48 protein-coding genes and 5 pseudogenes (2 of these 53 only partly in view) are annotated in these 57,671 nt (G+C 33.5%); 35 read left to right on the forward strand and 18 right to left on the reverse strand.

Annotated elements, in window-relative coordinates; genetic code table 11:
- The 3 genes and pseudogenes from pheT to BSU00_RS02935 form a co-directional block, all read left to right on the forward strand.
- On the forward strand, positions 1-216 hold the 3' portion of the coding sequence (gene pheT / locus BSU00_RS02925) for a phenylalanine--tRNA ligase subunit beta (protein ID WP_105003044.1). It extends 2,211 nt beyond the left edge of the window; only the last 216 of its 2,427 coding nucleotides appear in the window; its start codon lies off the left edge, out of view; it ends in the stop codon at positions 214-216.
- A 74-nt stretch (positions 217-290) separates the two neighbouring features.
- A complete protein-coding gene (locus tag BSU00_RS02930) occupies positions 291-1,325 on the forward strand; it encodes a quinone-dependent dihydroorotate dehydrogenase (protein ID WP_105003045.1) in 1,035 nt (344 codons plus the stop codon).
- Positions 1,325-1,938 (forward strand): annotated as a pseudogene (locus tag BSU00_RS02935) (LysE family translocator). Before BSU00_RS02930 ends, BSU00_RS02935 begins: the two are co-directional and overlap by 1 nt.
- A gap of 108 nt (positions 1,939-2,046) precedes the next feature.
- On the opposite strand, the gene BSU00_RS02940 reads toward BSU00_RS02935, so the two are convergent.
- The gene (locus tag BSU00_RS02940; RefSeq protein WP_105003046.1) at positions 2,047-2,733 is read right to left on the reverse strand and encodes a lipopolysaccharide assembly protein LapB; all 687 of its coding nucleotides are present in this window, start codon (positions 2,731-2,733) and stop codon (positions 2,047-2,049) included.
- A gap of 216 nt (positions 2,734-2,949) precedes the next feature.
- Between BSU00_RS02940 and lon the strand changes: the two genes are divergently transcribed.
- The gene (lon, locus tag BSU00_RS02945; RefSeq protein WP_105003047.1) at positions 2,950-5,403 is read left to right on the forward strand and encodes an endopeptidase La; all 2,454 of its coding nucleotides are present in this window, start codon (positions 2,950-2,952) and stop codon (positions 5,401-5,403) included.
- A gap of 67 nt (positions 5,404-5,470) precedes the next feature.
- Here lon and BSU00_RS02950 read toward each other — a convergent pair whose 3' ends face one another.
- On the reverse strand, positions 5,471-7,093 hold the full coding sequence (locus BSU00_RS02950) for an ABC-F family ATP-binding cassette domain-containing protein (protein ID WP_105003048.1): 1,623 nt from the start codon (positions 7,091-7,093) through the stop codon (positions 5,471-5,473).
- Positions 7,094-7,270: 177 nt separating this feature from the next.
- On the opposite strand from BSU00_RS02950, the gene BSU00_RS02955 reads away from it, so the two are divergent.
- From BSU00_RS02955 to BSU00_RS02985, 7 genes are all read left to right on the forward strand, one after another.
- Positions 7,271-8,131, forward strand: coding sequence for a hypothetical protein (locus tag BSU00_RS02955; protein WP_105003049.1), 861 nt, complete (start codon positions 7,271-7,273; stop codon positions 8,129-8,131).
- A complete protein-coding gene (locus BSU00_RS02960; RefSeq protein ID WP_105003050.1) occupies positions 8,091-8,636 on the forward strand; it encodes a hypothetical protein in 546 nt (181 codons plus the stop codon). Before BSU00_RS02955 ends, BSU00_RS02960 begins: the two co-directional genes overlap by 41 nt.
- Positions 8,637-8,753: 117 nt before the next feature.
- Positions 8,754-10,538 (forward strand): DEAD/DEAH box helicase, encoded by a 1,785-nt coding sequence (locus tag BSU00_RS02965; protein WP_105003051.1) that lies wholly within the window; start codon positions 8,754-8,756, stop codon positions 10,536-10,538.
- A 258-nt stretch (positions 10,539-10,796) separates the two neighbouring features.
- On the forward strand, positions 10,797-12,566 hold the full coding sequence (gene rpsA, locus BSU00_RS02970; RefSeq protein WP_105003052.1) for a 30S ribosomal protein S1: 1,770 nt from the start codon (positions 10,797-10,799) through the stop codon (positions 12,564-12,566).
- A gap of 487 nt (positions 12,567-13,053) precedes the next feature.
- Positions 13,054-14,445 carry a hypothetical protein gene (locus tag BSU00_RS02975; RefSeq protein WP_105003053.1) on the forward strand — a complete coding sequence of 464 codons (1,392 nt, stop codon included), beginning with the start codon at positions 13,054-13,056 and terminating at the stop codon, positions 14,443-14,445.
- A gap of 242 nt (positions 14,446-14,687) precedes the next feature.
- Positions 14,688-14,897: a response regulator gene (locus BSU00_RS02980; RefSeq protein ID WP_105003054.1), complete on the forward strand. Its 210-nt coding sequence runs from the start codon at positions 14,688-14,690 to the stop codon at positions 14,895-14,897.
- 41 nt (positions 14,898-14,938) lie between these two features.
- Positions 14,939-15,430 carry a LytTR family DNA-binding domain-containing protein gene (locus BSU00_RS02985; RefSeq protein ID WP_105003055.1) on the forward strand — a complete coding sequence of 164 codons (492 nt, stop codon included), beginning with the start codon at positions 14,939-14,941 and terminating at the stop codon, positions 15,428-15,430.
- Here BSU00_RS02985 and BSU00_RS13655 read toward each other — a convergent pair.
- From BSU00_RS13655 to BSU00_RS03015, 6 genes are all read right to left on the reverse strand, one after another.
- Positions 15,427-15,780 carry an SDR family NAD(P)-dependent oxidoreductase gene (locus BSU00_RS13655; protein ID WP_105003056.1) on the reverse strand — a complete coding sequence of 118 codons (354 nt, stop codon included), beginning with the start codon at positions 15,778-15,780 and terminating at the stop codon, positions 15,427-15,429. The two genes, BSU00_RS02985 and BSU00_RS13655, sit on opposite strands and share 4 nt — an antisense overlap.
- Positions 15,774-16,148 (reverse strand): SDR family NAD(P)-dependent oxidoreductase, encoded by a 375-nt coding sequence (locus BSU00_RS13660; RefSeq protein ID WP_105003057.1) that lies wholly within the window; start codon positions 16,146-16,148, stop codon positions 15,774-15,776. The genes BSU00_RS13655 and BSU00_RS13660 overlap by 7 nt, the downstream gene beginning before the upstream one ends.
- 256 nt (positions 16,149-16,404) lie before the next feature.
- Positions 16,405-18,024 carry an RluA family pseudouridine synthase gene (locus tag BSU00_RS03000; protein WP_105003058.1) on the reverse strand — a complete coding sequence of 540 codons (1,620 nt, stop codon included), beginning with the start codon at positions 18,022-18,024 and terminating at the stop codon, positions 16,405-16,407.
- A 74-nt stretch (positions 18,025-18,098) separates the two neighbouring features.
- Positions 18,099-19,871: a long-chain fatty acid--CoA ligase gene (locus BSU00_RS03005; protein ID WP_105003059.1), complete on the reverse strand. Its 1,773-nt coding sequence runs from the start codon at positions 19,869-19,871 to the stop codon at positions 18,099-18,101.
- Between the two features lie 287 nt (positions 19,872-20,158).
- Entirely contained in the window at positions 20,159-21,337 is a 1,179-nt protein-coding gene (locus BSU00_RS03010) for an aspartate aminotransferase family protein (protein ID WP_105003060.1), read from the reverse strand.
- A 7-nt stretch (positions 21,338-21,344) separates the two neighbouring features.
- Entirely contained in the window at positions 21,345-22,982 is a 1,638-nt protein-coding gene (locus tag BSU00_RS03015; protein ID WP_105003061.1) for an OstA-like protein, read from the reverse strand.
- A gap of 134 nt (positions 22,983-23,116) precedes the next feature.
- On the opposite strand from BSU00_RS03015, the gene BSU00_RS03020 reads away from it, so the two are divergent.
- On the forward strand, positions 23,117-24,547 hold the full coding sequence (locus tag BSU00_RS03020) for an aspartate aminotransferase family protein (protein ID WP_105003062.1): 1,431 nt from the start codon (positions 23,117-23,119) through the stop codon (positions 24,545-24,547).
- Positions 24,548-24,608: 61 nt separating this feature from the next.
- Here the strand turns inward: BSU00_RS03020 and gcvT are convergent, their stop codons facing one another.
- The gene (gene gcvT / locus BSU00_RS03025; protein WP_105003063.1) at positions 24,609-25,691 is read right to left on the reverse strand and encodes a glycine cleavage system aminomethyltransferase GcvT; all 1,083 of its coding nucleotides are present in this window, start codon (positions 25,689-25,691) and stop codon (positions 24,609-24,611) included.
- A 196-nt stretch (positions 25,692-25,887) separates the two neighbouring features.
- On the opposite strand from gcvT, the gene BSU00_RS03030 reads away from it, so the two are divergent.
- From BSU00_RS03030 to BSU00_RS12870, 3 genes and pseudogenes are all read left to right on the forward strand, one after another.
- Positions 25,888-26,439 (forward strand): TlpA disulfide reductase family protein, encoded by a 552-nt coding sequence (locus BSU00_RS03030; RefSeq protein ID WP_105003064.1) that lies wholly within the window; start codon positions 25,888-25,890, stop codon positions 26,437-26,439.
- A 142-nt stretch (positions 26,440-26,581) separates the two neighbouring features.
- Positions 26,582-29,001 (forward strand): annotated as a pseudogene (gene priA, locus BSU00_RS03035) (primosomal protein N').
- A 295-nt stretch (positions 29,002-29,296) separates the two neighbouring features.
- Positions 29,297-29,452 (forward strand): hypothetical protein, encoded by a 156-nt coding sequence (locus tag BSU00_RS12870; RefSeq protein WP_158254386.1) that lies wholly within the window; start codon positions 29,297-29,299, stop codon positions 29,450-29,452.
- A gap of 73 nt (positions 29,453-29,525) precedes the next feature.
- Here BSU00_RS12870 and BSU00_RS03040 read toward each other — a convergent pair whose 3' ends face one another.
- From BSU00_RS03040 to purB, 6 genes are all read right to left on the reverse strand, one after another.
- Positions 29,526-30,077, reverse strand: a complete 552-nt coding sequence (locus BSU00_RS03040; RefSeq protein WP_105003065.1) for a type 1 periplasmic binding fold superfamily protein — start codon at positions 30,075-30,077, stop codon at positions 29,526-29,528.
- A 33-nt stretch (positions 30,078-30,110) separates the two neighbouring features.
- Complete coding sequence (locus tag BSU00_RS03045) at positions 30,111-32,519, reverse strand: TonB-dependent receptor domain-containing protein (RefSeq protein WP_105003066.1); 2,409 nt, start codon at positions 32,517-32,519, stop codon at positions 30,111-30,113.
- Between the two features lie 37 nt (positions 32,520-32,556).
- On the reverse strand, positions 32,557-32,874 hold the full coding sequence (locus BSU00_RS03050; RefSeq protein ID WP_105003067.1) for a hypothetical protein: 318 nt from the start codon (positions 32,872-32,874) through the stop codon (positions 32,557-32,559).
- A 63-nt stretch (positions 32,875-32,937) separates the two neighbouring features.
- On the reverse strand, positions 32,938-33,711 hold the full coding sequence (locus BSU00_RS03055) for a TerC family protein (RefSeq protein WP_105003068.1): 774 nt from the start codon (positions 33,709-33,711) through the stop codon (positions 32,938-32,940).
- Positions 33,712-33,714: 3 nt separating this feature from the next.
- On the reverse strand, positions 33,715-34,140 hold the full coding sequence (locus tag BSU00_RS03060) for a hypothetical protein (RefSeq protein WP_105003069.1): 426 nt from the start codon (positions 34,138-34,140) through the stop codon (positions 33,715-33,717).
- A gap of 10 nt (positions 34,141-34,150) precedes the next feature.
- A complete protein-coding gene (gene purB, locus BSU00_RS03065) occupies positions 34,151-35,494 on the reverse strand; it encodes an adenylosuccinate lyase (RefSeq protein WP_105003070.1) in 1,344 nt (447 codons plus the stop codon).
- Between the two features lie 304 nt (positions 35,495-35,798).
- Here purB and BSU00_RS03070 point away from each other — a divergent pair, with 304 nt between their 5' ends.
- The 4 genes and pseudogenes from BSU00_RS03070 (at position 35,799) to BSU00_RS03085 (ending at position 38,493) form a co-directional block, all read left to right on the forward strand.
- Positions 35,799-36,329, forward strand: a complete 531-nt coding sequence (locus BSU00_RS03070; RefSeq protein WP_146104780.1) for a hypothetical protein — start codon at positions 35,799-35,801, stop codon at positions 36,327-36,329.
- A gap of 239 nt (positions 36,330-36,568) precedes the next feature.
- Complete coding sequence (locus BSU00_RS03075) at positions 36,569-37,513, forward strand: hypothetical protein (RefSeq protein WP_105003072.1); 945 nt, start codon at positions 36,569-36,571, stop codon at positions 37,511-37,513.
- Between the two features lie 307 nt (positions 37,514-37,820).
- Positions 37,821-38,003, forward strand: coding sequence for a CPXCG motif-containing cysteine-rich protein (locus BSU00_RS03080; protein ID WP_105003403.1), 183 nt, complete (start codon positions 37,821-37,823; stop codon positions 38,001-38,003).
- A gap of 89 nt (positions 38,004-38,092) precedes the next feature.
- Positions 38,093-38,493, forward strand: a pseudogene (locus tag BSU00_RS03085) (acyl-CoA thioesterase).
- Positions 38,494-38,581: 88 nt separating this feature from the next.
- Here the strand turns inward: BSU00_RS03085 and BSU00_RS03090 are convergent.
- Complete coding sequence (locus tag BSU00_RS03090; protein ID WP_105003073.1) at positions 38,582-38,926, reverse strand: hypothetical protein; 345 nt, start codon at positions 38,924-38,926, stop codon at positions 38,582-38,584.
- Between the two features lie 214 nt (positions 38,927-39,140).
- Between BSU00_RS03090 and BSU00_RS03095 the strand changes: the two genes are divergently transcribed.
- Positions 39,141-39,971 carry a prohibitin family protein gene (locus tag BSU00_RS03095; protein WP_105003074.1) on the forward strand — a complete coding sequence of 277 codons (831 nt, stop codon included), beginning with the start codon at positions 39,141-39,143 and terminating at the stop codon, positions 39,969-39,971.
- A gap of 124 nt (positions 39,972-40,095) precedes the next feature.
- Here BSU00_RS03095 and BSU00_RS03100 read toward each other — a convergent pair whose 3' ends face one another.
- Positions 40,096-40,932 (reverse strand): DUF5694 domain-containing protein, encoded by an 837-nt coding sequence (locus BSU00_RS03100; protein WP_105003075.1) that lies wholly within the window; start codon positions 40,930-40,932, stop codon positions 40,096-40,098.
- A 214-nt stretch (positions 40,933-41,146) separates the two neighbouring features.
- Between BSU00_RS03100 and BSU00_RS03105 the strand changes: the two genes are divergently transcribed.
- Both BSU00_RS03105 and BSU00_RS03110 read left to right on the forward strand, forming a co-directional pair.
- On the forward strand, positions 41,147-42,187 hold the full coding sequence (locus BSU00_RS03105) for a sensor histidine kinase (protein ID WP_105003076.1): 1,041 nt from the start codon (positions 41,147-41,149) through the stop codon (positions 42,185-42,187).
- Positions 42,172-42,885, forward strand: coding sequence for a LytTR family DNA-binding domain-containing protein (locus BSU00_RS03110; RefSeq protein ID WP_105003077.1), 714 nt, complete (start codon positions 42,172-42,174; stop codon positions 42,883-42,885). The genes BSU00_RS03105 and BSU00_RS03110 overlap by 16 nt, the downstream gene beginning before the upstream one ends.
- 74 nt (positions 42,886-42,959) lie before the next feature.
- Here the strand turns inward: BSU00_RS03110 and asnB are convergent, their stop codons facing one another.
- Entirely contained in the window at positions 42,960-44,621 is a 1,662-nt protein-coding gene (gene asnB / locus BSU00_RS03115; protein WP_105003078.1) for an asparagine synthase B, read from the reverse strand.
- A gap of 400 nt (positions 44,622-45,021) precedes the next feature.
- Between asnB and BSU00_RS03120 the strand changes: the two genes are divergently transcribed.
- The 13 genes and pseudogenes from BSU00_RS03120 to BSU00_RS03165 form a co-directional block, all read left to right on the forward strand.
- On the forward strand, positions 45,022-46,413 hold the full coding sequence (locus BSU00_RS03120) for an anthranilate synthase component I family protein (RefSeq protein ID WP_105003079.1): 1,392 nt from the start codon (positions 45,022-45,024) through the stop codon (positions 46,411-46,413).
- 56 nt (positions 46,414-46,469) lie between these two features.
- Positions 46,470-47,065, forward strand: a pseudogene (locus tag BSU00_RS03125) (aminodeoxychorismate/anthranilate synthase component II).
- Between the two features lie 18 nt (positions 47,066-47,083).
- Positions 47,084-48,073, forward strand: coding sequence for an anthranilate phosphoribosyltransferase (trpD, locus tag BSU00_RS03130; protein ID WP_105003080.1), 990 nt, complete (start codon positions 47,084-47,086; stop codon positions 48,071-48,073).
- An 18-nt stretch (positions 48,074-48,091) separates the two neighbouring features.
- The gene (trpC, locus tag BSU00_RS03135; RefSeq protein WP_105003081.1) at positions 48,092-48,880 is read left to right on the forward strand and encodes an indole-3-glycerol phosphate synthase TrpC; all 789 of its coding nucleotides are present in this window, start codon (positions 48,092-48,094) and stop codon (positions 48,878-48,880) included.
- Positions 48,881-48,910: 30 nt separating this feature from the next.
- Entirely contained in the window at positions 48,911-49,519 is a 609-nt protein-coding gene (locus BSU00_RS03140) for a phosphoribosylanthranilate isomerase (RefSeq protein ID WP_233188559.1), read from the forward strand.
- A gap of 39 nt (positions 49,520-49,558) precedes the next feature.
- Entirely contained in the window at positions 49,559-50,734 is a 1,176-nt protein-coding gene (gene trpB / locus BSU00_RS03145; protein WP_369820243.1) for a tryptophan synthase subunit beta, read from the forward strand.
- 2 nt (positions 50,735-50,736) lie between these two features.
- The gene (trpA, locus tag BSU00_RS03150) at positions 50,737-51,537 is read left to right on the forward strand and encodes a tryptophan synthase subunit alpha (RefSeq protein ID WP_105003084.1); all 801 of its coding nucleotides are present in this window, start codon (positions 50,737-50,739) and stop codon (positions 51,535-51,537) included.
- 66 nt (positions 51,538-51,603) lie between these two features.
- On the forward strand, positions 51,604-52,389 hold the full coding sequence (locus BSU00_RS13130) for a DPP IV N-terminal domain-containing protein (RefSeq protein WP_233188560.1): 786 nt from the start codon (positions 51,604-51,606) through the stop codon (positions 52,387-52,389).
- A gap of 17 nt (positions 52,390-52,406) precedes the next feature.
- On the forward strand, positions 52,407-52,565 hold the full coding sequence (locus tag BSU00_RS13135; protein WP_233188561.1) for a hypothetical protein: 159 nt from the start codon (positions 52,407-52,409) through the stop codon (positions 52,563-52,565).
- A gap of 2 nt (positions 52,566-52,567) precedes the next feature.
- On the forward strand, positions 52,568-54,766 hold the full coding sequence (locus tag BSU00_RS03155; RefSeq protein ID WP_233188562.1) for a S41 family peptidase: 2,199 nt from the start codon (positions 52,568-52,570) through the stop codon (positions 54,764-54,766).
- A gap of 67 nt (positions 54,767-54,833) precedes the next feature.
- A complete protein-coding gene (locus BSU00_RS13855) occupies positions 54,834-56,153 on the forward strand; it encodes an ATP-dependent DNA helicase RecQ (RefSeq protein ID WP_369820244.1) in 1,320 nt (439 codons plus the stop codon).
- 13 nt (positions 56,154-56,166) lie between these two features.
- On the forward strand, positions 56,167-56,931 hold the full coding sequence (locus tag BSU00_RS13860) for a helix-turn-helix domain-containing protein (RefSeq protein WP_369820245.1): 765 nt from the start codon (positions 56,167-56,169) through the stop codon (positions 56,929-56,931).
- 389 nt (positions 56,932-57,320) lie between these two features.
- Positions 57,321-57,671 (forward strand): annotated as a pseudogene (locus tag BSU00_RS03165) (phytoene desaturase family protein); it runs 1,127 nt beyond the window's last position.

The raw sequence follows: 57,671 nt of genomic DNA on the forward strand, positions 1-57,671 counted from the left end.
TATAATTTAGCCTTCCAATCGGAAAGAAAACTTTTAAAAGAAGTAGATTTATTCGACGTTTACCAAGGAGATAATTTACCAGAAGGTAAGAAATCCTATGCAGTGAGTTTTGTTCTTCAGAACGAAAAGAAAACACTTGCAGAGAAAGAGATTGAAAAAATTATGCAAAAGTTACAGCGCACGTTTGAAAAAAATCTTGATGCTGTTTTACGATAAAATAAAAAACTCCATACTTTGGAGTTTTTTATATATAAAATATTATGACCCTATATCTATAAAGAGTTTTGTCTATGTACAAGTTAATAATCCGACCCATATTTTTTCTTTTTGATCCCGAAAAAGTACACTATTTTACCTTTGGCTTAATTCGTTTTTTAAGTAAGGTACCTCTAGTTTCTCCCTTATTCAGAAGCTTGTATCAAATTAAAGATAAAAAGTTAGAAAGAAACTTATTTGGTTTAACATTTAAAAATCCTGTTGGTTTAGCTGCAGGTTTTGATAAAAATGCTGTACTTTATAAAGAACTCAGTAATTTTGGTTTTGGTTTTATTGAGATTGGTACGGTTACACCAAAAGCACAGCAGGGAAATCCTAAAAAAAGACTTTTTAGATTAAAAGAAGACCAAGGTATCATAAATAGAATGGGCTTTAACAACGATGGATTAGAGGCGGCTATTTCAAAATTGAAAAGTAATAACGGAAAGGTTATAATTGGCGGGAATATTGGTAAAAATACCAATACCGATCCAGATCACTACACCGACGACTATGTAACTTGTTTTAAAGGCTTACATCCCTATGTAGATTATTTTGTTCTCAATGTAAGTTGTCCGAATGTAAGTAGCCATGCAAAATTAGAGGATGTTGCTTACTTATATGAATTAATTTCAGAGGTTCAAAAGTTAAACAATAAAGAGGAAGTACAACGCCCTATCTTATTAAAAATCGCTCCAGATCTTAACGACAATCAATTAGACGAAATTATTACACTAGTGTCTGAAACCAAAATAGACGGTGTAATTGCTTCGAATACCTCTGTATTCAGGGAGGGCTTACAGATGTCTAAGTCTGCACTTGATGCTATTGGAAATGGTGGTTTAAGTGGGCAACCTATTAAAGACAGAAGTACCCGAGTTATTCAATATTTGGCAACAAAGTCTAACAAAGCTTTTCCTATTGTTGGAGTGGGAGGGATACATTCAGAAAAAGATGCTTTAGAAAAAATAAATGCAGGCGCTGATTTAGTACAGATTTACACCGGTTTCGTATACGAGGGACCAAAACTTGTGAAGCGTATTAATAAAGCAATTATAGAGCAGTTGTAATGCTTGAAATTTTAGTTTCCTTTGTTTTAGCAACTGCAACATTAGCTTGTTCTCCTGGCCCGGATAATATATTTGTATTAACGCAAAGTATCGTTAATGGTAAAAAATTTGGATTAGCAACGGTTGCTGGTTTAATGTCAGGATGTCTCATTCATACCACTTTGGTTGCTTTTGGTGTTTCTGAATTACTAAAAGCAAATGCACAGCTTTTTTTTAGTATTAGATTATTTGGTGCCGGTTATATGCTATATCTGGCTTATATGGTTTACAAAAGTGATGCGTCTATAATTTTTTCGACAGAAGGTGTGAAACAAAAGACAACTTCAGAATTGTTTAAAATTGGGTTTACCATGAATGTTTTAAATCCAAAAGTTACTATTTTCTTTGTTGCTTTTTTTCCACAATTTTTATTTTCCGACACTATCTCAACAGTAGTGCAATTTTATGTTTTAGGTTTTTTATTCATTATAACTTCGCTGATTATATTTTCTACTATTGCCATACTGGCGGAACAATATCTGATTATATAAAGAAAAACAAAAGTATTGGCTACTTGTTAAAATGGTTGCAAATTATTGTATTTACTACTATTGCGATATTTATTTTACTTTAATTCTTTTGTTGTTTTATTTTTTAAAAAAATAAAACAATAATTCTAACGGATGTTCTAATTCATCATTCTGATATTTTTTTTTGCAACCTTTTGTAAACTTACACTCTTTTAATTGTCTGTATGTGTAACTGCCAATGTTTCTAGATTATCTTGCGCTCTGTAATTTTCAGGATTTATTTCTAAGGCTTTTTTGAAGGCTATTTTCGCATTAATAGTGTCTTTGTTTTTAAGATATGCATTACCGAGAAAATAAAATGGCATAGATTGTTTTGGGTGTAGTATACTATTTATTTTTGCGGTATTAATGGCCTTTGTATATTTTTTGTTTCTAGTGAAAGATCGCGTTAATTTTCGAAGTGTAGAACTGGATATGGTTTTGTCTAATGAGTCTTTATTTTGAATTTTTAAATATCCTGCTAACGCCATTTCGTAATTGTTTTCATTAAGGTATTCTCTTGGAGTTTTTTCTCCTTCTTTTAGTTTTTCAAATACATAGGTTAATTCTTTATGTTCTCTCTTTTTTGCCAACGTGATTTTATTATTAATGGTATCGAATACCAGTTTTTCATTCATTTCTTTTACATAAAATGTGCTGTCATTAATTCGTGTTGGAATAAGCTCTTTGTTACGCCAATTAATTAGTAGCTTTTCATTTTTAAAGTAAACTTGAATGGTTTCATCGGAATTAAAGTAATAACGTCCGGTTGCTTTCGTTATAAACTCCCGACTGTTTACGCTTCTAGAACAACTAAATAAAAATGCGGCAAGGAAAAATATGGTGTAGTATCTTTTCATAATATTTAACTTGTCTTATGTGACGAACTAATCCTACTTTTGTTACATCGAAAACGTTGTTTTATTTATTCTTGGCATAACAATTGTATTTATTTGTTATACTACTAATCTTTTTCTATATTTAAGTAGTTATAGTACAAGAAATTACAGGTAAAGTGGCTGTTTTCCTTACATTATTAAAGGAATGTATAGTGCCAACATGACAGAAAATATAATATGAGTAAATCAAAAATAATACAATTAGACAATTTGTCGCTTCAAGATGTTTTTAATGAGAATTCGGAGTTAATTCCCCTCTTAACACCTGAAGATGAAGAAAACATGAATAATGAAGAGATTCCTGAGCAACTTCCTATTCTGCCTTTAAAGAATACGGTTCTTTTTCCTGGCGTTGTTATTCCAATAACAGCGGGTAGAGATAAATCTATTCAGCTTATCAAAGATGCCAATAAAGGAAACAAGGTTATTGGTGTTGTAGCGCAACGAAATGAAGATGTAGAAGACCCTTCTGCTAATGACGTATATGGTACAGGTGTTGTCGCTCAAATTTTAAGGGTGTTAAAAATGCCAGATGGAAATACTACCGTAATTATTCAGGGGAAAAAACGTTTTGAAATAGAGGAAATTGTTCAAGATGTTCCCTATTTGAAAGCAATCGTAAAAGAAGCTAAAGACGAACGGGATATTGATGATAAAAAGGAGTTTGACGCCATTATAGAGTCGATCAAAGAAATAGCTTTAGAGGTTATTAAGGAAAACCCTATGCTTCCATCCGAAGCTTCCTTTGCCATAAAGAATATTGAATCCAGTTCTTTTTTGGTTAATTTTATTTCCTCTAATATGGAATTAAGTGTTGCGCAGAAACAAGTTTTGTTAGAGAAAGATAACCTTAAAGAACGTGCACTTTTAACACTTAAAAATTTAGATAAAGAGTTGCAAAAACTACAATTGCGCAATGATATTCAGTCGAAAACTAGATCTGATCTAGACAAGCAGCAAAGAGAATATTATCTCAATCAGCAATTAAAAACGATTCAAGATGAATTAGGTGGAGTTTCACACGATCAAGAACTCGATGAAATGCGTTCAAAATCAAAAACAAAGAAATGGAACAAAGAGGTAGCAGAGGTTTTTGATAAAGAATTAAATAGGTTAAAACGCATGAATCCGCAAATGGCGGAATATGGCGTACAGCGCAACTATTTAGAGTTGATGTTAGAATTACCATGGGGAGAATATTCAGAGGATAAATTTGATCTAAAAAAAGCGCAAAAGATACTAGATAGAGATCATTTTGGCCTTGAAAAAGTTAAGGATAGAATTATTGAGCACCTTGCAGTTTTAAAACTTCGTGGGGATATGAAGTCTCCAATCATTTGTTTGTATGGTCCTCCGGGTGTTGGGAAAACCTCCTTAGGGAAGTCTGTTGCAGAGGCTTTGGGAAGAAAATATGTTCGAATGTCTTTGGGTGGTTTACGCGATGAGGCTGAAATTAGAGGGCATAGAAAAACCTACATTGGAGCAATGCCAGGACGTCTAATACAGAATATAAAAAAGTCTGGAACTTCGAATCCGGTTTTTGTTTTAGATGAAATTGACAAGTTAGGACAAAGTCATCAAGGTGATCCATCTTCTGCGATGTTAGAGGTATTAGACCCGGAACAGAACACAGAGTTTTACGATAATTATTTAGAAGTTGGTTTTGATCTCTCTAAGATTCTTTTTATCGCTACAGCCAATAATTTAGGACAGATTCCTTGGGCTCTCCGCGATAGAATGGAAATTATTAATGTTACCGGATATACAATTGAGGAAAAGATTGAAATCGCAAAAAAATATTTATTACCAAAACAGTTAAAAGAACACGGCTTAACCGAAGTTCATTTGAAATTAGGTAAAAGTCAAATTGAAAAAATTGTTGAAGGTTACACCAGAGAATCTGGTGTTCGTGGTTTAGAAAAACACATCGCTAAAGTAGTGCGTTACGCCGCAAAATCTATTGCAATGGAGGAGGAGTATACCGTTTCGCTTTCCAATGATGATATTGAAACCATACTAGGACCAGCAAGATTAGAACGCGATAAATATGAAAATAACGATACTGCAGGAGTAGTTACAGGTCTTGCCTGGACAAGTGTCGGTGGAGATATTTTGTTTATCGAGTCTATCCTATCGAAAGGAAAAGGGAATCTTTCCATAACCGGAAACCTAGGAACGGTGATGAAAGAATCTTCTACGATAGCAATGAAATATATAAAAGCAAATGCTGAAGATTTTGGAATTTCCACAGAAGTTTTAAACACTTATGATGTTCATATTCATGTTCCGGAAGGAGCAACTCCTAAAGATGGTCCAAGTGCCGGTATTACCATGTTAACCTCTTTGGTTTCTTTATTTACACAACGAAAAGTAAAGAATAAATTAGCGATGACTGGAGAGATTACTTTGCGGGGTAAGGTGTTGCCGGTTGGTGGTATTAAAGAAAAAATATTGGCAGCTAAAAGAGCTAATATAAAGGATATCATCTTGTGTGAAGAAAACAGAAAAGATATAGAAGAAATAAAGAAAAGTTATTTAAAAGGTTTAAAGTTTCATTACGTTACAGAGATGCATGAGGTAATTGCTGTTGCATTGACCAAACAAAAGGTAAAAAACGCGAGAAAACTCTAACGACAATAGCGCAACATAAAAAAAGGCATTTCTAATTAGAAATGCCTTTTTTATTGTTCATGAAATTTTATGCATACATTTTTTCTCGTAGCTCTTTAACCTTTGTATCACTTAAATATTCGTCAAAAGTTGCATATTTATCAATTACCCCTTTTGGTGTAATTTCAATAATTCTATTGGCTACTGTTTGTGCAAATTCATGGTCATGTGTCGTAAATAGCACGGTACCTTTAAAATTTATTAAAGAGTTGTTTAATGCTTGAATAGATTCTAGATCTAAATGATTTGTAGGCTCGTCTACCAATAAAATATTGGCTCTAGTCATCATCATTCTAGATAGCATGCATCGCACCTTTTCACCTCCAGAAAGTACATTGCTTTTCTTAAGAGCTTCTTCTCCTGAAAAAATCATTTTTCCTAAAAAACCTCTAAGGTAAACTTCTTCTCTTTCTTCTTCAGTTTTAGCATATTGGCGAAGCCAATCTACTAAATTTAATTCTCCATTTTGAAAAAATTCTGAATTGTCAGAAGGCAAATACGATTGTGTTGTAGTTACTCCCCAGCTAAACTTTCCACTATCAGCCTTTTCATTATTGGTAATAACTTGGTAAAAAGCAGTGGTGGCTTTAGAGTTTTTTGAAATTATTGCTACTTTATCTCCTTTGTTCAAATTGATATCAATGTTAGAAAAAAGAAGTTCTCCTTCATGATCTGTTTTAGTGAGATTTTCCACATTTAAAATTTGATCTCCCGCTTCTCTATCTCTGTCAAAAATTATCGCTGGATATCGTCTACTTGAAGGTTTTATTTCTTCAACATTTAATTTTTCAATCATCTTTTTACGAGATGTCGCTTGCTTAGACTTGGCAACATTCGCAGAAAATCTTCGAATAAACTCTTCTAATTCTTTCTTTTTGTCTTCTGCTTTTTTATTTTGTTGCTGTCTTTGTTTTGCTGCTAATTGACTCGACTCGTACCAAAAGGTATAATTTCCTGAATAATGATTTATTTTTCCATAGTCAATATCGGATATATGCGTACAAACAGCATCTAAAAAGTGTCTGTCGTGAGATACTACAATGACTGTGTTGTCGTAATTGGCGAGAAAACTCTCTAACCATGAAATCGTTTCAAAATCTAAATCATTGGTAGGCTCATCCATAATTAAGACATCTGGAGAACCAAAAAGTGCTTGTGCCAATAGTACACGTACTTTTTGTTTTCCATCTAAATCTTTCATTAGTGAATAGTGCAGGTCTTCTTTAATACCAAGGTTGGATAGCATGGCAGCAGCCTCAGAATCTGCATTCCAACCATTCATTTCTTCAAAAGTAACCTGAAGCTCCCCGATCTTTTCTGCGTTTTCATCTGTGTAATCAGCATACAAGGCATCAATTTCTTTTTTAATGGCAAATAATTCTTTATTCCCCATGATAACAGTTTCTAAAACAGGAACCTCATCAAAAGCATAATGGTCCTGAGAGAGTACAGACATTCTTTTTCCTGTTTCCAAATGAACTTGCCCAGAGGTTGGTTCAATTTTTCCAGAAAGAATTTTTAAAAAAGTAGACTTTCCAGCACCGTTCGCTCCGATAATACCGTAACAATTCCCTTGGGTAAATTTTGTATTCACTTCATCAAATAAAATTCGTTTACCAAACTGCACTGATAAATTTGAAACTGATAACATTTTTAGCTTTTTAAAATTTTTGCAAAAGTATAAAATTTAATAGGTTTACTGCTACTCCTTGAATTTTATTTGCTCAAAATTGTAAAAAAAATGTGTTGTCTTTTAACATTGAATTAACATCTTAATATAGGACATAATGTTACTTTTGATAGTTGCATTAATGCATAAACCACGAAAATGACAAAGTATTTATTTTCTGTTGTATTTCTTTTATCTTTAATTGGATGCAATTCCAAAGTAGAAAAAAAATACACCTATTTTGGAGGTAAAATTATCAATCCTAAAGGGTGTTTTGTGGTTCTGCTTAACCACAAGGGATTTGTAGATACTATTCCAGTAGAAAGAGGATTAAATACGTTTTTTAAAAAATATGAAAATTTTGAAGCAGGAGTATATCGTTTCAAACACGGTGTTGAGTTTCAAGACATTTTCATGGAACCAAATGATAGCTTAATGCTGCGATTAAATACCTGGGATTTTGATGAGTCTTTGGTATACAGTGGATCAAATGCAAAACGTAATAATCTTCTCATTGAAACATTTTTGCAAAACGAGGTTGCAACTAAAGACTTGTTGATTAATAATACGAATAGCGAGTCTGAAATACTTAAAATGGCAGATTCTATTTTAACGGTCAGGAACAATACCTACACCAATTATTTGAAAAATTACCCGGAAGAATCAGAAAATTTTCAGACCATTTTATCTATAGCATTGCGTTATCCGTTGTATTCCAACTTAGAAACCTATGCTAGAAAATATAATTTGCAAAATCGAAAAAAGTTGTCTGCAAATTTTTACGATTTTCGAAAAGACATTGCATACCGAAATGATTCTTTACTCTATTTCGGTCCCTATCAACAGTATGTAATGGAAAAAATTGTATATGATTCTAGTCTTAGTTCCGGTTCAGAGAGTTCCGAACAGTTTGTAGTAGACTTATTAAACAATACCAATAAAGAAATCAAGGATACCGCATTTAGAAATCAATTACTTTATGATATTACCATATCTTTTTCGAAAAGCGGATACCGATAAATTCCAAACAGCATTTCAAACTTTTTTTGAATTAAGTACCAATAGTAAGGATAAAGAAGAGGTTCAAAATTTAATAAATGATTTTAGTTTTTTTGATGAGAATAACTCGTTGCCTAATATTCAATTAGAATCTCCTACTGGAGATTTAGTGGACATTGCAGAGTTACTGAATAAAAACAATGCAGTTTTTTATTTTTATAATGCTAAAAACGATGTTAAAGGAAGAGTTTGTTCTCGATTTAATTATCTTGTAAATAAATATCCAACTATAGACTTTAAGTTTATTCATCAAGCATCAAAAAAAGGTAAAGGATCTTATTTTAAAAGAATTCCTATCAAATACCAATATAAGATACCTGAAACAAGTTCGGCTACTAATTTTTTAGTAAGTAATTTTTCCAAACTAATCATTGCCAATAAAAACGGTGAGGTAGAAAAAGTTTATGCTGGTTTGAGAAGTGTTGATATGGAGGATGACTTACTCGAATTGCAGAAAAATAATTAAAAAGCCCTTTGTTTCATCAAATTAGCGTAAATTTGCGCCGTCCAAAATATTCCCTAAAGAATATTATTAATTAAAAAGAATTCATAGATGGGCATCTGTGAGTTCGAAAATCACAGTATGTCAACATTTTCAGAATTAGGGCTCAAAGAGCCTATTAAGAAAGCCTTGGTAGATTTAGGCTATGAAACACCTACCGTTATTCAGGAAAAAGCAATTCCGCAAATTATTAACTCCGATCAAGATTTAAAAGCCTTTGCGCAAACAGGAACTGGTAAAACAGCTGCCTTTAGTCTTCCGATTATAGAGCAAGTAGATCCTTCGATTAAAAGTACACAAGCCATTATTTTATCACCTACGAGAGAGCTTGCTGTACAAATAGGAAAAAATATAGAAGAATTTTCAAAGTACATTCCTGATTTGAAAGTTGCCACAGTGTATGGAGGTGCTAATATCGAACAACAAATCAAACAGCTCAAAAAAGGGGTTCAAATTGTCATAGGTACACCAGGTAGAACGGTTGATCTTATTAAACGAAGAGTTTTAAATTTAAGCCAAGTGCAATGGTTAGTTTTGGATGAAGCAGATGAAATGCTCAACATGGGATTCAAGGATGAATTGGATAAAGTATTGGAGGCTACGCCAGAATCAAAACAGACATTATTGTTTTCTGCCACGTTTCCAAAAGAAGTTGAAGCGATCGCTAAAAACTACATGTCTGATCCAGTAGAAATTACATCCGGTCAAAAAAATCAGGGTTCTGATAATGTAAGTCATGAGTATTACTTAGTTACTGAACGCACGAGATACGCTGCATTAAAGAGAGTAGCAGATGTTAACCCGAATATATACGCTATTGTTTTTTGTAGAACGCGAAGAGAGACGCAAGAGGTAGCAGATTTTTTAATCAGAGATGGTTATAGTGCCGATGCATTGCACGGTGATTTATCACAGGGGCAACGCGATAGTGTTATGGAGAAATTTCGAAAGAAGAATATCCAAATGTTAGTGGCAACTGATGTTGCAGCAAGAGGTTTAGATGTAGACAATTTAACTCATGTGATAAATCACAAACTGCCCGATCAAATAGAAAATTACAACCACCGAAGTGGTCGTACTGGTAGAGCAGGAAATAAAGGAATTTCAATAGCTTTAGTTACGAAGAAAGAGAGAGGTCGTTTACATCCAATTGAACGTATCATTAAAAAGAAGTTTGTGCATACTCCGGTGCCATCTGGTAAGGAAATATGTGAAAAGCAGTTGTTTCATTTAATAGATAAGGTCAAAAATATTTCTGTAAATGAAGAAGAAATTGCTGAATTTACGCCAGCGATTAATGAAATGTTAGCGGGTCTTTCTAGAGAAGAACTCATCCAAAAATTTGTATCACTAGAGTTCAATACCTTTTTATCATATTATCAAAACGCTCCCGATCTCAATGATTTATCTTCTAAAGAAAATTCTAGAGGAAGATCTTCTAGTGAGGATATGACACGATTCTTCATTAATTTAGGGAGAAAAGATCGCCTAAATCCTGCCAAATTAATTGGACTAATTAACGACCAAGGAATTGGAGATAAAATCGAAATAGGAGCAATTGATATTTTAGATACTTTTTCATTTTTTGAATTGGATAAAAATTTTGAGGAACAAGCTTTATTGAAGTTTCAAGAAAATGAACCCGATTTTAATGGTAGGAATGTAAATATAGAAATTACAAAAACCGATAGAGGAGGCGGTAGAGACAGAAATCGACGCAGAGGTAAATCAGGTGGTGGTTTTAACGGAAAGAGAAGAAGTAGAGATGCAAAGCCTAATTCTAAAAGGGAATTTGGCAGGAGGAGAGAAGACACTTCTCCTAAAAAAGCACATTCTGGTTTCGGCAGAAGACGCAGAAAATCGTAAATTCCTTTGGTAGTTTATACAATAAAACACAGTAGATACGTATCCACTGTGTTTTTTATTTATGGGATATATCGTTTATAGTTAGATATTTATCTAAACTTAAATTAGGCTAATAGAATAAAAACACGTAAATTTGCACTCCTTTTTACAGTAACAGATTAGGAAAGGATTAAAGAATTTTTTTATACGTTTAATTTCTCTTTGCGTTAATATTGTTAATAATCTGGTTAACAAAAAGATACAAAAATCATTTCAGACATGTCTGAAGAAACAAAAAACACAGCAGAAGCTGTAAATCCAGCAGAATTTTTAGCAACTTTTGATTGGCATAAATACGAAGAAGGTATTGAAGCTGTAGATGAAGCTAAATTAAAAGAATTTGAAACTGCTCTTGAAGGAACTGTAGGTTTCGTAAATGAGCGCGATGTAATTGAAGGTTTGGTGGTTCGTATTACGGATCGCGATGCTATTATTGATATCAACTCTAAATCAGAAGGAGTAATATCTTTAAATGAATTTCGTTACAACCCAAATTTAGCCGTTGGTGATAAAGTAGAGGTATTAGTTGACAAGAGAGAAGATGCTTCTGGTCAATTGGTATTATCTCACAAGAAAGCGAGAGTAATTAAGGCTTGGGATCGCGTTAACAATGCACATGAAACAGGTGAAATCGTAAATGGTTTTGTGAAGTGCAGAACTCGTGGAGGTATGATTGTGGATGTATTTGGTATCGAAGCTTTCTTACCAGGTTCTCAAATCGATGTTAAACCGATCCGTGACTACGATCAATATGTGGAGAAAACAATGGAATTCAAGGTTGTTAAAATTAACCATGAATTTAAAAACGTTGTTGTATCACACAAAGCTTTAATTGAAGCTGATTTAGAAGATCAAAAGCGTGAAATTATAGGTCAATTAGAAAAAGGACAAGTACTAGAAGGTGTTGTTAAAAACATCACTTCATACGGAGTATTTGTGGATTTAGGTGGTGTTGATGGATTAGTTCATATTACAGATTTGTCATGGTCTCGTATTAACCATCCGAATGAAGTAGTAGAATTAGACCAAAAATTAAATGTTGTAATCCTTGATTTTGATGATAACAAATCAAGAATTCAGTTAGGGTTGAAACAATTATCTGCGCATCCTTGGGAAGCATTAAGTTCTGATCTTAAAGTTGGAGATAAAGTAAAAGGTAAAGTTGTTGTTCTTGCTGACTACGGTGCATTTGTAGAAGTAGAGGATGGCGTTGAAGGTTTAATTCACGTTTCAGAAATGTCATGGTCAACGCACCTTCGTTCTGCACAAGACTTTGTTCAAGTTGGCGACGAAGTAGAGGCTCAAATCTTAACCTTAGACCGTGAAGAGCGTAAAATGTCTTTAGGTATGAAGCAATTGCACCCTGACCCATGGACAGACATCACTACAAAGTATCCTGTTGGTTCTAAACATACAGGTACTGTTCGCAACTATACCAATTTCGGTGTTTTTGTGGAGTTAGAGGAAGGTATTGATGGCTTAGTATACATCTCTGATTTATCTTGGACAAAGAAAATCAAGCATCCATCTGATTTTGTAACTGTAGGAGATAAACTTGAAGTTCAAGTTTTAGAATTAGATGTTGAGAATCGTAAATTAAACTTAGGACACAAACAAACGCAAGACAATCCTTGGGATGCACATCAAGCGACCTACGCTATCGGATCTATCCATGAAGGAACTGTTAAAGAAAAGAATGACAAAGGTGCAACCGTTTCTTTTGCTGATGGAGTGGAAGCTTTTGCTCCTTCTCGTTTCTTAGACAAAGAAGATGGAGGTAAATTAGCTAAAGGGGATACTGTAAAATTCCAGGTAGTTGAATTTAGCAAAGAATACAGAAGAATCGTTGTTTCTCATACGTCTATCTTTAGAGAAGAGGAACAAAAGAATGTGAAGGCTGCCGCTAAGAAAGCACAAGAAGTAGAGAAAACTACTTTAGGTGATATTGGAGGTCTAGCTGAATTAAAGAAAAAAATGGAAGGAAAATAAACCTCCCTCTATTAAATAATTCTTGTAAGCTGTCTAGAAATATTCTAGGCAGCTTTTTTTGTACTTAATCTTAGCGTTTAGGTGTTTTGTAATTAGTAAAAAGTTGTCATAAAACTTACTTTTTTAGCGGTTATATTGGGTTTTATTATCGAAAATATATTTTTTGTTGTTTTTTATTATCGTAACTACAAATATTATTTATTTTAATAATTGTTTGTTTTTAAATGGTTTAAAGTTTGTAGTTTTGCACTGTCTAATAATAAATTCGATTACCATACTATGCCTTAAGATTCTTTCCCTTTATAATACTTATTGATGCTATACCTATGGCATTAATACCTAACCATAGCGCATTTTACATTTATCATAAATGTTCTTTTACAGAGAGGTAATCCCCTCATGTTTATTTTTTATTTGAACCAAAACTTTCATTCAAATAAAATGGTTCCCTTAATTCTTTATCCAATTATTAACTCGTTACATAATAATGAAAATAGCAAAACGATTTGTTTTTGCTCTAGTCTCTTTTTTTATCTTGTTTCCAATACCTGCCCAAGAAAAGTTAACTACTTTATTAAAAACTAATAAACTAGAACTTATCGATGTAGAGGAGTATTTTGAAGCAAATAACATAACACCTCTTTCATGTATAGAACAACATAACCTAACGGATGTAAGTAGTATTATACCTGCAATGGGTCGCAGTGAAGTGGATGCTGCATATGTGTTTAATATTTATTTCCATATCTTAAATGATACTAATGGAACAAGACAGATTGCTGTTAATGAGGAGGACTTACTAGATGCAGTAGCAAATTTAAATATAGCTTTTAACACCTTTAGTATATTTTTCAAATACAATGGTTTTGGAGTTATTAATGCCTCCGACATGGGTGTCGTTTACTTCACCGGAAGCAATAGTTTGGATTCTTTAGTGGCGCATTCAAAAGCTGCAAATTATTACAAAGAAGATTCCTTTAATGTATTTATCGCTTCATCGATATTTCACAATATGCAAAATCGTACTCCAATAGCAGGTATTGCTAACAAACCTGGAACAAATTGTGCAATAGATGATGAATATCTATTAACCTCTACATTTCCGCATGAAATTGCCCATAATTTTTTACTACATCACACGCATCATAATTGGAATAATTCGGATTGTAAGTTAGTTAATTTAAACGATTATGTAGAAGACACAAAACCTTCCGTTCCTTATTCTTCAGCACACATTAAGCACGATTGTTCCTCTTATATAGGGGAACAAAACATGAATAATTGTTCAAATTCATTACAATCGGTTCCTGCTAATAATTTTATGAGTTCTAATGTTTTACCCTGTAGATCGCTTCAAAATGCATATTTTACACAAGGACAAGGAGCTCGTATGCGTTCTATTATTAGTTTTAGATGGTTAGAATTGTACGAGGATAAACAAAATACCATAGAGAGTCTATACGAACCTGTTTCTGGAGGTTATGAAAACGGTGTATATAGTCCTAATACTATTCCGCTTATATTTCAAAAAGGGTTTGATTATCAATTTGTCGATTGTGATAACCCTACCATAATAAGGGAGTCTTATGCCAAAAACGAAACTCCAAAGCATCATCCGGTGAATACAGCAATTAAAATTCTACAAGTATCTTCCAAAGCATTAAAATGTAATATCGAGAAATCATCACGAGTTTATGGAGGCGAAATTTATAGCTTTGGTATGGGATTGGGAGGAAACTATAAAGTGTTTAAATTAACTACCAATGAGATGGAAAATAATGTAATTTTAAATAATTTACCACTAGGATACAATCTTATAAAAACCATTGATCAACATGGGAAAAAAAGTAGTAAAATGATTTTTAGACTAAAAAAATAATAACAATACTAACATAAATTTACTTTAGAAATCAGTTTTACTATAATTATGTTAAAATAAAAAGTTATTCATAGTTTATTTTTTAATTTTTACTTAAATTGTCTACAAAAAATTACAAAAAACTATTGTTTTAAGTGTTTGTGTTATTACATTGTATAAACCCTTTATTATTAATGTTTTATCATAAGTAATGAAACCTTTTCATGCACTAACGCAACCAAAAAAATCGATATTTTTAGAAAATGGATAAGTTAAGATTACTACTACTTGAAGATTCTGATGCAGAAGCTAATAAGCTAATTGCTTTTTTAGAAGCAAACGATTATGAGATTATACGTGTAAAAAATATATTTGACGCAGAAAAAGAGATAAGAAAAAGATATTTTGATGTTGTAATTCTAGACATAATTATTAATGGTAAGCCTGATGGTATTGAATTTGCAAAAAAATAAATGACAACAGTATTAATGTTCCGTTTTTATTTTTAACGAGTATGCAAAGTAAGTCTTTATTCGATAAGGCTAAACTTACTAACCCTGCTATATACCTATTAAAACCATACAATGATTTAGAACTACTATATTCCATAGAACTGGCCATCGAATCGTGTTACCAACAAACTAGCAGTATGAGTCTAGTGGATAACACTGCATTGATGAGTCCAGACTTTTTATTCATTAAACGTAAAAAAAGTGTTAAAAAGGTTAATGTAAGTTCTATTAATTATGTGGAGGTTAAAGAAAAATATTGCAGTCTTTCGTGTGATGATGGAGTGTATCTTATAAAATTATCACTCTCTAAATTAAAAGAGATGTTATCCAACCCTAACTTCAAACAAGTACATCGTAATTATCTGGTAAATATAAAGAGCATTAAAGAGTTGTTTTTTGAAGATAACCTGATTATTCTAGAAGACGATAGTAAAATTCCTTTTAGTGAGCGTTATAAAAATGCATTTATTAAAAACAACACCATTTTTCGTTAAAACTTAGCATCTCTTAAATCATAAATTGCACCATTTGGTAGTTTGTCTTCCGTGATAAGGGTTACAATTTTATCTGCAACTTCGTTTGGAGTAAAGAGTTCTTTATTTTTCTTTAAGGAAATGAATCGCTCGACGTCATTAAAATCCTTTTTTGGTGTTTTTCTTATTTGTTTTTGCATAGCTGTATCTACTACTCCGGGGTAAATGGCCATACATTTTAGGTTAGAGTTTTTACCTTCCTGTTCTACTGCTATTGTTTTTGTTAGCATATCCAATGCCGCTTTGGTCGTGCAATATACGCTCCAACCCGAATAGGGTTTTATTGCTGCACCTGAAGAAATATTTACAATATTTTTTTACAACCTAGGTGTGCTGTATATTTAATAAATAGACTCGAAAGAAGAACTGGTGCTACACTATTTAACTGTATTGTTGCTTTAATATCCTGTATTTCTAATGTTTCAATACTGCCAATGATACCTAATCTTCCCGCGTTGTTGAGTAAGGTTAAGGAGGTAGCATTTTCAAAAGACATATTTTTAAAAATTTCTTCCAGATTAACATTTGGGTTACTCAAATCTATTGGAATGTGTATCAAATTTTTCAAAGAAATAGGATTCCTTGATAAAGCATAAACGCAATATTCTTTAGTGATAAAATTTTCTACTAATGCTTTTCCTATACCTCTACTTCCTCCGGTAATTATAACGATATTCATACTGTAAATATACGCAATTACGAGAAACAGTTTATACGATACAAAATGCCTTCGATCGATATTTTAATTATACTTAACTATAGATATCAATATATTCATCTTTTTTCAAAGTGTCTACACTTCTAAACCTTGTATTTTAGTACAAAGTTTTACATAATATTTTTTTGAATTGTTTTTTAGTTTTGGCTCTCTTTAGAGAGCTTTTTTCGTTGTTAAATAGGTTGGTAAAATTCTATTCACTAACACTATTTCTAGTTTAAAAAGGTACCTCAGCGGTAATATGCGTCTCTTTTCCGGTAACAGGGTGCACGAATTGAAGCGACTCTGCATGAAGAAATAGTCTTTCGTTTGCAGAACCATACAAGACATCCCCTAGAATTGGAGTATCTAATCCTAGATAATGAGCAGCATGTACTCTTAATTGATGGGTTCTTCCGGTAATCGGATAAAAATATACTCTTGTGGTTCCATGTTTTCTTTCTATTATTTCCCATGTGGTGACTGCCTTTTTTCCAGAGGAATAACATACCAGCTGTTTTGGGCGGTCTCCTAAGTCTACACGTAAAGGAAGATCAATGGTACCATTATTTTCGCTTAGCGAACCATTGAGTATTGCTACATATCTTTTTTTAATGGTTTTCGCTATAAATTGTTTTTGAAGAGCTTTGTGCGTTTCTTTATTTTTTGCAATTAATAATACTCCGGAAGTAGCCATGTCTAACCGATGTATTAGCTTTAAACTTTTTTCCTTCGGAAATTGTTGTAGTAGTTGACTTTGAACACTAACATCAGTCTCTTTTCCGGGAATTGAAAGGTAATTGATTGGTTTGTTTATCGCTAGAACAAAGCTGTCTTCATACAAAATTTCTAGTGGTTTCGTTTCTGTTATGAGCGGGAATAAAGGATTATTTGCAACGCGAAGCCCTTGAAGCATAAATTCTAAAATAGGTTGACATTTAGTCTTACAAGCAGGGTAAAAGTTTCGATGTTTGCGAATTGCCCCAGATAAAGGAGCTCCCCACCAAAATTCTGCCATTGCAATAGGGTGTAATTTATTTACGAATGCGTATTGAAACAGTTTTGGAGCACAGCAATCTCCGGTTCCTGCTGCAATATGATTGGTGTTGTTTTGGAATAGAGAGAGTAGGTTTTTACGTTGCCCTTTTGCATTTATAAAATAGTATTCCTCAAATATTTTATTTTGGATTGCATTGGATATTTGTTTTCGTTTTTCCGTTAGTTTTTTTAGTATTTCTTGGTACTCGTTATACTTTGATTTAACTGCTGCTAGTTGAGAGTTAAGATATACTTCGTATTCTCTAAGATAAAACTCTTCATTAATGTTTTTCTGATTATCAATTGTGCCATTCTTTCTTCGTTGCCCTCTTCTATATTTTATTTTCTGCGTTTCTTGATGAAGTAATGTGTCGAATTCTAGCCTTTTATGGATAAAAGTATGTTTAATTTCCAAATATTTTCTATCTGATTGTAAGACCTTTAATTGCCTGGTTATGGCTTCTATTTCTGCTTCCTTTTTACGATAAATAGTATCGGGAGCGTGTATATCGTATACAGGAGGAACGAATTTACTGTATATGCTAGATGTAGCTATTTTTCCTGAAAAAGCGGCCAAATAACCTATATTATGATTTTGATCTTTGACTACCAAAACGCCAAACATTTTACCAAATGAAGTACCTTCTTTGTTTTTAAGATCAAAATCGTGTGTAAAGTTATTTTGCTTTTCCAAATAACGCTGTAATTCGGATGCCGCTATTTTTGCAACCTTGTGCGGGGTATACTGGTGAGGATATGCTAACTCTACCGGAAGTTCTACGTTAGAAATATCTGTTGTAAATCGTAATACCTTTGTCATTTTAAAAAAACAACGTCATTATCAGTGGTAACACTGTACAATGACGTTCATTTTATTTACCGTACGTATATTGCTTAACAATTATAGATTTTATCATATAAATCTGCATAAATGTCTTTGATAATTTTACGCTTCATTTTCATGGTTGGCGTCAGTTCTCCACCATCAATTGACCATTCATTTGCGGTAAGTTCGAAGCGTTTAATTTGTTCCCATTTCCCGAATTTAGCATTGCACAAATCTACTTCTTCTTGAATTCTTTTTATAACTATTTCACTACAAACAAGTTCCTTGTTGTCTTCAATGTTTATATCGTGTCGCTTTGCCCATTCTCTAAGAAATTCAAAGTTTGGTTGGATCAAGGCTCCAGGCATTTTTTCACCTTCTCCTACTACCATAACTTGTTCTATAAATCTAGACTGCTTTAACTCTCCTTCTAATAAAGGTGGGACAATATACTTACCGCCAGAGGTTTTAAACATTTCTTTGGTTCTTCCTGTTATTTTTAGGAAGCCGTCTTCCGAAATTTCTCCTTTGTCACCAGTATGAAAGTAACCATCTTTTAGTACCTCTGCTGTCTTTTCTGCATCTTTGTAATAGCCTTGCATAATATTTGGTCCTTTTACCAAAATTTCACCATTTTCAGCTATTTTAACCTCTACACCACCAATTATTTTTCCAACAGTACCAACTCTAAAACCACCATTATTCATATCATTAACGGAAACTACTGGAGATGTTTCCGTTAATCCATATCCTTCCATTACTGGCATTCCAGCAGCAGCAAAAATTTGTGTCAATCTCGGTTGGAGTGCAGCTGAACCAGAAACCATTAACTTCAATTCACCTCCTAAAGCTTCTTGCCACTTCGAAAAGATAAGTTTTCTGGCTACACCAAGTTGCTTTTCATACCACCATCCATTTGCTCCGTATGGCTTGTATTTTAGGCCTAATTCAATTGCCCAGAAGAATAGTTTCTTCTTTATTCCTGATAAATCAGCTCCTTTGGCATAAATTTTATCGTAAATTTTTTCATATAAACGAGGAACCGCTGTCATTACATGAGGTTTAACCTCTTTGGCGTTTTCACTTAATTGTTCAATAGATTCTGCAAAATATATTGATACACCACAATATTGGTATAAATACAAAATCATGCGCTCAAAAATATGACAAACCGGCAAGAAACTTAATCCTTTTTCTTTCCCCTTTACTAAAGGAACTCTAGTTTCACTTGTAATTACATTAGAGACAATATTCCCATGTGATAACATTACACCTTTTGGTCTTCCGGTAGTTCCAGAGGTATAAATTAGGGTAGCTAAAGATTCAGAGGTTACATCGTTTTTGCGATCCTCAACCTCAGATTGGTTACTTTGGTCTTTACCTAATTCTAAAATTTCATTCCAATTTTTTTCACCTTCAATTTCATCAAAAGTATATACTTCCTTTAACTTTGTATCTCCTTTGATTTGGTTTAGTTTCTCTAAAATACCTTGGTCAGAAACAAAACAATACGTCGCTTCCGAGTGATTTAAAACATATTGGTAATCCTCCTTTGAGATAGTTGGATATATAGGTACATTTTGAGCTCCGGTTTGTAAAATTCCAATGTCACAGATGTTCCATTCGGTTCTATTGTTAGTCGATATTACCGCTATTTTATCATTTGGTTGCACTCCAAGTCTAAGCAAACCTCTACTTATGGTATTTGCTTTTTCTACATATTCTTTACTAGAAATAGATTCCCATTTACCATTGTATTTTGTGGTAAAAGCTTTCTCTAAATTGAATTTTTCTAGTTGGTAGTATGGAAAGTCAAAAAGACGTTGGATTTCATGCTGCATAAGTTCGAATATATTTTTGCGCAAAGTATAAAAAATAGTCCTTTCCTACAAATTTGCAAGACTTCATCAATTGCAGATTCGTTGTTTGCACAGGTGTTGAATTCATCTTTTATAAGTCTTGCAGTTACAAGCCAATAGCGATTACACAGCTATAGTTCCTAAAATCAATATTTTACAATATGCTTAAATCAAATATTTACCTGTATTGCAGAAAAAAAACTGTAAAAATTAAATTGAAAAATATTTTGTTAATTAATTCCCAATACATTAAAAATAATGCTGATTTTTTATGGAGAGTTTAAAGCTTCTAATAAAATGGCGCAGCCTTCTTTTATTTCTTCTTCACTAATAGTTAATGGTGGTGTGATTCTAACGGCCTTGTTTTCATACAATAAAAAGAAAAGTAGTAGCCCATTTTTCATAGCTTCAAAAACGACTTTAGCGGCAGTTTCGGGGGTATCCATCAATAAAGCAAGCATTAAACCACGTCCTCTTATCTCTTTTATTTTTGGGTGTTTTTCTAGCAAACTTCGTATTAGTTTTTCTTTTTTTAAGGTGCTTGAAATCAGGTCAGAATTTGTGATTTCTTTCACTGTCGCTAAACCTGCAGCTGCAACTACAGGATGCCCTCCAAATGTTGTAATATGCCCTAATTTTGGATTGTCTTTAAGTGAATCCATGAGGTGTTTTGCACTTAGGAAAGCTCCTATAGGCATCCCACCTCCAAGACCTTTACCAGTAATAATTATATCGGGAATGATGTTGTAATTTTGAAACCCCCAAAAAGTGCCTGTTCTTCCAATGCCAGTTTGGATTTCATCTAGTATCAGTAAAGCACCGACTTCATCGCAACGTTTTTTTATTTTTTTTAAATAGTCATTCTTTGGAGCAATAAAGCCAGCGCCACCCTGAATTGTTTCTAGGATAACCGCTGCTGTTTTTCTCGTGATTTTTTGGATGTGATTCTCGTCGTTAAATGGTATAAACTTTACTCCTGGAACTAGTGGCCTAAAAGCTTGATTTTTCTCCTCGGTACCACAAACGCTCATGGCACCTTGTGTATTTCCATGATAGGCATTTTTGGCCGCTATAATTTCAGATCTTTGTGTATATCTTTTGGCTAATTTTAATGCACCTTCCGTTGCTTCCGTTCCTGAATTTACCAGATATACAGAATAAGAGGAATTAGGAATTGTATTTGCAAGTGCCCGACACAACTCTAACTGTGGTCTTTGAATGAATTCACCGTATACCATTACATGACTATAGGCATCTAACTGTTCTTTGATGGCATTAGAAACCTTTTCGTGATTATGGCCTAAACTGTTCGCGGAAACTCCCGCCACGAAATCGAGGTATTTTTTTTGTTTAGTGTCGTAAATGTAGGAACCTTTCGCATGAGAAATTTCTAATCCAAATGGATGCGGTGAAGTTTGACCTTGGTATTTTAAAAAATCTTCTAACATTACGATCCTATTTATTTTTTGGTGCAAATTTTGATTTTGATAAGATTTTCTTCCTATCTAATTCTTTTTGAAATGCCTTTTCGGCATTTTCTACAACTTCTTTTCTATTTTTATTGGCTACTTTAGTATCGGTAGAATCTTTCTTGAAGATATCCTCCATAACAAGCGGTTGTTCTTCTCCTCTCCATAGAAAACCTTTGAATTTTTGTCCTTCTAGCGGAAATTCTGAAGGTGGATAAGTTTTACCTTCTGATTTTTTAAAGTATTTTGTTTGAATTATTTCGTTACTCTCTAAAGTAAATTCAATGTCACTTGCAATCTCTTTTGTAATAGTTTCCAATTCTTGACTTTTGTCATTTCTGTTAAAATACAACGATTCTGCATTTCCTTTTACCAATACAGTTCGCAATTCATTTTCGGTGAATTTCCCGTATATATTTCTTCCTTTAATCTGGTTAAAATAATCTATAGAGAGCGTATCTTTTTGAATCATAAAGGCATTGTTATAAACAAATAGCGAGTCTAATTTATTAGATTCTTTGTCGGATAATAAATGAATGCTATCTCCCGTGATTTGCTTTTTCTCCGACCATAGTATTGGATTGTCGAACATTCGTGTCAATCCAGTAATTTGACTGGCATGTATAGAATCGCATTTTCCTTGTAGATTAGACTTAAATATTTTTACGTTATTAAAAACTCTTATAATTCGATTTTCCGATTTTCCTGTTACAAGAATTTTATCACCGTGAATATAGGTGGAATCGCCTTCTTGTTCGGAAATAGAAACTGCTTTATCCGTAATAAATAAAGAATCTTTATCTTCAAATAACTCTGCATAATTTCCTTTGGTTACCATGTGCTTCACAGTGTCTATAACCTTAATTCGGTTACTAGCAGAGGCAAATCCTTGTCTTTTATCGTAATATAAACTATCGGCTGCTATGGTTCTGTCTTTTAAAAATAACTTTGCTCGTTTTACAAAATAGGAAACTTCTGTATTGGTATCGTAAAATCCTCTTTCAGAATATACCCTCGAACTGTCTTTGAGATTTGTTATCGTACTAGGACCATATAGATACGCTAATTTGGTATTTGTGTAATAATCTAGATGATCGGAGGCCAGATGGTTTTTAGGATTTACCAACGACACTTTTGTCTTAGCGGTAAAGCGCTTTTCTTTTAGTAAATAGGTTCCTTTTTTACTTTTTAAAGTATTCTTTTTATCTCTGATGGTTGCATAATGTTTGTAAAATAGCACCTGGTTTTGACGATCAAAATCTAAAGTATCGGTACTTAATTTCATCTCTTTATCGATAATTTCTACGTTACCCCAAGACTTAGCTCTCTTTGTATTTCCGTTATAGGATGTAAAATCACTGTATTGAATTATAGTGTCGCCCTGCTCAATTATTACTTCTCCAGCAGCTTTAAAAAGATTCTCCTTTTTATATAGTAAAGCTTGTTTACACTCTAGAGTAGCACCTTCGTGTTCTATCTTAACGTTTCCTATCAAAATAGTAGCTCCTGGGTACTCTTCTTCATTGGTTTCCGAATACTGGCTGGATAGAATTTTAATTTTTTTTGTTTGTGCATATCCATGCAGTATTTGAAAAGCGAAAAGCAAAAAAATTATTTTTTTCAAAATGAATATTTTAAGAAGCAAAAATACGCAAAAGTATAAGCTAATTCTATTAAGAATTATATAAAAAGTAATTCTTTAAAGGAGATTGTGGTAGTTTTTATTTTAATTTTGCAACAAAATTTAAATTTTAAATTATGAGCGCTCATTTTGATTTATCAAAAGATGAAATGAAGTCTTACGGCTATAAAATTGTGGATTTAATAGCAGAGCATTGGGCTACAATTGAAGAACAAAAACCAGTAGTTAAAGCTACACGAGAAGAAATGGATTCTGTATTCCTGCAAGAGGCCCCCGAAAAAGGAATGTCGGCAGATAAAGTACTTGATTTTGTGGTTGAAAACGTTATACCTAATAGTTCTGTAACTGCTCACCCAAAAGCCTTTTCTTTTGTCCCAGGACCTAGTAACTTTATCAGTACTATGGCAGACAGTTTGGCGACTGGTTTCAATATTTTTTCTGGTGGCTGGATGGTTTCTCCTGCCGCTGCTGAATTAGAAATTGTAACGATGAATTGGTTGCTAAAAATGTACGATTTTCCTGTCGCTAAAGGAGGCGGAATATTCACAAGCGGTGGTTCTATGGCAAACTTGACGGCAATCGTAACAGCAAGAAGATTAAAATGTGGGGATGATTTTTCTAAGGCCGTGATTTATCTTTCCGATCAAGCACACTCTTCCAATATCAAGGCAATTCGTGTACTGGGATTTAAAAAGGAACAAATACGAATTCTACCTACAGACATCGAGTTTCGAATTAGTATGAACAAGTTAAAAAACGCCATTGCAAAGGATAGACTAGAAGGCTTGGAGCCTTTTTGTTTTATTGCCTCTGCAGGTACAACAAATACGGGTACCGTAGATCCTTTAGAAGATATAGCAGACATATGCGAAGCAGAAGGATTGTGGATGCATGTAGATGGAGCCTATGGAGGAGCTGCTATTTTATCTGAGAAAGGAGCAAGAGCACTGCGTGGAATTGAGCGTGCAGATTCTTTAACTGTAGATCCACATAAATGGTTTTTTCAACCTTACGAAATAGGTTGCTTACTGGTAAAGGACTCGTCATGGTTAAGTAATACCTTCAGTGAAAAACCAGAGTACCTTCGCGATATTGAGGGGAATGAATCGGAAATAAATTTTTACGATTATGGCATACAACTTACCCGTAGATTACGTGCCTTAAAATTTTATATGTCTATAAAAACCTATGGTTTAGAAACATTTAAAAAAGCGATTACTTATAACATTCAGATAGCAGAGGATGTAGAGCGTATGCTTCGTAAAAGTAGAAACTGGGAAATCATTTCACCTGCTAATTTGGCGATTATAAACTTTAGGTATAATCCTTTACATTTAGATCTCACAGAACCTCAAATCGACGAAGTAAACCAAAAAATATCCGAAAAAATAATGGAGAATGCAGATGCCTTCTTAGTTACCACGTTGCTTAACAAACAAGTAGTATTGCGTATGTGTTTGATAAATCCTAAAACAACCTTTAAAGATGTTGAGGATACATTTTTGCGATGTAATTTGTACGCAGAAGAAATTTTGAATTTAAAATAAATATTGTTCTCAATCAAAAAGAGCTCCAATATTTGGAGCTCTTTTACTATATTTTGTTTCTTTATGCCTTGTAAAATGGGAGTTTCACAACCTTTGCTGGAATTTGTTTTTTACGAATTTGTATAAAAATTTCAGAATCAATTTTAGAATTCGGTTTTGTTACATATCCTAAGCCAATACCTTTACCTAGAGAAGGACTCATCGTTCCTGAGGTAACCTTACCGATAACAGCACCATTATCATCTACAATATCGTAACCTTGTCGGGGAATACCTCGCTCCGTTAATTCAAAACCAACAAGTTTTCTAGTCACACCTTCTTCCTTTTGCTTTAGCAAGGCCTCCGAGTTAACAAAGTCTTTGGTAAATTTGGTTATCCATCCCAAACCAGCTTCTAATGGAGATGTACTATCATCAATATCATTGCCATACAAACAATATCCCATTTCTAAACGAAGTGTATCTCGCGCTGCCAAACCTATTGGTTTAATACCCCAATCTGCACCAGCTTCAAAAACTTTATTCCATACTGCCTCTACATCTTCATTTTTAACGTATATTTCAAAACCTCCTGAACCTGTATAACCTGTCGCTGAGACAATTACATTGGGTAAACCCGCAAAATCGGTAATTTCAAAGGTGTAAAACTTAATAGCAGCAAGATCCACAGAAGTTAAAGACTGCATAGCCTCTGCTGCTTTAGGTCCTTGAATAGCCAATAATGACCAATCTTCAGATCTATTTTCCATGGTAACATCTACATCGTTGTGTTTCGCAATCCAATTCCAGTCTTTTTCGATATTAGAGGCGTTTACTACAAGCATGTATTCATTTTCTTGAATCATGTATATAATTAAATCGTCTACAATACCGCCATCCGCATTGGGCATGCAGCTATATTGCGCCTTGCCTGGTTGTAATTTAGACGCATCGTTAGAGGTTATTTTTTGAAGTAGCGCAAGTGCATTTTCTCCTTTTAAAAAAAACTCTCCCATATGGCTTACATCAAATACACCAACGCCATTTCTGACGGTTTCATGCTCTACATTTACTCCCTCATATTGCACTGGCATTTGATAGCCTGCAAAAGGAACTATTTTAGCTCCTAAAGATTCATGAATGTGTGTTAATGCAGTATTTTTCATTGTTTAAATTGTTTGTTTTATACACTGCTAAATTAGCTAAAATTAGAGAAACAAATTACCTCTATTTGTTTAAAATTTTATTCTTTTCAGTATCTATTTTGAAAACTTCTGACTTATTTTTGTATGGTACACAAGTGTTTGTTTACTAATGGCGTTATAAAATACACGCTAGAAAAAAGTTTAGCGTATAATTTGTATGAAAATTTCAAGAAGTAAAATATCCAATCTAGTATTTGTTGTACTTATTTTTCTAATGCTCTATAGACCTACTAAAGTTTACTTAATACGTTGGCTATCCTTTTCTCCAACTATTACTGCAGAGGAAAAGCAACAAGTACTCAGCGATTACCAATGGCAACTTAAAGACCTGCAGTCTACTTTTGTGCCAATAGATTCCTTTCGAGATAAGCCATTATTTATTAGTTTTTGGGCTACGTGGTGTGCTCCTTGTATTGCTGAATTACCAAGTATTCAAAAACTTTATGACGACTACAAACACGATGTAAACTTCATTTTAATTTCTCAGGAAGATTTTGGAACAATTACTACTTTTTTAAACCAAAATAATTATGATTTACCAACTTATAATAGGGTAGGGAAGCTTCCAGATATTTTTCAAGTATCCTCGATACCAACTTCCTACATTATAGGGTCCGATGGTAAAGTGCATGTAAATAAATCCGGTCCTGCAAATTGGAATAGTAATACGGTAAGGGATTTATTAGATAAATTAATATCAGAAAAATAAATAAGTTTACAGCTAAAACGAAATTAAAATTCCTTTTTTTTTTACTATATTTTAAAGGTGTTTTTATAGAATTGTTTTTTATTTTTATGTAGTTTTGGGAAGCATTTAAAAAAGGAAATTAATTTATTTTATTGACGTTATATTGCCCATCCCCTTGCAAAAGGCTTTTACCTATTCGGTAACTGAAAAAGAAGCACATTTCTTAAAAAGAGGAATGCGAGTAGCGGTATCCTTTGGAAAATCAAAAATATATACAGCCCTCGTATATGCTATCCATCAAAATCCACCAACGTTATATAAAGCCAAGGATATTTATCAAATATTAGACGAAGCTCCAATTGTAAATGAAATTCAATTGGAACATTGGAAATGGTTAGCCGAATATTACATGTGTAGTATTGGAGAAGTTTATAGGGCCGCGTTACCTTCTGCATTTCTATTAGAGAGCGAAACGGTTGTCTATAAAAATGAGGGTTTTAATGCGCTAGAGGAATTGAATGACGATGCGTTTTTGATTTTTGAAGCATTAGAGAATCATTCACAACTGACCATCCATCAAGTCACAGAGATATTAGATAAAAAAACGGTATTACCGGTGATTCATGAATTGCGGGAAAAAAAGGCCATTCATATCAAAGAAGAAATTTATGAAACGTACAAACCCAAATTAGTTAAATACATTCGAATTCGTTCACAATATACTTCGAGCGAAGCGCTCCAAGCACTCTTAGAATCTTTAACAAGAGCGAACAAGCAAAGAGAGGTTGTATTGCATTATTTTCAGTTGATTGCCTCTAAAAAACCTATCAAAGTAAAAGTGCTAGAACAACACTCAGGAGTTTCTAGTGCAGTAATAAAAGCCCTTGTTTCTAAAGATATATTTGAATATTATTACATCCAAACAGATCGTGTTGATCTCTCCGGAGAAGATTATAACCTTCAATCCTTAAATGAATTTCAAAAAGAAGCCTATGATTCGATTAAAAACAACTTTACATCTCACAATGTTTCTTTACTGCACGGTGTAACTGGTTCCGGTAAAACGGAGATATACATGCAGTTACTTAAGGAGGAAATTTCGAAAGGGAAACAAGTACTTTTTCTACTACCAGAAATTGCGTTAACTACCCAAATTATCGCGCGATTAAAAAAATATTTTGGTACTCAAATTTCTGTTTTCCATTCTAAATATTCTATGAATGAAAGGGTAGAAGTATGGAATAATATATTGGAAAACAAAACAAAAGCACAGCTAATTGTGGGTGCGAGATCTTCTATTTTTTTGCCATTTTCTAATCTTGGTTTAATCGTTGTTGATGAAGAGCATGAAGGCTCTTATAAACAGCACGAACCATCTCCTAGATACAATGCACGTGACGCCGCAATTGTTTTAGGACAACAACACAAGGCTAAGGTTCTATTAGGATCAGCAACACCCTCTATTGAAAGCTTTTATAATGCTTCTCAGAAAAAATACGGTTTTACTTCTTTACAAAACCGATTTGGTAAGAGTAAGCTTCCAAAGGTTGAACTAATCGATATTAAAGAAAAGTATCGCAAGAAAAGGATGCAAGGGCATTTTTCAGACCGTTTATTAACAATGATGAAAGAAGCGCTAGAAAATAAAGAACAAATTATTTTATTTCAAAACAGAAGAGGGTATTCACCAGTGGTAGAATGCAAGAGTTGTGGCGTATCTCCACAATGTCCTAATTGTGACGTTAGCTTACCTATCACAAATTTAGAAAGGAATTAAAATGTCACTATTGTAATTACCAACGTGCAATGCCAAATACTTGTGGTGCATGTGGAAGTGCAACACTAGATACCAAAGGTTTTGGTACCGAACAAATAGAAATTGAGTTAAAAACTCTGTTTCCTCAGTACAAAATTGGTAGAATGGATTTGGATACAACGAGAGGTAAATATGGGTATCATAAAATTATAAGTGCATTCGAAGGAAGAGAGATTGATATTTTAGTAGGAACACAAATGCTATCCAAAGGCCTCGATTTTGAAAACGTTTCTTTGGTAGGGATTTTGAATGCAGATACCATGTTGAATTACCCTGATTTTAGAGCGCATGAAAGAGCTTTCCAATTAATGGTACAGGTTTCTGGAAGATCAGGTAGGTCTCAAAAACAAGGCTTTGTTGCAATTCAAACGTTCAATCCATACCATCAAATTTTACAGCAGGTTTCCATTCCAGATTATAACGCGATGTATAAGGAACAACTTCAAGATCGTTGGCAGTTTCATTATCCCCCTTACTATCGCATTATAAAAATTACCTTAAAACACAAAGATGTCGTAAAACTAAACACAGCAATTCAATGGTTATTTACTGCCTTGCAACAAATCTTTAAGCATAATGTATTAGGACCCTCAGAACCATCAGTTTCTCGTGTAAGAAATCAGTACATAAAAAATATAGTGGTTAAAATACCACCAAAGCAATCTCTAATAATTACGAAAAAGGAGCTATTAAAAGTACGGAATACTTTTGAAGCAGTAAAAGATTTTAGAGCCATTCGTTTTATAATCGATGTAGACACATATTAACTCTATTTCGAAGAAAAACAGTAACAATAGCATGTTTTTGGTCTAAAATCCACTTTTTTTTGATAATTTTTAAAAAATATCGTATCTTTGAAGTGTCTTAGAAGACGTTCTAAGACTTTCTTTTTCATAGCAATTTTCCCACTCATTACATGAGTGGGTTTTTTATCCGTACCTTTTCACATCTAACCGATAGATGTGTATTGTTCATAGATAGTTAGGTGCCCTTGAACTAAAATTGGATATACTCACAAGTATTCCTTATTAATTTTATGATAGAAATTTAAAACCGAATAAAATGAAAACGGAAACTGTTAAAATAAAGCTTGTAAATAAGGAAGAGGGCACTATAGCAAATCAATTTGTTTTTGTAAAAATCCCAATAGTTTCTAGTGATACATTATACAACCAAGTATACATGGTTAAAGACTTTGGGTGTGTGTTTCTAAGTTAAAAACCATCCTATATTTTTAGATATAAAAAAGGCTCTATATATATAGAGCCTTTTTTTAAAAGCAAATAACTATTTATTCTACTGTGTAGGTAAAAGTAGTTTCAATATCTGTTGAACCACCTGCATTGGTGATATCTCCATCACTAACTCCTGCAGCATCTTTATTTGGTTCATGTCTTAAGGTAACCGTAAGTGTTCCTGTTCCTGCAGCATTTGTAGTTAATGTAAATGAAAGCCCAAGAGGGTTACCATTAGCATCAAAATCTTCATAGGCAGTTTCAATATCGTTTCCATGTTGGAAAAAGAATTGGTGCTCGTCGTCTTCTTCTTTAACCTCTTCGGAAATTACTTCCGCTGGATTCTCTAAAGTGTTCAGTAATACAATTGATCCTGTGTAGGTGGTGTTGGGCGTAAAATTTCCGATAGTTTCAACTACTGCAGGTAATGGTCCATCACCGTCTGCATCTAAAGTTTGCATAACTACTGTAGATCCATTATCAGCTAGTAACGAAACGGTCATTGAAGTAATAACTTCCTCGTCATTAATTGGTTCTGGGTCGTCTGAACATGAGCTTAATACTAATGTTGCAATAAATAGAAAACTTAATAATTTAATCTGTTTCATAATGTATGGATTTAATGTTTATTTATGTTTATTTTAATAATTAATTTTTAATTGTATTTGTATGCTTCTTCCTAAATCATCCGCATAAAACCGCTGCTGGTTCATGTAGTTGCGATATGCTGTATTAGACAAGTTGCGTATGAAAAGGTTTAATGCCAAACTCGTTTCTGATAAACTAAATTGTACACCGGTATTAAAGTGCAATAAATGGTAGGCCCCAGGAGGGGTGCTAATGTCTACTGTTTCGTATTCTCCTGTGGTTGGAATAAAGGTATCAAAATTGTTATCCGGATAATTATTTTGGCGTGCATTATATTCGTGCTCTATAGCTACATAAAAGTTGTTCCAATTTTCTTTAGCATACTTTATGTTACTAACAGTTTTAAAAGGGGGCACATCGATTAAAGCTCTTTTTTCACTAAGATCACGACCGTTGATATAGGCCATTTTGTTACCAAACGATATATTGCCGTTGAAAGCATAGGTAAGGTTGGTATCTATACCAAATAATTGGGCGTTAATTTGCTTGTATTTCCATACTGGAAATGAACCTCGAATGGTGGTTTCGATTCCGGAGGGTTCTAAATAGATGTAATCACTTACATAATTGTAAAATACCTCTATTGCCGCATCGAATTTACTTTTTTCTAGTAAATAAGAAATACCCACCCTGTTTGCAGTTTCAGGATTCAATCGTAAGTCTCCGATTTCAAATCTGGCAGCAGAATGGTGTAAACCGTCGCTAAATAATTCTGCAGCATTTGGTGCCCTATTCGCTAAACCATAATTAACAATAAATGAATTATTTGTATTGAGCATATAGGTTGTACCTACAGAAGCTGAAATATTGTGAAAGGTAAATATAGGATTTGTTAGAATTTGAGAACCACTTACGTCATCATCAATGACAATATCTGAAAAATCTTCTGCATATCCTTGTGCATCCCAACGGGATTTTAAATAGAATTTTTTAGCGTTCGTATAATCCATATCATAGCGCAATCCAGCTTCAATGATAAAATCATTAAATTTAAAATTACCAACAGCGTAGGCGCCAAAAGTAACTCTATCGTAATCTGGAATTAAACGCCTTACTTTGGTTACAGGATCAGAAAAGTTATTTTGATAACCTGCGCTAAAACCAAATTTATAGGTATTTGTAGTTTTAGCATCCAAAATTACATCTCCCTTTAAGGTATGGGTTTTTAAGGCTAAATCAACGGCTTGTAAATTTTTATTTTCTCCCCTTCGTTTATCAAATTCTAAACGGCGGTTATTTTGGTAGTCGTATTGTAAGGTAACTTTACCAAATCCTTTATATCGCTGAAATGCGTTTGCTTTGAAAAGTTGATGTGTTACTTTTTGTTTAGGATTGTTAATGTCGTAGCTAAAGTCTTCTGCTATAAATGGAATGTCGCTATTAATTGCATTAACCAAATCTACCACATTACCGATGTGTGAAGCACTTAAAATTCCTAATTCGTTGTATAAGTTGCTATAAAATAATTCAAATCCTTTATCGAATCTTTTAAAACCAGTACCAATTGTAAAAGATCTTGAGTTAATACCAGTATTTGTTAAGTTGTAATTGGCTGCATTAAAGTCACCTGCTCTTTTGTACGAAGCTTGACCATCTATATACCACGGTGATTTAAAAACTGCGTGTAAGCTGGATGTGGCTGAGAATAGATTTCCATTGTCTTGTTGTGAGATAATTGTCTTACCGTACAGCGTATCCGATTTGATAGATCTATCCGGATTGATAATAACAACACCTCCAATGGCATCTCCTCCGTATTGTAGGGCATTGGCTCCTTTAATCACTGAAATTGATGTAGCGGCATTGATGTCAATATTTGGCGCATGTTCAATTCCCCATTCTTGGTCATGAAGCCTAACATTATTAAACGAAATAAGTACTCTGCTACTATGCATACCATTTATTACTGGTTTCACTATTGTATTTCCAGTGTTAAGCGAAGAAACACCCGAAATATCTTTTAAGGCATCTCCTAAACTGGCACTGGTATATTTTTCAATTATATCTGTTTTTAGTAAAGTTTCTTGGGCTGTTTGTGTCTTTTTATTCAAATTAGCTTTTACACTGACTTCGTTTAATTCTTCAACGTGGTGCTCTAAATCAATTATTTTATACATGTTTTTCGTAACATCTACTTCTATAATTTTTGTTTCACAAGCAACGTGAGAAATTTCGATACTAACTTTACCAGAACATATATTTTCTATTATAAATTTTCCTTCAACATCAGAGGTGGTAAATTTATTTTGACTATTGATCAAAATAGTAGCACCTACTATTGGAGATTTATCGTGAAAATCTTCTATTTTACCTGAAAATATATGTGTACAGTTTTGGCCTTTTGTGGATGCGATTGAACACAATAAAAACAAAAGTAACTGAACAATATTTTTTGATTTCATTCTAAGATTCTAATTGTAATTATGAATTATAAGGTTCTTATATTACAATTGGTGGAGCTCGTGAAGTTTTGTAGTTTGTGACGAATTTGTTTAGAATACTTTCTGTGTATGCAATTTCTTTTTCAGAAATTAAAATTGTTGGCTCTAAAAAGTTGTGTCTTACCGCAAAGGAATGTGGTTGAAATTGAAAGTTAGGTAAACAACAATCTACCTCTTGCTCGTGAAAGTGTTGCTCTTCCGAATCCTCCATACAAACCGAATGCGAGTGATTTTCAAACGCATGCAATGTTTGAATGGTAGCGGGGATAAAAAGCACCAACAAAAAAAGTAAAGTGATATGTTTTTTAAAATTCAACACAACCACAAATGTAAAAAAAATTATAGGAAAGTTCTCTATATAAAAATTTAAAAAAAGAATTTATTTTTTATTCCCACGCATTTTCATGTTGAGCATTTCTACCACAAGTGAAAATGCAATCGCAAAATAAAGATAACCCTTTGGAATCGTTCCAATGGTCTCTCCAAATAAACTTGCATGCGATAAATGCGCCGCTTCAGCAATCAACATAAAACCAATTAAAATTAGGAAAGATAATCCTAACATTTGTATGGTAGGGTGTTTATTGACAAATTTTCCAACCGGATTTGCGAATAACATCATGATAATCATCGATAGTATTACGGATACTACCATAATGATCATTGCTCCCTCAACACCATTTGTCATACCTACAGCGGTTAATATGGAGTCAAAAGAAAAAACAATATTTATTAGTGTTATTTGCAAGACTGCCTGACTTATCGTATGCTTTTTCTTCCCTTTTTCGTCATTTTCATGCTCTTCTATACCTTCTACTTTATGGTGTATCTCTTTGGTGCTTTTATATAATAAAAACAAGCCCCCTAAAAATAAGATGAGGCTCTGCCCAGTAAAACCGGCCTTAAACCAGGAAAGATTTATCTCGAAAAAAGGAGCATTCATGGCAATTAATAAGGAAATTCCAAAAAGCAGTAGAATTCTTAATAGCATTGCTAAAAATAAACCAATATTGGTAGCTTTCTTTTGTTCGCTTTCCGGTAGCTTATTTGCTGCAATAGATATAAATATAATGTTGTCTATACCTAAAACGATTTCTAAAAACGTTAACGTTATCAATGCCCCCCAAGTGTCGGCTTGTAAAAATATTTCCATGGTTTATTTTACTTTGTAAACAATTCCTTTGTTTTTAAAATTGGAATAACCAATTTTTGCAGTAAATTCATACGAACTATCTGTTACTTTGGTTATCTGTACAAAAATAGGATCTTTATCCAATTCTGTTTTTGGATTTTTCATTCGCAAGGAATATGCAAAATTATTTTTCCATTTAATATACAACGTGTCTATTTGTTGTACTTCTTTTTCTACTAATACAGAATCCATTGTTGCACTAACTTTTTTAGAATACGATTCAATCTGAAGGCTATCTATTCTTTGGATGTAGGTTTTACCGAAAGATTCTCCTGCTGGAATTTCGAATTGTCCTGTTTTAAAACGGTCCGGATTTCCTTTTACTTCTGGTTCGCATGAAACAAAAGCTAAGCAAAGGAGTAAAACGATGGTGCATGAATTTCTAAACATAATAGTAGGGTTAAATTCCGGTGTAATTGGATGGCGTTATTGTCTTTAGTTCTTCTTTAATCGCAGAAGACACTTCCAGCGTGTCGATAAAATTACTTATTGCGTCTTGGTTGATTTTAGTATTGGTTCTCGTTAAACCCTTTAAGGCTTCATATGGGTTCGGATATGCTTCCCTACGCAATATAGTTTGAATTGCTTCTGCAACAACAGCCCAGTTATTTTCAAGGTCTTGAGCAAATTGTTCTTCATTTAATAATAACTTGTTTAAACCTTTTAAGGTAGCAGCAAATGCAATTAAAGTGTGTCCGAAAGGTACTCCAATATTTCGCAATACCGTACTGTCTGTTAAATCACGCTGTAAGCGAGATACAGGTAATTTCGAAGATAAGTGTTCAAATATAGCGTTAGCTAAGCCTAAATTACCCTCCGAGTTTTCAAAATCAATAGGATTAACTTTATGTGGCATTGCAGAGGAACCAACTTCTCCCTTTTTTATTTTCTGCTTAAAGTAATCATTCGATACATACGTCCAGATATCTCTATCCAAATCAATTAAAATCGTGTTAATTCGCTTCATACCATCAAACAAAGCAGCCATATGGTCGTAATGTTCAATTTGTGTCGTTGGAAATGAGTGGTGAAGTCCTAAAATATTTTCAACAAAATTAGTTCCGAAATTTTTCCAGTCGATATCTGGATAAGCTACTTTGTGCGCATTAAAATTCCCAGTTGCACCTCCAAATTTTGCAGCATGCGGTGTGTGCTGTATATGAATAACTTGATTGTTTATTCGTTCCACAAAAACAAAAAATTCTTTTCCCAGACGGGTAGGGGATGCGGGTTGCCCGTGTGTTCTCGCAAGCATTGGAATAGTTTCCCATTCTTCTGATAAATCGGCTAATTTACATACCAAAGTATCTAAAGTTGGGTAGTAAACCTCTTCCATTGCATCTTTAATGGAAAGCGGTATGGCAGTGTTGTTAATATCTTGGGATGTTAATCCAAAATGAATAAATTCTTTGAACTCTTGTAAATCGAGACTGTCAAATTTCTCTTTAATAAAATATTCTACTGCTTTTACATCGTGATTAGTAACTTTTTCGATGTCTTTGATTTTTTGCGCATCTTCTGCAGTGAAATTTTTATAAATTAATCGAAGCGCATCAAATAAAGAATTGTCGAAAGACGATAGTTGTGGTAAAGGTATTTCGCAAAGCGCAATGAAATACTCGATTTCAATTTTTACTCTATACTTTATTAAAGCTTCCTCTGAAAAATAATTAGTTAAATTTTTTACTTTATTACGATATCTTCCGTCGATAGGAGAGATGGCGTTTAGTGACGTCAAGTTCATGTTTTTGGGTTGTGTTCAGCAGCAAAAGTAAAAATTCTATGGTAGATATGCATCACCATCAAAAGGATTTTTTTAAAAGATAATTGGTTTATTTCATTTTCTATTAAAGCCATAGCTTTGTTGAATATATCTAATGCTGTTTTCCTAGTAACTTCATCCTATCGCAATAAAATTAGTGTTTTATATGTTACGTATGTATTATGTTGAAAATTTTTAGAGCACTGTAAGAGTAAATAAAATTATTACCAGAATACAGGTTTTTTATTAGGAGTTATTTTTATCTTCACATATCTAAATTTTATTTGTGCAAACATCCATATACATTCTAATATTTTTCGCCCTACTTGGTAGTATAGCTCTTGCTTATTTCCAATATTACTTTAAAAAAACTACCAAACTAAAAATACTTCCACTTTTATTTGTGTTGAAAGCCTGTAGTCTTTTCTTGTTGTTTTTACTATTAATAAACCCAGCAATTCCTGCCCATACCAAGCTAAACACAAAGCCTAAGCTGGCAGTATTGGTAGACAATTCAGCATCTTTAACCTATTTTAAAGAGGAGTCTAATGTCTTGTCTAAACTCAATCTTATTGAAAGTAATACTGCTTTAAAGCAAAAATTTGATATCGCTACTTACACTTTCGGTGAGGATTTAAATATATTGGATACCTTAACATTTTCCGAAGATAAAACAGATATTTATAAAGCATTGCAAAATGTTACTACCTTGTACAAAAATCAAAATTTAGCAACGGTATTAATCACCGATGGAAACCAAACCTCTGGGAATGATTACGAATTTTTTCTTCAGAAAATAAAATTTTTCCTGTTGTAACAGGAGATACGACAGTATACTCGGATATAAAAATTAGCACCTTAAATGTTAATAAGTACAGCTATCTCAAAAATAAGTTTCCGGTAGAGGTATTTCTGTTTTACGAGGGCGATAAAAATATCGTCAAAACTTTATCAGTTACGCACAAAGGAAAGAGGATTTACTCCAAGGAAATTTCCTTTTCCCCCAAGAATCCCTATCAAAATATTACTTTTTATTGTACATCAGAGGAGAAAGGTATGCAATATTACAAGGCTTCAATTCAGTCATTGTCTAACGAGAAGAATACCAAAAACAATAGTAAAAACTTTTCTGTAGACGTTATAGATGAACAAACAAAAGTATTACTTTTTAGTTCGGTGATGCATCCTGATTTAGGGGCTATTAAAAGAGCTATAGAAACCAACAAACAAAGAAAAGTTACTATAAAACTAAGCAGTGACAGATCCTTACAATTGGAAAATTACCAATTTTATATTTTCTATCAGCCTACTGCCTTATTTCGTGAGACCATGGAAAAAGTTGCTTCAAACTATTTAATTGTAACTGGAACCAAAACAGATTGGAACTTTATAAATTCTCTGCCCACAGGAGTAACTAAAAACTTCATCCGTAAAACGGAGAATTATACCGCGCTTTACAATCCGGAATTTGTTACTTTTTTTCAAACGGATATTGGGTTTAATAAATTTCCACCTTTACAAGATAAATTTGGTAAAATTACCACAAATAAAACGTTTCAAACGTTACTTTATCAATCTGTTGGCGGAATTGAAACAGCGCAACCATTACTTGGTGCGGTAGGAGAAAATGATCAAAAAATCATGTTTCTATTTGGAGAGGGTATTTGGAGATGGCGTGCGGCTTCGTATGAAAATAAGCAATCTTTTGAAGCTTTTGATACCTTTATGGGATCCCTTACACAGTACCTTTCCTCTAATAAAAAAAGAAACCGATTAGAGGTTAAGGTTGGAAATATTTATGCTGCAAATACCTCTATTGATTTCACTGCACTTTACCTCGATGAAAACTATCTTTTTGATCCTCGAGCTTCGTTGCAATTAAAATTGCAAAATAGCAGTACTAAAGAAAGAAAACTGCTGCCGTTTTCTTTGGTGGAAAACTCGTACCAAGTTACATTGGAAGGCTTTTTCCCGGAGAATATAATTATGAAGTTCAAGTAGAGGGGCAATCTGTATCCAAATATGGGAAGTTAAAAGTTACCCCATTTAAAATTGAAGAGCAATTCACCAATGCCAACCGACAAAAATTAGAGAAGTTAGCACAAAATTCCGGAGGCGCTCTCTTTTATAAAGATCAAACCAAAGACTTAATCAAACAGTTGGCAGACGATAAAAGCTATTTTACCACCCAAAAAATCAAAATATCTAAGCGTTATTTAATCGACTGGAAATGGGTTTTAGGAGTTGTAATATTCTTAGTTTTTTTGGAGTGGTTTTTACGAAAGTATTACGGGAAAATTTAAAATATATGTTAGAACATTTTTTTCAGTGTCCATATTGTTGGCAAAATATTTCTATGTTATTGGATACAAGTATATCCTTGCAAGACTATATAGAAGATTGTGAAAATTGTTGTAATCCAATTCGTTTGTCTTTGCGCTTTAAGCAAGGGGAATTGGTAGCTTTTGCGGCGATAAATATAGAGCAATAAATCTCTATAATGCTTATGGTTTTATTTATTACAAAATTTATTTATTAGTTGTAAATAATATATTTTTATACAACAAAATTTTAGACACTATGAACTTTAGAACACGAAAATGGGTAAAGCCTGAAGATTTAAACCCGAACGGATCTTTATTCGGAGAAGATTGTTACAATGGATAGACGAAGAGGTAGCGATTTATGCAATTATACAATTAGAAATTCCGAGAACAGTAACTAAATTTATATCTGAAATTGATTTTGTTAGTTCAGCTAAAGAAGGGGATATTGTAGAAATTGGAATTGATGTTGTTAAATTTGGAAAGACCTCGATTACATTAACGTGTAGTGTTCGAAACAAACTCACGCACAATAAAATTTTAGATGTTGAAAAAATTATTATGGTTAGTTTGGATGAAACTGGCGCTCCTGTAAAGCACGGTAAAACAAAAAAAGAATATGTTAAAGATAGGCTAGAGAAGGAGAGTAATCTTTAATACCATTTTGTTTATATCGTATACACGTATTTAACGCAAAAAGAGGTTGTAGAATACAACCTCTTTTTGCGTTACTCTACTATTAATTTTATTGGTTCTGCAAAGTAGTTATTTCGGTTTTTTCGAAATGTAAAGGTAGTCCCCCCGTTTTTTTAAGTATAAAGTTCAATACTGTAGTTGCGATAAAACCAAATATAAAACCAAATATAAAATACACCACTGGAACTATTAGTAACATTATAAAACCACCTCCCAATATCATTCCAAATCCGGAGGTATCTGACTCTGTAGCCTGTAACATAGGTCCAAATAAACTACCAAATAGCATTGCAATTGTAATTATAACAAAAGTCATAAGGGCCATTAATAAACCAATGATTAAAGCATATCTTACGGGATCTATTTTTTTTAAATTTAATTTTAAGTCTGTCATAGTTATTATTATTTACAAACCAAATATATAAATATTTTATTGTTGTGTTTTAAATCTAAAGTAGTTTGAAGTATTATTTGCTCAACATAAAGTATTTGAACTACTATTATTATGCATATCCAAACGATGGTTATTTTTTATTAAAGTTAATTACAATCGTATTTATTTTACGTAATAATATTGTAAATTTGATAAAACGAAAAAATATAAAAAAATGTCAAGAAATCAAGTAGGAATAAACATCCCAAAAGGAGGAGTTTTATTAATTCCCATTGTTGTTTTATTGTTAATATTTATTGCAAAGTCAACCGTGACTATTGGTCCTGGTGAGGCAGGTGTACTATTCGAGCGTTTTGGCGATGGTATCAATACCGAGAAAACTTATGGTGAGGGATTTCGTATTGTAGCTCCATGGAATGATATGATAGTTCAAAAGGTGCGTCAACAATCTATTTCCGATCAAATGAACGTTCTTTCTGTAAATGGGTTAGAAGTTCAAGTAGATGGTACTGTATGGTTTAAACCAGAGTATGATAAGCTCGGAATGCTGATTAAAACTAAAGGACCAAATTATATTTCTGATATCCTAGACCCTGCCATCAATGGAGCAGCAAGAAGTGTAGTAGGTCGTTACACACCAGAGCAATTGTATTCTAGTAAACGAGATGTGATTGAGCAAGAAATTCTTGCGGCTGCACAAGAAAAATTAAAGGACCAATTCATTATTGTTGAACGTGTTTTAGTTGAAGACGTGCAATTACCAAATACAATTAGAGATGCAATTGAGCGTAAATTGAAGCAAGAGCAAGAATCTTTAGAATATCAGTTCAGAATAGAAAAGGCACAAAAAGAGGCAGATCGTCAACGAATTGAAGCCCAAGGGAAAGCGGATGCAAACCGTATTTTGAGCGCATCTTTAACCGACAAAATATTACAAGATAAAGGAATTGAAGCAACAAACAGATTGTCAGAATCTAGTAATAGCAAAGTTGTTATTATAGGTTCTGGTAAAAGTGGTATGCCGATTATTCTAGGAAATCAATAAGTGCTTTTTAAATAGAATCTGATAAAAAAAACTGCCCTAGGGCAGTTTTTTGTGTAAAAAAGAAGTATTAGAAATTAGTTATAAACTTGCGTTTATTTATCTAGCATAGGTGTGTAGATAATTATTATAGTTTTAATGTATTTTCCACGTCTAAATAGTCTAATGTATTTACCAATTTGTATTTAACACTTCGCTGCATAACATCTTTTAAGAAAGAAGCATGAGCACTTCCTGAAATTATAAATACTCTATCATTTTCGTTGAGATTCAATTGGTTGATGTTCTGAAAGATCTTTAGATTTCTTTCATACATTTTAGCTGCTGTTTCTGCACCTTTAAGATTTGGGTCGTCTTTTACGTAAGTCATTAAATCTGCATTGATATTGTAAATGAAATCTAGCGCCTCATTCGTGTTGGTAACGATTAATCGTTCTAGTAAGTTGAAGTTTTTCATCTTACTTTGCTGTGCATGCACATGTTGGAAATAACGCATGATGAATGGATCTTTTTCTGCATTAATTTTTTGAAATTGACTGTTGTAATCATAGCCCATAATGTGGTCTATTCCAAAAATTTTTTCAATTCCCGTAATTCGTGCAACCTCGAATGCTATTAAGTGAATTTCGGATATGTTTTTGAAATTTAGCGATTGATTTTTTAAATATTCTTGCAATTCTTTTTGTCTAAATTCATTGTTTTCTGGAATATCCTCAATTAGAATTACTGTTGGCTTAAACGCTGCAAGTAGTTTCGCAATCTCTTGGGCTTCTTTTTGATTTTTTTTATCGAATTCATCAAAAGTGGTTTTGTTTGCATCGGATGTTTTTCCCATGTGAAAAGTAGCAAAATTTAGAACGGGAATCTTTTTGATTTCGGCACTGTTGAATTTAATATCACTTAGTGTTTGTGCATTAATGGAAATGCTTACGATAGATACTACTGTAATAATGAAATTTTTCATCGGTTTAATAATTTTAGTGTTAATTTCTGCAACAAAATTACAGGTGTTTGTCGTGGTGTTTTTTAAGATTATTTATACCGTTATTCATACAAAACGTATGGTATATTTCGCAATACCAACACTTTTGTTTTGTAAAATCTTGATTTGGTATAAAATTTTATCCAACACGTATAAAGCGCATTAAATTTTAGTACATTGTTGGTTTATTTATACGATGAAAATAAAACACGAAACCACCAAATACCACATTGCAATTTTTGCAATTTGGATAATTTTTACATCCCTGCGAAGTCTTCTTATTGTAAAAGAAAATATATTGAGTGGCTCTTATGCAAGCTTTTTATTATTGTTTTTGGCGCTTTATACGTTTATATACTGGGTAAATTTTACATATTTTATTCCACAAACTATTGGAAGAGCTAAATATTGGCTATACAGCGTGTATTTACTGCTGTCTGTAGTGTCTTTTGCTGTATTACGTTATTTAATAGAGGAAGTAATTGTGTTTCATATTACCGGAATGCACAATTATGCAGAAGACTCTAGAGTATTTATGCCCTACGTTCTGGATAATGCATATTATGCATTTCAGGCTGTTTTTATGGCATTTATAGTATATTTCATATTGGATGTTGTTCGTAAAAATGATCGCATTAACGAACTTAAACTGCAACAAAAAACATCAGAGCTTCAGGTGTTAAAAGCACAATTAGAACCACATTTTCTCTTTAATACATTAAATGCATTTTACGTAGAATTAGTGCATCAACTTCCTAAAGTAGCAGATGATATTTTAAGATTGTCAGAACTATTGCGATTTGTAACCTATGAAACACAAAACGAAAATATTGCATTGTCTGATGATCTCAAATTTTTAGAGGATTATATTTTCTTCTATCGAAAACGCTATGAGGATAGTTTACATGTGGTTTATAATTTTACCGGTGAAAAAAAGGGGTATGCCATTCCTAGTATGGTTTTACTACATTTTGTAGAAAATGTCTTTAAACACGGCGATATTACTAATAAAGATTTTCCTGCTCAAATTTCTGTTGCATCGGAAAATAAATTTTTAATTGTTTCGACTAAAAATAAAATTAATACATCCGAAAAATACACCAATACTGGAATTGGGACAAATTCCATTGTAAAAAAACTAGATTTATTGTACGGTAAATCATATGTCTATGAGATTAACTTTCAAAATAATATCTTTGAGGTGATGTTAAAAATACCACTATGGATTCAAGAGTAATTAAATGTGTAATTGTTGACGATGAGCCTCCAGCAATAAGACTATTAGAAGCATACGCAAGTAAAGTAGACTTTTTACAAGTTGTGCAAACAACAACAAAATCGTTGGAAGTATTGCAAATTATAGAAAAAGAAAACATCGATCTAGTATTTATGGATGTGCAGATGCCTAACTTAACAGGCATGCAGTTAGCCAAGCTTGTTTCCGATAAAGTAGATATTATTTTCACGACGGCTTTCGAAAAATTTGCGACAGAGAGTTATGAGAGAAATGCTGTAGATTATCTATTAAAACCTTTTTCATTCGAACGTTTTTACCAAGCTGTAAATAAATATAAAGGAAGCATCATTTCTAAAAAAATAGAAAACCAAAGCTCTACCGAATTTTTATTTATTAAAACCGATGGTAAAAATAATTTTGAAAGAGTTTATATAAAGGATATATACTATCTAGAGGGAATTAAAAATTACGTTGCAATACATTTAAATGACAAGCAAATAATTACCTACGGAACCTTAAAAGGAATCGCTGCTTCTTTAAACGATGATTTTGTGCAGATTCACAAATCTTATATAGTGGCCTTACAGCATGTTCTGCAAACGGATTCACTATCCGTTACAATTAACGGTTCAAATTTACCCATTGGAGATACTTATAAAAAGTCTTTTTTTGAAAATGTAAAAGCGAAAAGCTTTTGAAAATTAAAATTACTTAAAAAGTACCCCAAACACTTTTAATGTTCGGGGACTCACTAACTAAAATAAAGATATAATTAATAGGCATCTTCGTGCACGGCTGCAATTGCTCTTCCACTAGGTTCGTTCATGTTTTGAAAACTAGCATCCCAAGCTAAAGCGGTCGGGCTACTGCAAGCAACAGAAGGAACCGATGGGACGGTAAGTGCTGCTGTATCACTCGAGAAGTGTTCTTCAAAAATAGTACGATAATGATATTCTTCTTTTGTTCTTGGTTTTTGTGTTGGGAAGCGGTGCACTGCATTTGTCATCATTTCGTCTGTAACTGCCTCGTTTACTACTTTTTTTAGGGTGTCTATCCAACTGTAACCAACACCATCTGAAAATTGTTCTTTTTGTCGCCAAGCTACACTTTCTGGTAAATAGCTCTCAAAGGCTTTCCGCAATACCCATTTCTCCATGCGCTCCCCGTTTATCATTTTGTCTTTTGGGTTAATACGCATTGCAACATCCATAAACTCCTTGTCCAAAAAAGGAACACGGCCTTCAATTCCCCAAGCCATGAGGTTTTTATTAGCTCTCAGGCAGTCATATTGATATAGTTTATCTAATTTTCGTACGGTTTCTTTATGAAATTCTTCTGCATTCGGTGCTTTGTGAAAGTATAAATACCCTCCAAATATTTCGTCGGCTCCTTCACCTGATAGTACCATTTTAATTCCCATAGATTTGATTACCCTAGCCATTAAATACATCGGAGTTGAAGCTCTTATCGTCGTAATATCGTAGGTTTCTAAATTATAGATAACATCTTTTATAGCATCTAAACCCTCCTGAATGGTGAAGGTTATTTCGTGGTGAATTGTACCGATGTGATCCGATACTTTTTTTGCCGCCGCCAAATCTGGTGAACCTTCTAATCCTACCGAAAACGAATGTAGTTGGGGATACCAAGCCTCATCTTTATCTCCAGATTCAACACGCTTAGCAGCATATTTTTTAGCTATTGCCGAGGTAATAGAGGAGTCTAGTCCTCCCGATAATAATACCCCGTAAGGAACATCGCTCATAAGCTGTCGGTGTACAGCTGCTTCCAAGGCATCTTTTATTTCAGTTATGTTGGTTTGGTTTTCTCTTACCGTCTCGTACTCCATCCAATCCCTTGTGTACCATTTCTGCAAGCCATTTTCTCTAGTGTAATAATGTCCTGGAGGAAATATTTCAATTTTGTTACAAAACCCCTCTAATGCTTTTAGTTCAGAGGCCACATAAAAAGTACCTTGCTTATCCCATCCCATATACAATGGAATTATTCCCATGTGATCTCTAGCTATTAGATACTCGTCTGTCGCTGTGTCATAAACTGCAAAACCGAAGATTCCATTTAAATCATCTAAAAAATGTTCTCCTTTTTCTTTGTAGAGAGCAAGTATTACCTCACAGTCTGATTTTGTTAAGAAATCATGATTTTCTTTTAATTCTTCTCGTATTTCTTTGTGATTGTATATCTCACCATTTGCAGCAAGAACAAACCTTCGGTCTTTACTAAATAATGGTTGTTGCCCTGATGTCGGATCTACTATTGCCAGACGTTCGTGTGCCATTATTGTTTTATTGTCACTATAAATCCCACTCCAATCAGGACCTCTATGTCTAATTTTTTTAGCCATTTCTAATAATTGAGGTCGTATTATTTCTGATTTTTCTTTTAAGTCAAAAGCGCATACAATTCCACACATAATATTTTATATTTGATTTTTATAATTTTAAATAATAAATCAATCTTCAGTTACGATTGCTTTACAAACAACGTAATTAAGTTTATTTTATTAAACTATTTAATTAAATTTGATTTCATATTTAAATCAAAATAACAATATTAGTTTTATATTGTTATATAAACTACTAGAACTACTGATTTAATTAACTTTTTTAAAGATCTCTTTCAGAATTAGCTGAAAAAAGTTTTTTTTATAAAAAATCTATTATAAATTTGCTTCATCAAATGACAAAACAAAACAACATATGGTGGTGGAACTCTCTTAAATGAATTAAGTGAGCATACCTCTATTATTGAAATATAAATTTAAAAGGCTTATCTCACGATAAGCCTTTTTTGTTTTCATAAAACAACTAAAAATGAATACCATTAAATTTACCACTACTTTTAAACAACAACTCGCTGATAAAGTAACTCCGGTTGGATTATATCTCAGGTTAAGAGATACATATGCTAATACGCTTCTTTTAGAAAGTTCTGATTATCACAGTAAGGAAGAAAGTTATTCTTTTATATGCATAGAACCAGTAGTATCCATGAAGGCAGACAAAGATGTTTTTACAACTTTTTTTAAAGGAAAAGAGACAACCAAACAGCCTATTACAACTAATTTTAACGAGCTGTTCAATAGTTTTAGTAGAAGTATCACTTTAGATTGTCCATCTGCCATAAAATCATTTAACGGTTTATATGGCTATACCACTTATGACAGTGTTCAGTACTTCGAAAATATAAAGTTTACAGTACAAGATGCACCATCTGCGATACCAATGATGCAATATAGTTTCTATCGTTTTATAATTGCTATAAATCACTTTAACGATGAATTAACTCTTGTGGAAAATATTTTAGAAAATACCGCCTCAAGAATAGAAGAAATAGAAACCGTTATTGCATCACAAGTTTTTAATTCTCAAAGTTTTTCACTTTCACAAGAAGAAACCTCAAATTGCACTAACGATGAATTTAAGGAGTATGTTACAAAGGCGAAAGCACATTGTAAGCGTGGTGATGTATTTCAATTGGTTTTATCACGACAGTTCCAACAGCGTTTTAAAGGCGATGAATTTAATGTGTATAGGGCTCTTCGCTCTATAAATCCTTCTCCGTATTTATTTTATTTCGACTACGGAAGTTTTAAACTAATGGGTTCTTCTCCTGAAGCCCAAATTAAAATAAACAGTGGTAAAGCCATCATCAATCCCATAGCGGGGACATTTCGAAGAACAGGAGATATGGCAAAAGATATACAACTTGGAAAACAATTGTCAGCGGATAAAAAAGAAACTGCAGAACATGTTATGCTTGTAGATTTAGCAAGAAATGACTTAAGTAAGCACGCTGAGAATGTAAGGGTGGAAGTGTTTAAAGAGGTACAATATTTTAGCCATGTAATTCATTTAGTTTCTACTGTACAAGGTACTATTCACGGTAACCCAATTAAAGTTGTTGGAGATACTTTTCCAGCAGGAACACTCAGTGGAGCCCCTAAATACAAAGCAATGCAACTAATTGACACTTATGAGAATCAATCGAGAGGTTTTTATGGTGGCGCAGTAGGCATTATTGGTTTGGATGGTTCGGTTAATTTAGCAATTGCAATTCGTTCCTTTGTAAGTAAAAAGAATGTTCTTTATTACCAGGCTGGAGCAGGTATTGTGATTCATTCGGATGAGGAAAATGAGTTACAAGAGGTTAACAATAAATTAGCTGCTTTAAAAAAAGCTTTGGTTCTAGCGGAAACACTATAAGTGCGGCGAAATACAATTATTAAGAAAATAAAGGTTAAGAAATAAATAAAATAGATATGGACATATTAATTATAGATAATTATGATTCGTTTACTTATAATTTAGTACACATGGTAGAGAATATTACCGGAAAATATCCTGATGTTTACCGAAACGATGAAATAGCATTACAAGATATCGGTAAGTATGATGCTTTAATTCTCTCTCCGGGTCCTGGTATTCCTGAAGAAGCGGGAATATTAAAAGAAGCAATCCGAACCTATGCTGGAGTACTGCCGATTTTTGGCGTTTGCTTGGGATTACAAGCTATTACCGAAGTTTTGGAGGTACTATTGAAAACATGAATGAGGTTTTCCATGGGGTAGCTACAAATATGAGAGTACTCCAAAAAAATGCAGTACTATTTAATAATGTTCCTACTACATTCCCTGCTGCACGTTATCATTCCTGGGTTGCTACGACTAAAAATTTGCCGGAAGATTTGGAAATAACAGCAGTAGACGAATCGGGTGCAATAATGGCGATAGAACACCGACACTTTCCAATAAGTGCAGTTCAGTTTCATCCGGAAAGTATATTAACTGAAGTAGGAGAGACAATTGTAAAAAATTTTATCAAATACGCCGAAAAATTACTTCTAACTGCGAAATAGTATTATACTTTTTATCTTATGAAAGAAACATTAGAAAAATTATACCAACACAAAAGATTGAGTAGGTCAGAGTCCAAATTGTTGTTAATAAATATAGCAAAAAACAGTTATAACGAAGCAGAATTAACCTCATTTTTAACTGTTTTTATGATGCGCCCAATTACTGTAGAGGAGTTGTCAGGTTTTAGGGAAGCTTTGTTAGAACTTGCTATAAAGGTAGATTTATCGGAATTCAATGCTATCGACATTGTAGGAACAGGTGGTGATGGAAAGGATACGTTTAATATCTCTACACTTACATCCTTTGTAGTGGCAGGCACCGGGCAAAAGGTAACTAAACACGGTAATTATTCAGTATCTTCTTCATCTGGTTCTTCCGATATGTTAGAGCGTTTTGGTTATTCATTCACGAACGATGTTGCTATTCTTAAATCCCAGTTAGACAAAGCAAATATATGTTTTCTACATGCCCCCAAATTTCACCCTGCAATGAAAGCAGTAGGACCGGTTCGCAAGGCTTTAAAATTAAAAACATTTTTCAATATCTTAGGTCCACTAGTTAATCCTAGTATGCCAAAAAATCAATTATTAGGAACTTTTAATTTAGAAGTTGCCCGATTATACCATTACATATTGGAGGAAGAAGACTCAAATTTTGGCATAGTACATGCCTTAGACGGCTACGACGAAATATCGCTTACGAGTAGTTTCAAACTGTTCACTAAACACGGGGAGCAATTGATATCTCCTGAAGATTTACAAATGGAAACAATAAAACAAAATGCAATTTATGGCGGTAATTCTGTAGATGAGGCAGCAAAAATATTTTCTAAAATTATTCATGGTGACGGCACTAAAGAACAGAACAATGTGGTGCTTACAAACGCAGCATATGCGCTAATGGTTGTGGATAATGCTCTGTCCTTTTCGGATGCCTTTGCAAAAGCTAAAGATTCTCTGTTAGGAGGGAAAGCAAAGGAATGTTTAAATATGCTAATACTTAATTAACACTATAACCTACAAATAATGACAATATTAGATAAAATTATAGCTTTCAAAAAGAAAGAGGTTCTAAAGATAAAAGCAGAGGTTCCGGTAAAAAAATTAATTGAGAGTCCTAATTTTAAAACACCCTCTTTTTCTTTAAAAAAATCCTTATTAGATCCCTTTTCTACAGGTATAATTGCCGAATACAAAAGACAGTCACCCTCCAAAGGAATTATCAACGATACCATAGGAGTAGCTGCAGTAACGGAAGGCTATCTTGATGCCAATGTCGCAGCACAATCCATTTTAACCGACACCTCTTTTTTTGGTGGTACTATGGCAGATTTGATGGAAGCTCGAACTGTAAACCAACACAAGCCTATTTTGAGAAAAGACTTTGTAGTGGATGGTTTTCAGATTGTGGAAGCAAAGGCAATTGGTGCCGACGCGGTACTTCTAATAGCAACTTGTCTGTCTGCAAAAGAATTGAAAAATTACGGGCAGTTAGCGAAAGATTTAGGGCTTGAGGTGTTGTACGAGGTGCACACAAAGGAAGATTTAGATAAAATCAATGACCTCGATGGTAAAATTATAGGAATTAACAATAGAGATTTAAAATCTTTTACGGTAGATATCGAAAATTCTATAGCACTGGCAAGTCAAATTCCAGATAGTGCGGTTAAAGTATCTGAGAGCGGTATATCAGATCCACGAATAATTACAGGGTTAAAAGAGTTTGGCTTTAAAGGTTTTTTAATTGGAGAAAATTTTATGAAAGAAGAGGATCCTGGGGAAGCCTGCAAGAACTTTATTAGTCAAATACGATAAATCAATACGATGAAACTAAAAGTTTGTGGAATGAAATACGTAAAAAATATAGAACAAGTAGCAGCATTATTGCCCGACTACTTAGGTTTTATTTTTTACGAGTCATCGAAACGAAATTTTGAAGGTATTATTCCTGATATACCTAAAAGCATAAAAAAAGTAGGAGTATTTGTAAATGAATACCAAGAAATTGTGGTTTCTCTAGCACAAGAATATCAATTGGAAATGTTGCAATTACATGGAGAAGAAACTCCTGCTTACATTGCAGAACTGAGGGTACACCTACCTATGATTAAAATCATTAAAGTATTTTCAGTAAAGGATACTTTTAATTTTAATGCTTTAGAGAACTATGAAAACCTAGTCGATTACTTCCTATTTGATACAAAAGGAAAAGAAAAGGGAGGAAATGGTGTGGTTTTTAATTGGGAAGTCTTACAAAATTATCCCTCTAAAAAACCGTACTTTTTAAGTGGTGGTATTGGTTTGGATAGGCTTGATGCGTTGCAAGTATTTCTACAAAGTGTTGCAGGAAAGTATTGTATAGCAATTGATGTGAATAGTAAATTTGAGACCGTTCCTGGTAGTAAAGAAACTAGAGCACTTGCGAAATTTAAAAAAAGTATTGAAAATTTATAGACGATTCGTCTTATAGAAATAAAAACACAACAAATAATTATGAAATTTCAACCAGATAGTAATGGATATTATGGGCAATTTGGAGGAGCATTTGTTCCTGAATTACTCTATCCCAACGTAAAAGAATTAGAAGATAATTACATTACTATAATTAATTCTGAATCTTTTCAAAAAGATTACAAAGCGCTATTAAAGGATTATGTAGGAAGACCGAGTCCTTTATATCTCGCAAAGCGATTATCGGAAAAATATGGTGCAACTATTTACTTAAAAAGAGAAGATTTAAACCATACTGGTGCTCACAAAGTAAACAATACAATTGGCCAGATTTTGATAGCAAAACGATTGGGGAAAACTAAAATTATTGCAGAAACCGGAGCTGGTCAGCACGGTGTTGCAACTGCGACAGTCTGTGCTTTAATGGGTTTAGAATGTATTGTTTTTATGGGGGAAACCGATATTGAAAGACAAGCTCCAAATGTGGCTCGTATGAAAATGCTCGGTGCAAAAGTGATTCCGGCAACTAGTGGAAGTAAAACTCTTAAAGATGCAACCAATGAGGCAATACGATACTGGATACAACATCCGGAGACTTATTATTTAATTGGTTCTGTCGTTGGTCCGCATCCTTATCCTGACATGGTAGCAAGATTACAAGCCGTTATTTCAGAAGAAATGAAGATGCAATTAAAAGCACAAACCGGTAATGAAAATCCGGATATGATTATTGCTTGTGTAGGAGGAGGAAGTAATGCGGCAGGTGCATTTTATCATTATTTGAATGACGAAGACGTTTCCTTAATCGCTGTAGAAGCTGCTGGTCTTGGAGTTAATTCTGGTGAAAGTGCAGCAACTTCGCAACTTGGAGAGGTTGGTGTAATTCACGGTAGTAAAACTATATTGATGCAGGATGAATATGGACAAATTGTAGAGCCGTATTCCTTGTCTGCAGGTCTTGATTATCCTGGGGTAGGACCTTTACATGCTTTTCTTCATGAAACAAAACGTGCCGTATTTATGAACGCAACAGACCAAGAAGCACTAGATGCGGCCTATGAATTAACTAGAATAGAAGGTATTATTCCTGCCTTAGAGACGGCACATGCCTTAGCAGTTTTACCCAAAATGGAATTGCGAAAAGACCAAATCATCGTTATAAATTTATCGGGAAGAGGCGATAAAGATTTAGAAACTTTTATAAAACACTTGAAGTAATTATGCATGCAAAAGAATCAATTATAGCACCTAAAAATTCTATACAAAAGGTATTTGAGAAAAAGGAAAAAGACGTCTTATCTATTTTTTTTACTGCTGGTTTTCCGAAACTACAAGATACAGAAACTATAATCCGTTCACTAGAAGTAAATGGAGTAGATTTTATAGAGGTAGGATTGCCCTATTCAGATCCTTTAGCAGATGGTCCTACCATTCAGCACAGTAGTGCTGTTGCTTTACAAAATGGAATGAACTTAGATGTGGTATTTGAACAGTTAATACATTTAAATCAGGTCTCTACTATCCCGTTGGTGCTTATGGGGTATGTTAACCAGATAATAAAATTTGGAGAAGATTTGTTTTGTCAAAAAATTAAAGAAGCAGGTATTGATACAATAATTATCCCAGATTTACCCATGATAGAATATGAAAATCATTATGCTGCTTTATTTGAAAAATACGGCATTAATAATGTTTTTTTAATCACGCCAAATACTACTGAAGAAAGAATTAGAAAAATTGATGCATTGACGAAAAGTTTTATTTATGTAGTAGCTTCTGCTTCTATTACCGGAGCGAAGGGAGAGGTGTCTCCAGCACAAATAGACTATTTCAAACGAATCCAAGAAATGCAATTGAATAGTAAATTGATTATAGGGTTTGGTATTTCCGATCATCAAACATTTTCAAAAGCATGTACGTATTCCAATGGTGCTATTATTGGTTCTGCTTTCATCAAAAATCTTGAAAAGTTTGGAGTAGCTGGTATACCAGATTTTATCAAAGAGGTTAAAAATTGTTAATGTATTCTTAATTTTTTATGAATTATAGGTAAAAGAGGTAATTTAGTTGCATTAATTAAAAAATTCATGACAAATAAATCAATTTACTTCTTATTTACAGTCTTATATTCAACATTTTGCCTAGGGCAGCAAACACTATTAAGGCATCCAAAAATAAGTCCAGATGGATCTAAAATGGCCTTTAGTTATTATGGAGATATTTGGGTTTATGATTTTGAAAAAGAAAACACAAAAAGAGTTACCATACATCAGGCCTACGAGAGTGACCCTATATGGAATGAAAAGGGAACAGCAATAGCTTTTGCCTCGAACCGAAAAGGAAATACTAATGTTTTTATGGTTGATGCCGAAGGAGGAGCTCCATCACAACTTACGTATTACCCAACTACAAACACGCCAACTTCCTGGATTGGAGAAGAAGTTGTTTTTACAACTAATAGGGTATACAAAGGACCGGAATGGGATGCTCAAATATATACGGCAAATCAAAATGGAGGCACCCCACAGCGTCTGTTAAAAGCCTATGGGAGTATGGCTGCTGTTTCTCCAGATGGTAATTTAATAGCCTTTGTTAAGGGGGCATGTCGCATTTCGAGAGAGGATTACAGTGGTTCTGCGCAAAGAGATGTTTGGGTGTATAATACAACAACAAATACCTACAACCAAATTACAACAAGTAATAAAAACGACCATTCTCCGGCTTGGGATGCAAACGGTAATTTATACTTTATAGGTGCAGAAAGTGGTCGTTATAATATTTACAAACAACCATTGTCTTCTTCTGGGGTTCCGCAAGGAAATAAACAACAACTAACGAAATTAAAAACCGATGGTGTTCGGTTTTTTCTGTAAGTTCTTCGGGTAAAATCGTGTATAACTCCGGTATAGATGTATTTGTTTTAGAAGGAGGGAAATCTACTAAATTTACTGTTAATATAGCATCGGACAATCGTTTTGATAATGAGGAAATAAAATCGGTATCCGGTAACCTAAGTGCATATGCAGTTTCACCGGATGCGAAGAAGTAGCCATGGAAATCAATGGTGAGATTTTCGTGAAAATAAATGATAAAGAAAAAAAGCGTTCTAATAATATCAGTAATCACTCTTTTGTAGATAAAATGCCACAATGGATAGATGATAAAACGGTGTTGTTTTTGTCGGATAGAAACCACAAATTTGAAATATTTAGTGCTACTTCATCAGATACGCTTGTAGGTTTAGAAAGATCCTTAAAAATTGAAATAACTAAAATAGCATCAGAGGCTTCCGATATAGAGGAGATAATAGTTTCTCCGAATCGTAAAAAAATAGCTTATCGCGTTGGAAGAGGTAAATTAGTACTTGCAAACTTAAAGAAAGGAAAAATCAAAGACGCGGAAGTATTTTCAGATACTTGGGCTGCAGCCGAGGGTTTAACTTGGAGTCCAGACAGTAAATACATTGCATATTCTCAAGAGGATTTAAATTTTGATAGTGAAATTTTTATCCAATCTGTAGCAGACAAATCTAAAAAGATGAATGTCAGTATGCATCCGAGAAGTGACAGTAGCCCAGTTTGGAGTGCAGACGGAAAAAAATTGGCGTTTTTGTCGAATAGAAGTGGTATCAATTCCGATGTATGGATGGTTTGGTTACAGAAAGAAGATTGGGACAAAACAAAACTAGATAGAGAAGACGGTTCCTATTACAAAGAAAAACCAGCATCGGATACAAAAGCAAAAAAAGGCTCTAAAGCAAAAAAGAAAGAAGTTGTTGTCACCATAGATGAAGAGAAAATTTACGAGCGATTGGTGCAAGTAACCCGATTATCTGATGATGAATATGGCGCTACTTTTACGCCAGATAGTGAGTATATATATTTTTCTGCAACCAATCCAGCAACACAGAAAAGAAGTTTGTATAAAGTTAAGTATGATGGTAGTAAACCAAAAGAAATTAAAGGTTCTGCAAACGCAAGAAACTTCTCGATTGTTAAAAATAAAATGTATTTCACCGCAAGAGGTAGGTTTAAAGAGTTAAATCCAAAAACGGATAAAATAACGAGTTTGCCGCACTCTGCTGCATTTACAACCAACTATGCAATGCAACGTGTGCAGGTTTTTGAGGAAGGAATTAGAGCTTTAACAGCCGGTTTTTATGATCCTGAATTTCATGGTTATGATTGGAAAGGTTTGGTTAAAAAATACAAACCATGGGTGCTAGCTGCAACTACGCAGCAAGATTTTTCTTATATGTTTAATCTTCTTTTAGGACAATTAAATGCGAGCCATATGGGGTATCGTTCGGGGAACCCTGAAAAAGTGAAATTTGAAAAAATCGGAGTCTTAGGATTAGATGTTTCTCATGTGAAAAATGGGGTGAGAGTAAATTATGTTTTACCAAATTCTCCTGCCGATAAATTCCAAAGTAAACTACAAGAAGGAAATATTATTACCAATGTGAATGGAAAGCCTATTTCCAAAACAACAAACTTCTACAGTTTGTTTAAAAATACTAGTGCTAATGAGGTCTTACTAACACTAAGTGATGGTAAAGATATAGTGATACGCCCGCAAGTTTCCTTGCGTAGTGCACAATATGAAGAATGGGTTTCTTCGAGAAAAAAATTGGTAGCCAAATATTCTAATGGGCAATTGGGCTACATTCATATTCAGGGGATGAATATGCCTAGTTTTGAGCGATTTGAAAGAGAGTTAAAAGCAAGTGGATACGGTAAAAAAGGAATTGTCATCGATGTACGTTATAACGGTGGAGGTTGGACAACAGATAGATTAATGGCAGTTTTAAATGTGAAACAACACGCATATACCATTCCTAGAGGCGCAACTAAAAGCTTAAAGAATCACAAGCAATTTAGCGGAAATTATCCGTTCAACGAAAGAGCAATCTTGTCGGTAAACACCAAACCTTTAGTAGCCTTGTGTAATGAAAACAGTTATTCCAATGCCGAAATATTTTCACATGCCTTCAAGAGTTTAGGTTTAGGTAAACTAGTTGGACAACCAACATTTGGCGCGGTTATATCTACCGGAGGTAGAGGTCTTCAAAATGGTTTTATTCGAATGCCTTTCAGAGCGTGGTATGTAAAAGATTCCGATAAAAACATGGAAAATGAAGCTCCAGCTGTACCAGATTATTTGGTAAAGAACAATCCAGGTTGGAAAGATAGAGGAGAAGATGCACAACTTAGAAAAGCAGTAGATGTATTGCTACAGGATATCAATTAAAATAGAAATGTATAACTAAAGAAACGAAGACTTATGTCTTCGTTTTTTTTATGTGTACTTTTACCATATGTATCCTACAACCAAAGAAGATTTATTAGGAAAGTTAAAACTAAATTTTGGCTACGATTCTTTTCGTTCGAAGCAGCAAAATATCATTCAAAATATTTTAGCAAAAAGAGACACCTTAGTTATTATGCCGACAGGAGGGGGGAAATCCATTTGCTACCAATTGCCAGCATTATTTTTTGATGGTATTACCATAGTTGTTTCTCCTTTAATCGCTCTTATGAAAGACCAAGTAGATAGTTTAAGGGCTAATGGTGTTGCTGCTACCTATTTTAATAGCAGTCAAACAGAGGAAGAACAAAAACTAGTATTCGATGCAATTAAAGCCAAAGACGTTAAACTTTTATACACAGCACCGGAGAGTTTACCTTTATTACAGCATTTTATAAATCAAGATTTCGTGAGTTGTATTGCCATCGACGAGGCACATTGTATTTCCGCATGGGGGCATGATTTTAGACCTTCTTACAAGCAACTTTCCTTTTTGAAAAAAAAATTACCCGATGTCCCAATCGTTGCACTTACAGCAACTGCAGATAAAGCAACGCAAGAGGATATTATTACCCAATTGGGAATTCGTAAGGTAGATCGTTTTGTGAGCTCTTTTAATCGTGAAAATATAGCTCTAGAGGTAAGAGCAGCAAACCAAAGAGTGCAGCAAATTATAGAATTCATTCATGCACAAGAAAAAGATGCTGGTATTGTATATTGTTTGAGTAGAAAGACTACAGAACAAGTCGCCAATAAACTGCTGCAACATGGAATAAATGCTATGGCGTATCACGCAGGAATGTCTTCTGAAGAAAGAACGCTTACCCAAGAATCATTTATCAAAGATCAGTGCGATGTAGTATGCGCAACAGTGGCCTTCGGAATGGGTATTGATAAGTCGAATGTTCGATGGATAATTCACTACAATATGCCTAAAAATATAGAGGGATATTATCAAGAAATTGGTCGTTCAGGACGCGATGGATTGCCTGCAAAAGCTTTATTATTCCACAGTTACTCTGATGTTATCCAGTTGCGAAAGTTTATAGAGAATACAAGTAACAGAGAATTGCAAGAGGCTAAATTAGAACGAATGAAGCAATTCGCAGAAGCAACGGTTTGTAGGCGCAAAATTTTATTGAGCTATTTTGGGGAGCTAATAGAAGATAATTGTGGTAATTGTGATGTTTGTGCAAACCCGCCAGAATTTTTTGATGGTACCGTAATAGCACAAAAAGCACTTTCGGCTATATATAGGTTGCAGGGTAAAGAAGCGATGGGAACGGTTGTAGATTTTTGCGAGGAGCAAAAATGCAGCTATATTGGGTAAGAACTATCAGGTATTGAAAACCTACGGTGTAGGCAAAGATATTTCATGGAAGCATTGGCAGTATTATTTGGTACAGTTAGTAAATCAAGGATATTGTCAAATCGCTTTTCATCAGCATAATACCTTACACCTGAATGAGTTTTCAAAAAAGATTTTATTTGAAGGTGAAAAAATATTCTTAACCAAGCCTGTGGAAATTGTTGAAAAAACAGAAATACCTACAATAAAAAAGAAGAACATAATTGAAAATTCTTTATTCGAACGTTTAAGAGCACTTCGTAATCGAATAGCGAAAGAAGAAAATATAGCTGCATATGTTGTTTTTAGTGATGCTACATTAAGGGAAATAGAAAGACAAAGACCCTTAAGTGATGAAGAATTTTTAGGGATAAGCGGTGTAGGACGTCGTAAATTAGAGGTTTACGGTGGCGAGTTTGTTGCGGAGATAAAAAATTTTTTATCGGAAAAGAAAAGGAAGACAAAAGACACAACAGGTATAACCTATAAATTGTATAAAGAAGGATTTACCGTTGCAGAAATTGCAGAGCAAAGAGATTTAAAATCTACTACAATTTTTTCTCATTTATCTAAGTTATATTTGGAAGGAAAAAACATCGATTTGAGACAATATGTTACAGCGGAAGAAATGTTTAAACTTGCTAATGCAAAGAAAGTGCTTCAAAACGAGAAAGCGTTAAAACCTTATTATGAATTTTTAAATGAAAAATTATCCTACGAAAAAATCAGAATTGGGTTAACTATTTTAGAAAAGAAGTAGAATTAATCGTAGACACATATATACGAATAAAGAGGAAAGGAAGTCATCCCCCTAAATCTTTGACTTCCTAACCAATTCAATAACAATATTGATTCAAAATTACCGTAGATTAATACAATGTTATTTTTTATTTCGAACAAATGCAGTATTACTGCGATTAAAGCCATAAATATGTTGTTAATTGGTAAAAACTCGTTTTAATTTAAGCAATATCCTAGACAAAATAATGGTTTAAAAATGCATTAATTGTATTATATCTGTAAAAATGTTTTGTTCTGAAATTTATTTTGAAGAGAATACAATTATTGCGAATAAACTTTTGATTTTTGTAAAAAAATATTAAATTTAAAGGAGTTAACATTAATAATTTTGTTTAACTTTGCTTCGATATGATTAAACAAAATAAAAGTATAGCAGTAATTGGTTCCGGTTTTTCCTCTTTATCTGCTGCTTGTTACCTTGCTAAAGAAGGGTATCACGTAACAATTTATGAGAAAAATAATACGGTAGGAGGCAGAGCTCGACAGTATCTAAATAATGGATTTACCTTTGATATTGGTCCTACGTGGTATTGGATGCCAGATGTTTTTGAAAAATTCTTTGCAGATTTTGGTAAGAAACCTTCTGATTATTATGCTTTAGAAAAACTTTCTCCGGCATACCAAGTGTATTTTGACCAGCAAGATAGTATTACAATTCCGGATAATTTTAAAGATATTTGTGCAGTTTTTGAAGCGGAA

It is taken from the genome of Tenacibaculum sp. SG-28, assembly GCF_002954385.1.
GTDB lineage: Bacteria > Bacteroidota > Bacteroidia > Flavobacteriales > Flavobacteriaceae > Polaribacter.

Excerpts from the sequence above, each read along its gene's own strand:
- BSU00_RS02930 (WP_105003045.1), top strand. The coding sequence starts at position 291 with ATGTACAAGTTAATAATCCGACCCATATTTTTTCTTTTTGATCCCGAA.
- BSU00_RS02940 (WP_105003046.1), bottom strand. The coding sequence starts at position 2,733 with ATGAAAAGATACTACACCATATTTTTCCTTGCCGCATTTTTATTTAGT.
- lon (WP_105003047.1), top strand. The coding sequence starts at position 2,950 with ATGAGTAAATCAAAAATAATACAATTAGACAATTTGTCGCTTCAAGAT.
- BSU00_RS02950 (WP_105003048.1), bottom strand. The coding sequence starts at position 7,093 with ATGTTATCAGTTTCAAATTTATCAGTGCAGTTTGGTAAACGAATTTTA.
- BSU00_RS02955 (WP_105003049.1), top strand. The coding sequence starts at position 7,271 with ATGACAAAGTATTTATTTTCTGTTGTATTTCTTTTATCTTTAATTGGA.
- BSU00_RS02960 (WP_105003050.1), top strand. The coding sequence starts at position 8,091 with ATGATATTACCATATCTTTTTCGAAAAGCGGATACCGATAAATTCCAA.
- BSU00_RS02965 (WP_105003051.1), top strand. The coding sequence starts at position 8,754 with ATGTCAACATTTTCAGAATTAGGGCTCAAAGAGCCTATTAAGAAAGCC.
- rpsA (WP_105003052.1), top strand. The coding sequence starts at position 10,797 with ATGTCTGAAGAAACAAAAAACACAGCAGAAGCTGTAAATCCAGCAGAA.
- BSU00_RS02975 (WP_105003053.1), top strand. The coding sequence starts at position 13,054 with ATGAAAATAGCAAAACGATTTGTTTTTGCTCTAGTCTCTTTTTTTATC.
- BSU00_RS02980 (WP_105003054.1), top strand. The coding sequence starts at position 14,688 with ATGGATAAGTTAAGATTACTACTACTTGAAGATTCTGATGCAGAAGCT.
- BSU00_RS02985 (WP_105003055.1), top strand. The coding sequence starts at position 14,939 with ATGCAAAGTAAGTCTTTATTCGATAAGGCTAAACTTACTAACCCTGCT.
- BSU00_RS13660 (WP_105003057.1), bottom strand. The coding sequence starts at position 16,148 with ATGAATATCGTTATAATTACCGGAGGAAGTAGAGGTATAGGAAAAGCA.
- BSU00_RS03000 (WP_105003058.1), bottom strand. The coding sequence starts at position 18,024 with ATGACAAAGGTATTACGATTTACAACAGATATTTCTAACGTAGAACTT.
- BSU00_RS03005 (WP_105003059.1), bottom strand. The coding sequence starts at position 19,871 with ATGCAGCATGAAATCCAACGTCTTTTTGACTTTCCATACTACCAACTA.
- BSU00_RS03010 (WP_105003060.1), bottom strand. The coding sequence starts at position 21,337 with ATGTTAGAAGATTTTTTAAAATACCAAGGTCAAACTTCACCGCATCCA.
- BSU00_RS03020 (WP_105003062.1), top strand. The coding sequence starts at position 23,117 with ATGAGCGCTCATTTTGATTTATCAAAAGATGAAATGAAGTCTTACGGC.
- gcvT (WP_105003063.1), bottom strand. The coding sequence starts at position 25,691 with ATGAAAAATACTGCATTAACACACATTCATGAATCTTTAGGAGCTAAA.
- BSU00_RS03030 (WP_105003064.1), top strand. The coding sequence starts at position 25,888 with ATGAAAATTTCAAGAAGTAAAATATCCAATCTAGTATTTGTTGTACTT.
- BSU00_RS12870 (WP_158254386.1), top strand. The coding sequence starts at position 29,297 with ATGAAAACGGAAACTGTTAAAATAAAGCTTGTAAATAAGGAAGAGGGC.
- BSU00_RS03040 (WP_105003065.1), bottom strand. The coding sequence starts at position 30,077 with ATGAAACAGATTAAATTATTAAGTTTTCTATTTATTGCAACATTAGTA.
- BSU00_RS03045 (WP_105003066.1), bottom strand. The coding sequence starts at position 32,519 with ATGAAATCAAAAAATATTGTTCAGTTACTTTTGTTTTTATTGTGTTCA.
- BSU00_RS03055 (WP_105003068.1), bottom strand. The coding sequence starts at position 33,711 with ATGGAAATATTTTTACAAGCCGACACTTGGGGGGCATTGATAACGTTA.
- BSU00_RS03060 (WP_105003069.1), bottom strand. The coding sequence starts at position 34,140 with ATGTTTAGAAATTCATGCACCATCGTTTTACTCCTTTGCTTAGCTTTT.
- purB (WP_105003070.1), bottom strand. The coding sequence starts at position 35,494 with ATGAACTTGACGTCACTAAACGCCATCTCTCCTATCGACGGAAGATAT.
- BSU00_RS03075 (WP_105003072.1), top strand. The coding sequence starts at position 36,569 with ATGCAATATTACAAGGCTTCAATTCAGTCATTGTCTAACGAGAAGAAT.
- BSU00_RS03080 (WP_105003403.1), top strand. The coding sequence starts at position 37,821 with ATGTTAGAACATTTTTTTCAGTGTCCATATTGTTGGCAAAATATTTCT.
- BSU00_RS03090 (WP_105003073.1), bottom strand. The coding sequence starts at position 38,926 with ATGACAGACTTAAAATTAAATTTAAAAAAAATAGATCCCGTAAGATAT.
- BSU00_RS03095 (WP_105003074.1), top strand. The coding sequence starts at position 39,141 with ATGTCAAGAAATCAAGTAGGAATAAACATCCCAAAAGGAGGAGTTTTA.
- BSU00_RS03100 (WP_105003075.1), bottom strand. The coding sequence starts at position 40,932 with ATGAAAAATTTCATTATTACAGTAGTATCTATCGTAAGCATTTCCATT.
- BSU00_RS03105 (WP_105003076.1), top strand. The coding sequence starts at position 41,147 with ATGAAAATAAAACACGAAACCACCAAATACCACATTGCAATTTTTGCA.
- BSU00_RS03110 (WP_105003077.1), top strand. The coding sequence starts at position 42,172 with ATGGATTCAAGAGTAATTAAATGTGTAATTGTTGACGATGAGCCTCCA.
- asnB (WP_105003078.1), bottom strand. The coding sequence starts at position 44,621 with ATGTGTGGAATTGTATGCGCTTTTGACTTAAAAGAAAAATCAGAAATA.
- BSU00_RS03120 (WP_105003079.1), top strand. The coding sequence starts at position 45,022 with ATGAATACCATTAAATTTACCACTACTTTTAAACAACAACTCGCTGAT.
- trpD (WP_105003080.1), top strand. The coding sequence starts at position 47,084 with ATGAAAGAAACATTAGAAAAATTATACCAACACAAAAGATTGAGTAGG.
- trpC (WP_105003081.1), top strand. The coding sequence starts at position 48,092 with ATGACAATATTAGATAAAATTATAGCTTTCAAAAAGAAAGAGGTTCTA.
- BSU00_RS03140 (WP_233188559.1), top strand. The coding sequence starts at position 48,911 with ATGAAATACGTAAAAAATATAGAACAAGTAGCAGCATTATTGCCCGAC.
- trpB (WP_369820243.1), top strand. The coding sequence starts at position 49,559 with ATGAAATTTCAACCAGATAGTAATGGATATTATGGGCAATTTGGAGGA.
- trpA (WP_105003084.1), top strand. The coding sequence starts at position 50,737 with ATGCATGCAAAAGAATCAATTATAGCACCTAAAAATTCTATACAAAAG.
- BSU00_RS13130 (WP_233188560.1), top strand. The coding sequence starts at position 51,604 with ATGACAAATAAATCAATTTACTTCTTATTTACAGTCTTATATTCAACA.
- BSU00_RS03155 (WP_233188562.1), top strand. The coding sequence starts at position 52,568 with ATGGAAATCAATGGTGAGATTTTCGTGAAAATAAATGATAAAGAAAAA.
- BSU00_RS13855 (WP_369820244.1), top strand. The coding sequence starts at position 54,834 with ATGTATCCTACAACCAAAGAAGATTTATTAGGAAAGTTAAAACTAAAT.